Raw genomic sequence first — 57,671 nt, forward strand, 5'->3', positions numbered from 1 at the left:
GGGGGTCGCCGAACAGGACCGCGTACCGGCACAGTTCGTCGGCGCGGCCCGCGACCGTGCCGAGCCGGTCCAGCCACTCGCGCTCCAACTGGGCCTGGGCGCGCTCCATCTCCTCGGCCGTGGGGCCCTCCGCGGCGAACCGGGCGAGCTCCTCGTCGACGGCGGCCTCGATGACCGGGACCTCGACGTCACCGGAAGTCTTCACGTCGAGCCACCCCAGGGAGGGCGCTCCGGAGAGACGCAGCAGGCCGAACCCGGCCGCGACGGCGGTGCGGTCGCGGCGTACGAGCCGGTTGTAGAGCCGGGACGACTCGCCGCCGCCGAGGACGGTCAGGGCGAGGTCGGCCGCGTCGGACGCGCGCGTGCCGTCCTCCGGCAGCCGGTAGGCGGCCATCAGCGCGCGCGCCGGGACCTCCTCCTCGACGACCTCGCGCAGCTGCCCGCCCATGGTCTCCGGGAGCGAGCCGTCGCGCGGGGCGGGCTTTCCGTCATGGCCCGCGACGGAACCGAAGTACTTCTCGACCCAGGCGAGCGTCTGCTCCGGGTCGATGTCACCGACGACCGACAGCACCGCGTTGTTGGGCGCGTAGTAGGTGCGGAAGAAAGCGCGCGCGTCCTCAAGGGTGGCCGCGTCCAGGTCCGCCATCGACCCGATCGGGGTGTGGTGGTAGGGGTGGCCCTCCGGATAGGCGAGGGCGGTCAGCTTCTCGAAAGCGGTGCCGTAGGGGACGTTGTCGTAGCGCTGCCTGCGCTCGTTCTTGACGACGTCCCGCTGGTTCTCCATCGACTCTTCGTCGAGCGCGGCGAGCAGGGAGCCCATGCGGTCGGCCTCCAGCCAGAGGGCGAGCTCCAGCTGGTGCGTCGGCATGGTCTCGAAATAGTTGGTCCGCTCGAAACTCGTCGTCCCGTTGAGCGAACCGCCCGCTCCCTGGACCAGCTCGAAGTGACCGTTGCCCTTCACCTGGCCGGACCCCTGGAACATCAGGTGCTCGAAGAGGTGGGCGAGCCCGGTACGGCCCTTGACCTCGTGACGCGAGCCGACGTCGTACCAGAGGCACACCGCCGCGACCGGGGTGAGGTGGTCCTCGGAGAGCACCACACGCAGGCCGTTGGCCAGGCGGTGCTCGGTCGCTGTCAGGCCGCCGGAACCGGCCTCGGCTGTGGCCGTGTGACCCATGGGCATGTACGTCCCTTCGATCGCGGAAAACTGCTGAATTCCTGCTAGTCATGCCACTGTATGCAAGCGCGCGGACGGCTGGCGAAGTTCCCGCGTCGAGTACGCCGAGAGCGAGCACCGGGCCGCCCGCGGGATCCCGCGCGACCGCGCGGGCAGCACAGGCCCGGCCCGACGACGCTCCCACCGGCAGCCGACCCGGCCAGGGGCGCTCCCCCAAGGGCGCGGGGAACTGCGCGACCAGCCCCGACGGCCCCGCACCCGACGAGCCCCCCTGCCCCCGGAGGGACTCGGCTCACGACGGGTGCAGGCGGTCGGCCGGGTGCCACCGGGGCCGCCCGCCCCCGTGAAGCCGGCCGCACGGCGCACGGCCAGAACGAGGTAGCCTCCGAAACCTCGCGCGACCGATGACGCGATAGCGTCCGGAGACCTCCGCAGGCAGCGGGGCCGGGGTTCCGACTGCCTGCCGAGACCGCCGGAATCGCTGTCTGCCAGGCCTGTTGAGCTGGTCACGCACCCGACCCGCGAGACCCGTACGGACGGGTCGTGGTCCGCGTTGTCAGTACCGCGGTCCACAATGGACCGCGTCAGAACCCGTTCATGCCCCGGCAGAGACTGTGAAGGAGTCGCAGCAGCGATGGCCCGCCGCAGCACGAAGACCCCGCCATCCGACGACTTCGAGGAGCGCATCCTCGACATCGACGTCGTCGACGAGATGCAGGGCTCTTTCCTTGAGTACGCGTACTCGGTCATCTACTCCCGAGCCCTGCCGGACGCCCGCGACGGCCTCAAGCCCGTGCACCGCCGCATCGTCTACCAGATGAACGAGATGGGGCTCCGCCCCGACCGCGGCTACGTGAAGTGCGCCCGCGTCGTCGGCGAGGTCATGGGTAAGCTCCACCCCCACGGCGACGCGTCGATCTACGACGCCCTGGTCCGCCTGGCCCAGCCCTTCTCCATGCGCCTGCCCCTGGTCGACGGCCACGGCAACTTCGGTTCGCTGGGCAACGACGACCCGCCGGCCGCCATGCGGTACACCGAGGCGAGGATGGCCGACGCCACCTCCCTCATGACGGAGTCGATCGAGGAGAACACGGTCGACTTCAGCCCGAACTACGACGGCCAGGAGCAGGAGCCGTCGGTCCTCCCGGCCGCGTATCCGAACCTCCTGGTCAACGGCGCGTCGGGCATCGCGGTCGGCATGGCGACGAACATGGCGCCGCACAACCTCGGCGAGGTCATCGCCGCCGCCCGCCACCTGATCCGCCATCCAGGCGCCGATCTCGAAACGCTCATGAAGTACGTCCCGGGCCCCGACCTGCCCACCGGCGGCCGGATCGTCGGCCTGACCGGGATCAGGGACGCGTACGAGTCGGGCCGCGGCACCTTCAAGATCCGCGCGACGGTGTCGGTGGAGAACGTGACGGCGCGCCGCAAGGGCCTCGTCGTCACCGAACTGCCCTTCACCGTCGGCCCGGAGAAGGTGATCGCGAAGATCAAGGACCTGGTCGGCTCGAAGAAGCTGCAGGGCATCGCCGACGTCAAGGACCTCACCGACCGCTCGCACGGCCTGCGCCTGGTCATCGAGGTCAAGAACGGCTTCGTGCCGGAGGCGGTCCTGGAGCAGCTCTACAAACTGACGCCGATGGAGGAGTCCTTCGGCATCAACAACGTGGCGCTGGTGGACGGCCAGCCGCTCACGCTGGGCCTCAAGGAACTGCTGGAGGTGTACCTCGACCACCGTTTCGAGGTCGTGCGCCGCCGCAGCGAGTTCCGCCGCACCAAGAAGCGCGACCGGCTGCACCTGGTCGAGGGTCTGCTCGTCGCCCTGCTGGACATCGACGAGGTCATCCGCCTCATCCGCTCCAGCGACAACTCCGCCCAGGCCAAGCAGCGCCTGATCGAGCACTTCTCACTGAGCGAGATCCAGACGCAGTACATCCTGGACACGCCGCTGCGCCGGCTGACCAGGTTCGACCGCATCGAGCTGGAGACCGAGCGCGACCGGCTCAACGGCGAGATCGACGAGCTGACCGGCATCCTGGACTCGGACACCGAACTGCGCAAGCTGGTCTCGACCGAACTGGCCGCGGTGGCCAAGAAGTTCGGCACCGACCGGCGTACGGTGCTGCTGGCGTCGGCCGGTTCCGCCGCGACGGCCGTTCCGCTGCAGGTGGCCGACGACCCGTGCCGGGTGCTCCTGTCGTCGACGGCCCTGCTCGCGCGTACGGCCAACGGCGAGCCCTTCGGGGAGAACGAGGGCCGGCGCGTCAAGCACGATCTGATCGTCTCCGCCGTCCCGGCGACGGCGCAGGGCGAGATCGGCGCGGTCACGTCCACCGGACGGCTGCTGCGGCTCAACGTCATCGACCTTCCGCAGCTGCCCGAGACGGCCTCGGCGCCCAACCTCTCCGGGGGCGCGCCGATCTCGGAGTTCCTGGCTCTGGAGGGCGACGAGCAGGTGGTCTGTCTGACGACGCTCGACGAGTCGTCGCCGGGCCTGGCGCTCGGCACGCAGCAGGGTGTGGTCAAGCGCGTGGTCCCGGACTACCCGTCCAACAAGGAGGAGCTGGAGGTCATCTCCCTCAAGGACGGTGACCGGATCGTCGGCGGGGCCGAGTTGCGCACCGGCGAGGAGGACCTGATCTTCATCACCGACGACGCCCAACTGCTGCGCTATCAGGCGTCCCAGGTCCGTCCGCAGGGCCGGGCGGCGGGCGGCATGACGGGTGTGAAGCTCACGGACGGCGCCAAGGTCATCTCGTTCACGGCGGTCGACCCGGCCGTGGACGCGGTGGTGTTCACGGTGGCGGGTTCGCGCGGCACGCTGGACGACTCGGTCCAGACGACGGCCAAGCTGACCCCCTTCGACCAGTACCCGCGCAAGGGCCGCGCCACGGGCGGCGTTCGCTGCCAGCGCTTCCTGAAGGGCGAGGACTGCCTGAGCCTGGCCTGGGCGGGCCCCGCTCCCGCCCGCGCCGCGCAGAAGGACGGAACACCCGCGGAACTGCCGGAGATGGACCCGCGACGCGACGGCTCGGGCGTCTCGCTGGCGAAGACGGTCTCGGTGGTGGCAGGACCGGCATAGCCGACACGGACAGCCGGTCCACCCGGTACAGCCGGTACAGCCGGTAGTACCGGACGGGCGACGACGCGGCGGCGCGATGGATGCAGGGAGGCGCGGGACCGGCTAAAGCCCGGTCTCCGCCTCCGGTTCCGCCTCCCCACCTTGTACGTATCTCAGGACGCCCCACATGCCGCGCTCGTCGGCGTGTGGGGCGTCGTCCTTGCACGCCTCCAGTTCCTTACCGAGGGCGAGGGTGTCGATGCCGGACCCGATGAGCACGAGCTGGGTGAGGCGCTCGTCCGAGGCCCAGGGCTCGGGATAGAACCGCAGGAACCGGCCCACCGCGTGCACGGCGTACCGGTTGCGGGGGTCGGCGGCGCCGAGGTCGACGTACCCCTTGATGCGGTAGAGGCCGTCCGGCCTGCTGTCGAGGAAGTCCATCAACCGCCTTGGCCCGAGCGGCACTTCGGAGGTGAAGGAGACCGACTCGTAGGCGGAGTGCAGATGGCCGAGGTGCCCTGCCGAGCCGTCGTCATCGCGGTCATGGTCCTCGTGCCGGTGGAGGTCGTCGAACGACAACTGGCCGATACGTTCCTCAGACGGTCGGCAGTCGAAGAGGAACTCGGGGTCGATCCGCCCGTACGAAGCCGGTACGACAGCGGCACCGTCGGCGAGCGTACGCACGACCCGGATCACCCGGTCGGGATCCGTCGCACGGTCCGCCTTGTTGACGACGACCAGGTCGGCGATGGCGAGGTGCCGGTCGATCTCGGGGTGCTTCTCGCGGGTGGCGTCGAACTCGGCGGCGTCGACGACCTCCACCAGTCCGCCGTAGACGATGTGCGGGTTCTCGCTGGCCAGGAGCATTTTCACCAGCTCCTGGGGCTCGGCGAGACCGCTCGCCTCGATGACGATCACGTCGATCCCGGAGGAGGGCCGGGCGAGCCGGTCCAGATACAGGTCGAGTTCACTGGCGTCGACGGCGCAGCACAGGCACCCGTTGCCCAGCGACACGGTGGAGTCGCCGAGCACGCCGGCCACGGCCATGGCATCGATCTCGATGGCACCGAAGTCATTGACGATGGCCCCGATACGACTGCCTCCGCCGCGGTGCAGGAGGTGGTTGAGCAGGGTGGTCTTCCCGGAACCCAGGAAGCCGGCGAGGACGAGGACCGGGATCTGCTGGGGGCTCGCCTGACTCAACGCACGACCTCTCTCACACCAATTGCGTACTCCGGCTCACGGACCGGCTCTCACGACGGGGAACCAATGCCCGCCAAGGATACGAGCCGCCCCGGAAAGCCCCCGAAGTGAACGATTGTTAGCGGCGCTCGCGGGGCACACGTCAGGCAAGGCGCCGAGTTGCGCGACCCGCGCTTCCCTCCGTGCGCCGCCTCTCCGCCTCCCAGCCGACCAGACCCTCTCGGCACTCTGGGAGACGGCAAGCGCCGCCCAACGCTTCGCCGGTCCGCTCCCTGTCGACCCGCACCCGACGACCGGCGGACGGTCGCCTGATTCGGGGGTTGACATGGCCACACAGAACTTTTGGAAGGGGCGGCTCTCCGCCGCCCGCACGAGGCTCACGTCCGCGGCCGACTCCGTCGCCACGGCCAGGGATCGGCACCGCCGACGTGCCACCCTCACGGAGCAGCACCGACTCCACTTCGATCTGCTGTGCAAAGCCATGGACGATCCCGCTCTCGCCGCGGTCCTCAACACGTACGAGAACGATGTCAGCCCTGAAAGGCAGCGCCAGTATCTCTTCGCGAATGCGCTCTACGTCAACGCTCTGTACTTCCACCGCATCGGGGCCCTGACTCGGCGCGAGTTGCACGGGCATTTCCGCGTCATATGCCAAAATAATATATTCCAGGAATACTGGGCAGCGACCCGCCACCATCGAGAGAGCCTGCCCGGCGCGTCGGAGGAGGCCGAACTAGGTCAGATCATGGACGGCCTCATCCAGGAACAGACCGAGTCGGACAGTGACGAGTGGTGGGTCGTGGGAGAGCCGCCCGAAGAGTCGCCGTGACGCGCCATCCACCCATTCCACGCGCACCGATCTCAGACCGCACAAGCCGCCCATGCACCCCGCATACCATCAATGCCCAAGATGCACACTCATCCTCGCAATTTTCCCGTCGTCAAGGCGGCACGAAGAATTTCACTCGGTTTCGCGCTGTTATGCCGCGCGCGGCCAGTGGCTTCCGATATAAATTGGCGCGTGCCCGCTATGCGGGCACTCCGAACGCACACCCATCGCTCGGAGAGTTGTGCCTCCGACGACCACCCAACGCTCGGAGCCGGCCCGTCACGAGACCGAGAACAGCTCGGGGACGACCATCTTCTCCGAGCCACAAGGCTGGTACTTATCCGTGAAAATCGTGCGACGTGTCGGGGTTTCACCACGTGAGCGTGGGAGTGCAAGTGGTCAGACCTGCCCCGACATCTTCGAGCTCGCTGACGGCAACTTCGCAGTCATCGGCCGGGAAGCCACCAAGGAACTCGACCCGGAGCTCCCGCCCGATGCCGGACGAGCCGACTACGAACGGATCGTAGTGATCACACGCGAGACTCTGGTGCGCGCGAAAGCGGATATCCCCGACGCTTGAAGTGGACAGCCAGGGAGGACCACACCCCGGCTGAGGCAGAACCGGCTGGGTGGTGAAGGCAGCATAGGCATTACTCGCGTACCCGCGTACAGGTGCTCACTGGGCGTACGCGGGTAATGCGTCACCATCGTGCGCCGACGCGCGCCAGAGGTCGCGGATGCAAGGTTTCCGGGGGCCTCGGAGTGCTCCGGAGTGAGACTCCCTAGGCCACCGCAGGAACCACAACCGGCGCCCCCGGCCCCACGTACCGCGCCGCCGGCCGAATGATCTTCGGGTCCTCCGCCTGTTCCAGGATGTTCGCGCTCCAGCCGACCACACGTGCCGCCGCGAACGTCGGCGTGAACATCTCGCGCGGGAGGCCGCAGAGCTCCATGACCACGCCCGCGTAGAACTCCACATTGGTGTGCAGCTCACGCCCCGGCTTGAGTTCCGCGAGGATCGCCTCCACCTGCCCTTCGACCTCGACGGCGAAGTCGACCAGCGGGCCGCCGAAACGCTGCGCGATCTCACGGAGCATCCGCGAGCGGGGGTCCTCGGTGCGGTAGACGGGATGACCGAAGCCCATGATGCGGTCACCCGCCAGGACCCGTTCACGAATCCAGGAGTCGATACGGTCGGGCGTTCCGATCGCGTCGAGCGTGTCCAGGGCCCGGCTCGGGGCCCCACCGTGCAGCGGACCGGAGAGGGCTCCCACCGCCCCGCCGAGACAGGCAACCACGTCAGCCCCCGTCGAGGCGATCACCCGGGCAGTGAACGTTGACGCATTGAATCCGTGATCAATGGTTGAGATCAGGTACTGCTCAACGGCCCGCGCCCGAGCAGGCTCCGGCTCCGAACCGGTCATCATGTAAAGGTAGTTGGCGGCGTACGACAGGTCCTCGCGCGGCTCGACCGGATCGAGTCCCCGCCCCAGCCGGTGGAGCGCCGTCAACAGCGTCGGGACGGCCGCCGAGGCCGCGAGCGCGTCCGCCCGGCGCTGTTCGCCGTCGAGGTCGAACACCGGCCGGAATCCACGCGCCGCTCCGAACAGCGACAACGCGGTCCTCATCCCCGCCAGGGCCCCGGCCCGCCCACTGGCCGCGGCGATGGCGGGCAGCACCGCCCGCACCTCCTCGGGCAGCCGGCGCAGCTCCGCCGTCCGCGCGGCGAAGGCGGAACGCTGCGCCGCGTCCGGTAGTTCACCGTGCATCAGCAGATGCCACACGTCCTCGAAGCCCCGGCTCCTCGCGAGTTCCACGGCCGAGTACTGGCGGTAGTGGTAGAACCCCTCGGCGCCTCTGACGTCACCCAGCAGGGTGTCGGTGACGACGACGCCCGCGAGTCCTCGCGGAACTTCGACAACAGCGCCCGTGGCCCGCCCGTTCGTGGCCCGGTTGATCGACATGCTTGCCTCCCTGAACTTGATTTGACTGTCCATGCTTGACTTATCCATTGTCAATATTGATTGAATCAATACGTGACTCGCGGATATGGGAGATACGGAGATACCCATGACGGATCAAGAAGCAGTCCCGGCACACGAGGGGCGGCGGATCAGCACCCGGGAAGCCGCTGAACTGCTCGGCGTGAAGCCGGAGACGGTCTACGCGTACGTGAGCCGTGGCCGACTCGGCAGCCGGAGCAACCCGAGCGGCCGGGGCAGCACCTTCGACCCCAAGGAGGTGGAGGCTCTCGCGCGCCGCAACAGGCGCGAGGCGGCGCTGGGTTCGCCGGCCGCGGGCACGCTCTCCGTCCGCACCCGGATCACCTTGATCGACAAGGACCGCTACTACTTCCGAGGCGTCGACGCGACCGAGCTCGCCGCACGCCATTCCTACGAAGAGGTCGCGGAGTGGCTCTGGACAGGCGCCCTACGCCCCGGCGCCACCTTCACGGCACCCGAGGCATCTGTCACGGTGGCGCGCCGCGCCGTCGATTCGCTGCCCGAGCACACGGGCCCCACCGACCGGCTCCGCGTGGCCGCCATCGCCGCGGCGACCGCCGATCCACTGCGCTTCGACCTTTCCGAACAGTCCGTGCTGGGCACCGCCCGCACCCTGATCCCCACGCTCGTCGCCGCCCTGCCGCCCAAGAGGCACGACCACCGGGACGACGGCCCACTGGCACACCGTCTGTGGTACCGGCTCAGCGGACGTGACGCCTCGGAGGCCTCGCTGCGGACCATGGACACAGCCCTCGCACTGCTCGTCGACCACGACCTGGCCGCCTCGACACTCGCCGTACGGGTGGCAGCCTCGGCCCGTGCCCATCCGTACGCCGCCGTATCGGCGGGCCTCGGCGTCCTCGAAGGCCCCCTCCACGGAGCGGCCAGCGGCCTGGCACACCGGATGCTCCTCGATGTCCTCGACCGCGGCTCGGCGGGCCCTGTGATCGCCGACGAACTGCGCGCCGGACGCCGCGTCCCGGGCCTCGGCCACCGCCTCTACCCCGGTGAGGACCCGCGCGCGCGGGCGCTGTTCGCCCTCCTGGAGGAGATCCCCGACGCCGCTCCCGCACTGGCCGCGGCCCACGACGTGGTGACGACGACCGCCCGCCACGTCCCGCTGCACGCCAACGTCGACCTCGCCCTCGCCGTCCTCACGGCCTCGTCCGGCATGCCCGCCTCGGCAGGCGAGACGATCTTCGCCGTGGCCCGGACGGCCGGCTGGATCGCCCACACCCTGGAGGAGTACGGCGAGGCGCCTCTGCGCATGCGCCCGAGCGGACACTACGTAGGAGAACGGCCACCGCAGCCACTTCCGGAGCAGTGACACCACCGGCCTCAGAGGCCACAACGAGCCAAGTCAGAATAGGCTCACCTGTGTGAGTACGTGCGCGAAGGTCTCACGAGACCTGGAGGAACCCCTCGCGGGGACCGCCGCCACGGCGAGGACGTGGCTGCTGGTCGAACAGCCCGGTCCCTGGGGTGCCGAAGCGCTGACATCGAGCCATCTGGATCCCGCGCTGGGTCGCGCCCTGACGCGGGCCACCGAGGGCACCGGCGTACGCGTCGCCCTGATCCGCCGCCCGGGACGCCACGCGGACTGCCGCACGACCGCCGAGCGTCAGGTGTACGCGGCCCACACCGCTCCGGGAAACGTATGGCTGCACAACGCCACCACGTCCGACCCCGAGCAGCTGCTCACACTTGACTTCGCCGAGCTCGGTCGAGGCCTGTCCGGCACCTTCGACGCGGTGCTCGACGGCCGCCCCCACACCGGCGACCCTCTCGCCCTCGTCTGCACCAACGGCAAGCGCGACCGGTGCTGTGCCCTGCTCGGCCGCCCCCTCGCCGCCGAACTCGCCGCCTCCGGAGTGGCGGGAGCGTGGGAGGTCACGCACCTGGGTGGCCACCGCTTCTCCCCCACGCTCCTCGTGCTGCCCTTCGGCTACGCGTACGGGCGCGCCGAGGCTCATGCGGTCAAGGAAGTCCTACAGGGTGTACGCGAAGGGCGTGTCGTCACCGAGGGCTGCCGAGGCAACTCCGCCTGGGAGCGGCCCGGTCAGGCAGCCGAACTGGCGGTGCGCACAGCGGTGGCCGAGCACGCGGCGGGCGCTCTGAACGTGGTCCGTACCGAGGGCGAGGCACCTGACTGGGAGGTGACAGTCGCCCATACCGACGGCCGCCGCTGGCTCGTCACGGTCAGCCAGGGTGCCTCGTCGCCGCCCCGGGCGGAGAGCTGCGGCTCGGCTCTCGGCTCACCCGCCCGGATGGACGTGACGACGGTCCGTGAGCTGTCGGGCACAGCCACCACGCACCACGCCACCCGCTGACCTTCCGGCCCGCCGACCTGCCGGCCCGTGGACCCAGCGGCCCATCAGCCCACCGACCCGCTGACCACGGCATTCGAACGAGATCCGGGCCACACCGCCTACGGCCCGGGCCATCGCTCCCCGTACCGTCATGGGTATGAGCCCCACTCCCCCTGCTCGACGACTCCGCCTCGGCATGCCGAGGCGGATGTTCTCGCAGGTGCTGCTGATGCAGGTGGCGATCGCCGCCGGGGTCGCCGTACTCGCGACGGGGCTGTTCCTCGCCCCTCTCAGTGAGCAGCTGGACGACCAGGCGATGCGTCGCGCGCTCGCGATCGCGCAGACCACGGCGGCGCAACCACGGCTCGCCGAGGAACTGACGTCGACGCGGCCCTCGGCCGACGGGCCCGTCCAGGCCGAGGCGGAACGGGTCCGCAAGGCGAGCGGGGCCGAGTACGTCGTGGTCATGGACATGCACGGCGTGCGCTGGTCGCACACCAATCCCGCCGAGATCGGTGGACGCGTCTCCACCGACCCTCAGCAGGCTCTGGCCGGCCGGGAGGTCATGGAGATCGACGACGGCACCCTGGGCCGCTCGGCACGCGGCAAGGTGCCGCTGCGCGACGCCGGCGGCGACATCGTGGGCGCGGTCTCGGTCGGCATCGAGTACGACAGTGTGCGCGCCCGTCTGATCCATGCGATCCCGGGGCTCTTCGCCTACGCGGGCGGCGCCATGGCCGTGGGCGCGCTGGCCGCCTATCTGATCTCGCGGCGTGTGCAGCGGCAGACCCGTGATCTGGCCTTCTCGGACATCGCCGGACTCCTGGCGGAACGTGAGGCCATGCTGCACGGCATCAGGGAGGGCGTCGTCGCGCTGGACCGCGAGGGCAGGATCCGGCTGCTCAACGACGAGGCCCGGCGGCTGCTGGGCCTCGGTGACGAGGCCGTGGGGCAGCCTCTCGGCACGGCGCTCGGCGAGGGACGTACGACCGACGTGCTGGCCGGAACCGTCAGCGGCACCGATCTGCTCACCGTCCGAGGACAGCGGGTCCTGGTCGCCAACCGCATGCCCACCGACGACGGCGGCGCCGTCGCCACCCTGCGGGACCGCACGGAACTGGAGCAGCTGGGCCGCGAGCTCGACTCCACCCGCGGCCTCATCGACGCGCTTCGCGCCCAGGACCACGAGCACGCCAACCGCATGCACACACTGCTCGGCCTGCTGGAACTGGAGATGTTCGACGACGCCGTGGAGTTCGTCGGCGAGGTGGTAGGCGACCACCGGGCCACCGCGGAACAGATCACCGAGAAGATCCACGACCCACTGCTCGCCGCCCTGCTGGTGGGCAAGGCCACCGTCGCGGCGGAGCGCGCCGTGGCCCTGACGGTCTCCGACCGGACGCTGTTCCCCGACCTGCTGGTCGATGCCCGGGGACTGGTCACGATCGTCGGGAACCTCGTCGACAACGCGCTCGACGCCGTCGCGGGCACCCTCCACGCGCGCGTGGAGGTCGAACTGCGCGCGGAAGGGCGTACCGCCGTGCTCCGGGTGCGGGACACCGGGCCTGGTATCCCCGCCGAACAACGCGAGTTGATCTTCACGGACGGCTGGTCCACCAAGGAACCGCCGGCCCACCGGGGGCGCGGGATCGGCCTGTCGCTGGTGCGACGGCTCGCTGAACGGCAGGGTGGCAGCGCACGGGTCGCGGAGGCGGCGGGCGGGGGCGCGGAATTCACGATCGTGCTGCCTGAGGCGCTTGCTGAGCCGGGGCTCACCTCCGAGCCGGAGCCCGGCCCCGCGCCGGAGAGTACCGCCACGACCACCAAGGAGGAGCCACGATGATCGAGGTACTGGTCGTGGACGACGACATCCGGGTCGCCCGGGTCAACGCCGCCTACGTGGAGAAGGTCGCCGGCTTCCATGTCGCGGGCGAGGCGCACTCGGCGGCGGAGGCACTGCGGCAGATGGAGGCGCTGCCCCATCTGGACCTGGTGCTGCTCGACCACTATCTGCCCGACCGGACGGGACTCGCGGTCGTCCAGGAGATGCGGCGGCGGGGCCTCCAGGCCGACGTGATCATGGTGACCGCCGCCCGTGACATCACCACCGTCCAGGCGGCGATGCGGCAAGGTGCCCTGCAGTACCTGGTGAAACCGTTCGCCTTCGCGGGGCTCCGCGCGAAACTTGAGGCGTACGCCGAACTGCGTCGCACCCTCGACGGCGGCGGTGAGGCCGAGCAGGCCGAGGTCGACCGGATCTTCGGCGCCCTCTCGACGGGCACGGAACCTGATCTGCCCAAGGGGCACTCCCCCACCACCGCGGAGGCAGTGCGCCAGGCCCTGGTAAACGCGGAAAACCCCCTGTCCGCCCAGGAGATCGCCGAGCTGACCGGCCTCAGCCGGCAGACCGCCCAGCGCTATCTGAAGCTTCTGGAGCGCACCGGCCGGGCCACGCTGAGCCTCAAGTACGGTGACGCGGGCCGCCCCGAACACCGCTATGTCTGGGCGACCCGCCCCTGACGACGCCACGGGCCGACCCGATCTCGAAGCCCCCAAGCCTCGTCAGACCGCCCCCGCCCCCGTCAATGCCCGCACCTCGGTCTCCGCGTGTTTGGCCTCGTCCGGCGCCTCCGTCGAAGTGACCGTGCCGAGCCAGCCCGCCAGGAAACCCATCGGGATGGACACCAGGCCCGGATTGTCCAGCGGGAAGTACTGGAGGTCGGCGCCCGGAAACAGCGAGCCGGGGCTGCCCGACACCACGGGCGACAGCACCACGAGCACCAGGGCCGGCAGCAGGCCCCCGTACACGGACCACACCGCGCCGCGTGTCGTGAAGTTCCGCCAGAACAGTGAGTAGAGCAGGACGGGCAGGTTCGCCGACGCGGCGACCGCGAAGGCGAGCCCCACCAGGAACGCCACATTGAGGTCGCGCGCGAGCAGGCCGAGCGCGATGGCCACGACGCCGACCCCGACCGCGGCGGTCCGCGCCACGGCCACCTCGCTGCGCGGCTTCGCGCGCCGTCGCCGCAGCGACGCATACAGGTCGTGGGCCACGGACGCCGACGAGGCGAGCGTGATGCCGGCGACCACCGCGAGGATAGTTGCGAAGGCGATCGCGGCGACGATCGCAAAAAGAACCGTTCCTCCAGTGGACGCGGCACCGCCGCCCAGATCCAGCGCCAACAGAGGAACCGCCGTGTTCCCTGCCGCGTTCGACCCGCGTACTGCATCGGGGCCGACGATCGCCGCCGCTCCGAATCCCAGCACGATCGTCATCAGGTAGAACCCGCCGATCAGTCCGATCGACCAGACGACCGAGCGACGGGCGGCCCGGGCGGTCGGCACGGTGTAGAAGCGCGACAGGATGTGCGGCAGGCCCGCCGTGCCGAGCACCAGCGCTAGGCCCAGGCTGATGAAGTCGAGGCGCGCCGTCCAGTCCCCGCCGTACTTCAGCCCCGGCGCGAGGAACGACTTCCCGTGCCCGCTCCGCTCCGCCGCCGTACGCAACAACTGGTTGAAGTCCCCGTGGAACCGCATCAGGACGAGCACGGTCAACGCGATCGCCCCGCCCATGAGCAGGACCGCCTTGACGATCTGGATCCACGTGGTGGCCCGCATCCCGCCGAACGACACATAGACGACCATGAGCGCGCCGACGCCGATGACCGTCCACGTCTGGGCGGCCTCGCTCGTGCCTCCCAACAGCAGCGCGACCAGGCTGCCCGCCCCCACCATCTGCGCCACCAGATAGAGAACGGACACGGTCACCGAGGAGGTTCCGGCGGCGATGCGCACCGGCCGCTCACTCATACGTGCGGCGACGACGTCGGCGAGCGTGAACCGCCCGCAGTTGCGGACCAGTTCGGCGACCAGGAACAGCACGACCAGCCACGCGACGAGAAAACCCACCGAGTACAGCAGCCCGTCGTAGCCGAAGAGCGCGATCAGCCCCGAGATACCGAGGAAGGAGGCGGCGGACATGTAGTCGCCCGCGATGGCAAAACCATTCTCCATCGGTGAGAAGAGCCGGCCGCCCGCGTAGAACTCCTCCGCCGAACCGTGCCGGTGACGGCTCACCCAGGTCGTGATCCCCAGAGTGATCGCGACGAACACGCTGAAGAGCAGCAGGGCCAACGTCTGATGGTTCCCGGTCACCGCTCACCACCCGTGACGCCACGCGTCAGTTCCTGTGTGTCCCAGCGCAGATCGAGCGCGGCGCGGTCTCTGCGCAGCCGTGCGTGCCGCGCGTACGCCCAGGTGAAGAGGAACGTCGTGAGGAACTGTCCGAGCCCCGCGACCATCGCCACGTTCACCGCGCCGACGACGGGCCGCGCCATGAAGGCCGGTGCCGTGGTCGCCGTCACGACATAGGCCACGTACCAGGTGAAGAAGACGGCGACGGCCGGGATCACGAACCTCCGATACCGGCCGCGCACCTCCTGGAAGGCAGCGCTGCGCTGCACCTCCAGATAGACATCGGCGGCGCGTGCGCTTCGGTCCTCCTGCTCCCCGCGCGCGGGCGGCACAGTTGGAGCGGGCTCACCCGTACCGTCCAACTCGCCCCACCCGGAGGCGAGCGCGTCGTACCAGGGGTCGTCGATCCGGACCTTTCCGGGGTCGGGACCGTCGTGCTTCTCCACCGAACTCTCCTTGTCCGCCGCCCGTTTCGGCCGCGTGCCCAAGGATGGACAGAACGGGAAGATCCCTGACTCTTCTCTCCCCGCACTTCACCCCATCAGGTGACTCACCCCCCTGGTGGCCGCACAAGTCCCTTCCCGAAGGCGTAACGGACGGCCTGCGCACGGTCCCTGAGTCCCGTCTTTGCGAAGAGGTTGTTGATGTGGATCTTCACCGTGGCCGTGGACACCTGCAGCTTGCGGGCGATCTCCTGGTTGGTCAGGCCGTCGGCGATCAGCACCAGCACCTCCGTCTCCCGCAGGGTGAGCCCGTCCGGAGCCTCCTGAGCGGGCACGACAGCCTGCGGTTCCGACAGTCGCTCCAGCAAACGTCGCTGGATGCCCGGCGAGAACCCCGCGTCCCCGGACAGCACACTCCGCACGGCTCGGACGATCTCGTTCCCGTCCGCGTCCTTGGTGAGATAGCCGCGAGCGCCCGCTCGCAGAGCGGGAAACAGCGACTCGTCGTCGGCGAACGTGGTGAGCACGACGACCTGCGTCCTCGGATGCTCGGACCTGATGCGCCTGGTCGCCTCGACTCCGTCGCAGCGAGGCATGCGCAAATCCATCAGCACCACGTCCGGGTCGAGCTCGGCCACCAGCCGTACCGCCTCGTTTCCGTCGGCGGCCGCACCGACGACCTCGATCCCCGGCAGCAGGCCGAGCAGCATCACGATGCCCTCGCGCACCACGGTCTGGTCGTCCGCCACCACGACACGAGCAGGCTGCGCACCGGACTCCGCCGTCATACGGGCACCTTCAGCGTCACCACGAACCCCTCCTCGTACGGTCCGGCCTCCAGCGAGCCGCCCAGCAGCTCGGCCCGCTCCCGCATTCCGAGCAGACCGTATCCGGCGCCGGTGTGGGTGAACTCTCCCGGCGGTGCACCCGAATCCCGTACACGCAGCGTCACTTCGTTCCTGCCGTAGTCCATGCGTATGCGGACCTTGGCGCCCGGCGCGTGCTTCCGGACGTTCGTCAGGGCCTCCTGAGCGACCCTGCGGACCGCCTGGGACACCTCGGCCGACAGCAGTCGTCGTTCACCCGTGACAGTGACATCGGCGCCGGCGGAATCGGCGACGAGCTCGCTCAGGAACTCCTCCAGCGGGGACAGCTCGCCGCGCAGCGCGGAAAGTGCCTGTCTGGTCTCGGCGAGCCCTTCGCGGGCCATCCTTCGTGCGGCCACGACACGGTCGAGGACCTGGTCCCTCTCGCCTCCTCCCTCGATCAGCAGTCGGGCCGCCTCCAGGTGCACCAGCTGGGCCGAGAGGCTGTGCGCCAGCACGTCGTGGATCTCCCGCGCGATCCTGGCCCGCTCCGCCAGTGCCGCGGACTCCGCCTCGGCCGCACGCGCCGCACGCTCCTGCGTGAGGAGCCGCTGGGTGCTGCCGCGGGCCTCGGCATCCAGCCGGAGCACGTAGCCGATCAGGGCGATCCCTCCGGTCGTGGCCACGGTGGCCGGCCAGCCGTCGTGATCGGCGACCGTGTACGCCCCCAGCGCCACGAAGGTGGCCGGCAGGCCGGCCACCAGGGGCAAACGCTCCATCGCGAGGACGCCGCACACGCACCACAGGACAAGGGCAGGGCCCCGGAGACCCACGCCGTGTGCCACCAAGGCGACCGCGAACAGCAGGGCGAACAGTCCGAGGGAGGGCAGGAGCCGGTGGTCGAGCGTGGTCCTCGTGAAGCCCCAGGCCCCGAATCCGCAGGCGAGGACGCCCAGGACGGCCGCCGCAATGCCCCAGCCGTGCAGGTCGCTGCCCTTGAAGATCGTCACCAGGAGGATCCCGGCGGCCAAGATGCGGGCGGCCATGGTGAGTGCGTGCCTGGCCCTGTGCACCCCCTCTCCGGAGAGGGCCTCGCGGGAGGGCCAGCGCTGCCAGACGTTCTCCGTCACACGTGCTCCTTCCACGAGGGGCGAGCCACGTCTTCCCCGAGGGCCGCGCTCTGCCCGGCCACCGGATGCAGTCCCTGTGCCCGCCAGGCCAGGATGCCGGAACGGACGAGGAGTGTCAGAGCGAGTCCGAGGAGCAGGGCCGAGGTGCCCTGGTGGAGGCCGAACGCGGCTCCGAGTCCGGCCAGACCCGCCCGCAGGGCTATGCCGGTGACCCAGACGCCGACGCCGGCCTTGCTGCCACTGCTCCACACCGATCCGTCCGGCGTCGTCCAGATGCGGGTGGTCCATGCCCAGCCGAGGCCGGTGCCGAGCGCAATGAGGAGTTCGACGCCGAGGAGGAGAACCGATGCCGTCCGGTGGTCGGGATCCAGCAGGCCCGGTTCACGCACGGCGAGAAAGATCAGCACCGCGGGTGCGGCCCACCAACGCCTGTCCGCGTCCATCCGCCGGGGGCGGAACTGGCGGGCGATCACCAGGACGACTACGGCGACAATCGCCAGAACATCGACAAGCCCGGACATCGCGGCCTCCGTGAGCAAGGAGAGGAAGGTGCCGGCAGCGGGTGCTGTCGACGCCTTCGACGCTACGGAAACGAGCCGGTCGGCAGATCGGAGCCAGGGTGGATCGTGGCGACTGTCGGCCTCCACCCACGGGTGGAGGCGATCTCCTGCGCACCTTCCCCGCGCCCTCCCGGAGCTGCCCGCACCCTCCCGGGGCTCCTCGCACCCTCCTGGAGCTCCCCCGTGCCCTTACGGAGCACAGCGACCGAAGGCGCCGCGTCCGACGGGAGGTGCGTGCCAAAACAGCGTGCGACGGAACAGCATGCGACGGGGCCGACCGATGTACCGGCCGGCCCCGTCGGATCAGATCACCTACGCGTCGATGCGCGAGCGGTCCAGCGTCGCCGCGGAGCTGGAGATGAACTCCTTGCGCGGGGCGACGTCGTTGCCCATCAGCAGGTCGAAGACCTGCTCAGAGGCTTCGAGGTCGGTGATGTTGATCCTGCGCAGCGTGCGATGGCGCGGGTCCATGGTCGTCTCGGCCAACTGGTCGGCGTCCATCTCCCCGAGACCCTTGTAGCGCTGGATCGAGTCCTTGTACCGCACGTTCTTCCGCTGGAGCTCCAGCACGGTCTCCCGAAGCTCCCGGTCCGAGTACGTGTAGATGTACTTGTCCTGGCCCTTCTTGGGCTGGCTCAGCTCGATCCTGTGCAGCGGCGGCACTGCCGCGAACACCCGGCCGGCCTCGACCATGGGCCGCATGTAGCGCTGGAAGAGCGTCAGGAGCAGGCAGCGGATGTGCGCGCCGTCGACATCGGCGTCGACGAGCAGGATGATCTTCCCGTAGCGGGCGGCGTCGAGGTCGAACGTGCGTCCCGAACCCGCTCCTATGACCTGGATGATCGCGCCGCACTCGACGTTCTTCAGCATGTCCGACACGGACGACTTCTGAACGTTGAGGATCTTTCCGCGGATCGGCAGGAGGGCCTGGAATTCGGAGTTCCGGGCGAGCTTGGCCGTACCGAGCGCCGAGTCGCCCTCGACGATGAACAGCTCGCTGCGCTCCACGTCGTCGCTGCGGCAGTCGGCGAGCTTGGCGGGCAGCGAGGAGGACTCCAGGGCCGTCTTCCGCCGCTGAGCGTCCTTGTGCTGGCGGGCCGCGATCCGCGTACGGGCGGCGGCCACCGCCTTCTCCAGGACGACACGGGCCTGTGCGGCCGCGTCCCGCTTCGTGGAGGTCAGGAACGCCTTGAGCTCCCTGGAGACCACGTTCGTCACGATGCGACGAGCCGCGGAGGTGCCGAGCACCTCCTTCGTCTGTCCCTCGAACTGGGGCTCCGCGAGTCGGACGGTGACAACGGCGGTGAGGCCCTCCAGGGCGTCGTCCTTGACGACGTCGTCCTCGGCGACGCGCAGCAGCTTCTTGGTCCGCAGCACTTCGTTGACCGTCTTGGCGACAGCCTGTTCGAAGCCCGCCACGTGGGTTCCGCCCTTGGGCGTGGCGATGATGTTCACGTACGACTTGAGTGTCGTGTCGTAGCCCGTGCCCCAGCGCATCGCGACGTCGACACCCAGCTCGCGGGTGACTTCGGTCGGAGTCATCTGTCCGTGGTCGTCGAGGACCGGGACCGTCTCCTTGAAGCTGCCCTGGCCGGAGAAGCGGAGCACGTCGCAGACGGGCTTGTCGGAGGCCAGGTACTCGCAGAACTCGCTGATGCCGCCGTCGAAGCGGAACGACTCCTCGCCCTTGCTGCCGCCCTCGCCGAGCCCGAACTCGTCACGGACGACGAGGGTCAGGCCGGGCACCAGGAAGGCGGTCTGCCGGGCGCGCTGGTGCAGGTGCTCCAGGGAGAGCTTGGCGTCCTTGAGGAAGATCTGGCGGTCGGCCCAGTACCTCACGCGGGTGCCGGTGCGGGTCTTGGGGACCCTCTTGAGCTTGCGCAGGCCGGACGACGCGTCGAACGTGGCATCGGCGCCGTCGCCCTTGAAGGCGCCGGGCGTGCCCCGCCGGAAGCTCACCGCGTGGGTGTTGCCCCCGCGGTCGACCTCGACGTCCAGGCGGGCCGAGAGCGCGTTCACCACGGAGGCGCCCACGCCGTGCAGGCCGCCGGAGGCCGCGTACGAGCCGCCACCGAACTTGCCTCCGGCATGCAGCTTGGTCATCACGACCTCGATGCCCGAAAGACCGGTTTTGGGCTCGACATCCACCGGAATGCCGCGGCCGTTGTCCCGCACCTCGACAGAACCGTCGTCGTGCAGGGTCACGTCGATGTGGTCGCAGTAGCCTCCGAGTGCCTCGTCCACGGAGTTGTCGATGATCTCCCAGAGGCAGTGCATCAGACCGCGGCTGTCGGTCGATCCGATGTACATGCCCGGGCGCTTCCGCACGGCCTCAAGACCTTCGAGGACGAGCAGGTGCCGCGCGGTGTAGTTGGAACCGTCACGGTCTGCTCCGGTCAGCAGGGCTGTGGACGGCACGGACGTCTCGGCGGTCACGCGGTTCGCTCCTCGCTGAATTTCAGTTGGGGCCCTTTTGGGTAAGGGTCCGGCTTCGGTCACCGGTCTGAGGGTACCGAGGCCTGGTAGAGCCGTTGTAACGCCACCCTCGTCCCAAACGCAGGGTAGTCCAGAGTCGTATGCTTGTTCGATCCCTCGTTGGAGTGAAGTACATATCACGTTCCCTTCCAGGCATGAACCATTTAGGCTCCGGGCACGTCCTCAAGAACAACCGGCAAGCCAGCCGGGAGGACTGAACCTGACAGAGCGCGAACCCGTAAGACACGAAGACACGCAATACGGCTCATTCGCCGCCAACCGGCAGCAGACAGCCGACTCGGAAAGATTTTTTTCGAGGAAGAGCCACGAGCGGGAACGTTTTCGGCCTGGTTGGATGTTGACCCTGGTACGACAGCTCGTCGAGCTAGAGAAGAGGCGACGTGACTACTGTTCTGACCCCCGCGAGCCCACTGACGGCCGCTGACCGCTGCGACCGTTGCGGCGCCCAGGCATATCTGCGCGTCGTCCTCCTCAACGGTGGTGAACTGCTCTTCTGCGCCCACCACGGGCGCAAGTTCGAGCCGGAACTCAAGAAGATCGCCGCTGAGATACAGGACGAGACGGAGCGGCTGACCGCTGCCCCGGCAAGCGCCAATGACGAAGAGCACTGACACTTCGCGCAGACGACGAGCCATCTCCGGCACAGGCCGGTGACCGGGCGGCCGCCCCTGGTTCCAGGGGCGGCCGTTCGCGCTCGTGACTGCGGAAGAGCGCTCATGCCCGCAGGAGCCACCGCACGACAACCGTCAGTGGCCCCTTGCGAGCGCTGTGACGACCCCTGAGACCCGCGTGTAGACCCCGGGGCTGCCGGCCCGCCCACAGCCGCTTCCCCACGACACAAGGCCGATCAGCCGCCCCTGAGCGACCAGCGGCCCGCCACTGTCCCCCTGACACGCGTCGCGGCCGCCACTCTCCTCCCCCGCGCACAGCATGGAGCCGGCGAGATACGTTCCGTCGGCACTGCCCGGATAGGCCCTCTCGCAGACGGCGTCGGGCAGCACCTGCACGTGCGAGGCCCGCAGGGCACTGGCGTAGTCCCCGCCCCCCGTCGTGTCGCCCCAGCCGTAGACCACGGCACCCGTACCGGGCTTGTACGCGGGATCTCCGGCGCCGGCCATGCGCATGACCGAACCGGCGGCGAGCGGTTCCGCCAGGGTGAGTACGGCGAAGTCCCCGGAGTTCGTGTAGGCGTCGTGCCGCGGATTGATCCGGACGTCGCGTACGGCGATCTCCTCGCCCCCGTCCGCCCGTAGGTCCCCGCGCCCCGCGACGATCCTCAGATCACGGACCTGCCGAGGGGGCGCACCCAGCACTTCCTCGCCCAGACAGTGGGCGGCGGTCAGCACCGTGGTCCGCCCGATCACCACTCCCCCGCAGAACTGTCCCGCACGTGTACCCCCGAACCGGTCACGGCTGGACAGGGCCACCATCCAAGGGGTCTCGGCGATCTCCACCGGGTAGCCGCCGATGACGACGTCGGCCGTCGCGGGGGCCGGGGACGCCAGCGGTATCACGGCCGCCACGGCCGCGAGGGCCAGTACTCGGGCGAAGGTACGACGCATGCGCGCTCCTCACTCTGGGGTTGTCACGAGACACCCAGAGTGATTCAGACGGCGGCACTTCGCACTCCGCGCGGACCGAGGGCCCGGCTCCCCTCACGGGAAACCGGGCCCTCGGTGACGTACTGCGGCCGCGGCCTAGTCGAGGTAGTCGCGCAGGACCTGCGAGCGCGACGGGTGACGCAGCTTCGACATAGTCTTGGACTCGATCTGGCGGATGCGCTCGCGCGTCACGCCGTACACCTTGCCGATCTCGTCGAGGGTCTTCGGCTGACCGTCGGTGAGACCGAAGCGCATCGAGACGACGCCCGCCTCGCGCTCGGACAGGGTGTCCAGCACGGAGTGCAGCTGCTCCTGGAGGAGCGTGAAGCTGACCGCGTCGGCCGGGACGACCGCTTCCGAGTCCTCGATGAGGTCACCGAACTCGCTGTCGCCGTCCTCGCCCAGGGGGGTGTGGAGGGAGATCGGCTCACGACCGTACTTCTGGACCTCGATGACCTTCTCGGGGGTCATGTCGAGTTCCTTGGCCAGCTCCTCCGGGGTGGGCTCGCGGCCCAGGTCCTGGAGCATCTGGCGCTGCACGCGCGCGAGCTTGTTGATGACCTCGACCATGTGCACCGGAATACGGATGGTGCGGGCCTGGTCGGCCATGGCGCGGGTGATCGCCTGGCGGATCCACCACGTGGCGTACGTCGAGAACTTGTAGCCCTTGGTGTAGTCGAACTTCTCGACCGCGCGGATCAGACCGAGGTTGCCCTCCTGGATGAGGTCCAGGAAGAGCATGCCGCGGCCGGTGTAACGCTTGGCCAGGGAGACCACCAGACGGAGGTTGGCCTCCAGGAGGTGGTTCTTGGCGCGGCGGCCGTCCTCGGCGATGATCTCCAGCTCGCGCTTGAGCTTCGGCGCGAGCTTGTCGGCGTTGGCCAGCTTGTCCTCGGCGAACAGACCGGCCTCGATGCGCTTGGCGAGCTCGACCTCCTGCTCGGCGTTGAGCAGCGGGACCTTGCCGATCTGCTTGAGGTAGTCCTTGACCGGGTCGGCGGTTGCACCGGCGGCGGCGACCTGCTGCGCGGGAGCGTCGTCCTCGTCCTCGTCGGACAGTACGAAGCCCTGGGCGCCGTCCTCGGTGGGCTCCTCGCCGGACTTGGCCGTACCCGGAGTCTCCTCGGTCGCCTCGTCGTCCTGCTCGGCGTCGTCCTTCTTGGCGGTGGTCTTCTTCGCCGCCGTCTTCTTGGCGACGGTCTTCTTCGCGACGGCCTTCTTGGCGGTCGTCTTCTTGGCCGCGACCTTCTTGGCGGACGCGTCCTCGGCGGGATCGTCGACGTCAGGCATCACCGGCGTGGCGGTGGCGGTGGCCTTCTTGGCCGTCGCCGTCTTCGCCGCGACGGTCTTGGTGGCGGTGCGCTTGGCGGGACTCTTCGCTGCGACGCTCTTCCGGGTGCGCTTCGGCTCCGCGGCACTGACCATCAGCGTCACACCCTCTTCCTCGAGGATCTGGTTGAGGCTGCGCAGTACGTTCTTCCACTGAGTGGCCGGAATCTGGTCAGCTTCGAAGGCCCGACGCACGTCATCGCCGGCGATCTGCCCCTCAGCCTTTCCCCGCTCAATGAGCGCCATGACAGAGACGGACTCGGCGATCTCCGGCGGGAGCGTACGGGATGTGCTGGCCGACACGAACAACCTCTCGGAACGTTGGAAAACGGCTTCCGGCCCCGTCCACTGCGGAGAGGAGCCGACGACCGCCGACTTTGGAATGGGCCGACGGCGCGGGCGGGAGCCTAGAAGAGTCACAGCGCCTGAAGCGGCGCTCATATTCCCTACTCGGCTGTCACCTCTTAGGTCATCGCGCTGTCCCGAAGAGTGTTACGCCCAATCTGCGTGGCCCGAGTCACACCCCGTAAGCGCCTAAAAACGGCCAGATACGGTCAGAGGTGGACAGTCGACGGTTCCAGCATCCCATCACACCGCCGGGCCCCGCCGGATCCTTCAGGAATCCGGTGGGGCCCGGCGGCAGACGGTTCGCCGGCCAAGCGGTGCCACGCGAGGCGGTTGCTCCCGGTCGCGCCACCCGCGGTACGCGATCAGTGCTCGCGCGGCGCGGGCACGACGCGCTCCACCTCGGGGTGGACGGTGAGCAGCTGCCGCATGGCCGCCTCGGCACCCGAGGCGTCACCCGCCGCGAGGGCGTCGGCGATGCGGGCGTGGTGCGAGAGGGATGCCTCGTTCGGCCGGTCGCAGCCCGCGACCGGACCACCGGAGACCTGGAGCGCGGCCGACACGATCCCGGAGAGATGTTCCAGCATGCGGTTGCCCGCGACCTGGATGAGCAGCGAATGGAATTCGGCGTCGGCCCGCGAGAAGGTGAGCGCGTCACCCTGCCCCATCGCGTGGCCCATGATCTCGACCATGTCGGTGAGCCGCTGCTGGACCTCCGGGCGTCCGTGTCCGGCGGCGAGGCGGGCGGCCAGCGGCTCGATCGTCCAGCGCAGCTCGGCCAGCTCACGACGCTGGTCGTCGCGCTGCGGGCCGAAGGCGCGCCACTCGATGATGTCCGGGTCCAGGAGGTTCCAGTCGCTGACCGGACGCACGCGTGTGCCGACATTGGGGCGGGCGCTGACCAGTCCCTTCGCCTCAAGGACACGGAGCGATTCACGGACGACGGTGCGGGAGACCTCGAATCGCTGCCCGATCTCCTCGGGAACGAGCGGACGGTCGGCACCGAGGTCACCGGAGACGATCATCTGACCCAGCTGCTGAACCAGTTGGCCATGCAGGCCCCGGCCGCGGCTTCCGGCGGCGCGTCGGCCCATGCGGCCCAGATCCGGGTCTGTGGCATCCCACACAGAGCCGCCGCCGCGGCCCGCGGCGGGTCCCTCCGCATAGGGATAGCGGTCGAGTTCGCCCGGTCCGGCGAGGCCGGAGTCTGCGGAACGGGCGGCGGTCATCATGGTGTGCGCAAGGGTAGTCACGGATCCTTTGTCGGCGTCGTCTCCAACTCCCTTGAGGTCTTTGGTGAAAAGCACACGAAAGGGTGATCGCTCACCCCGTCGTAATTGACGCCTTATCGGAAAGAAATGGGCGTTCTGCGTGGAGTTGTGCACACGAGGGGAACACACGTGCACGGTCGGTCGTCATCGGACCCTGCTCCGCAGCGTCGTGAGCAGATATGCGCAGAGCAGGGCCGTGACTGACAACATCAGTGCGCTGCCGACAGGTTGGGCGATCACTCCTGCCGCGGCGGCCAGATAGTGCTCGCCCCCGAACGGCCACTGCACCAGCACGAGCTCGCGCAGCCGGGTCGAGAATCCGGCAGCCGTCCGGACCGACGGCCCTTCCAGGACCTTTTGTACGACCGGCACGACCAGGATCGGCACGGCGAGAACCGCCGCGAGTCCGGCGGTCGTGGACCGGAAGATGCCCGCCGCCAGAACCCCCGCCCAGGCACAGCCGACCACCAGGCCGATCCAACTCGCACCCAGTGAGATCCGGTCCGGGGGAACCCCGGTCAGTTCCCGTCCGTAGACGAGGTGGAGCAGTTCGGCGTTCAAACCGACCACACCGAGGGCCAGCGTCAGCGCGGTGGCGGCCGCGACGACGAGTTTGGCGGCCAGCAGCCCGAGGCGACGGGGGACGGTACCGCGGTCCGCGGCCAGTGCGGGGTGGCGGAACTCGTCACCGAAGGCGAAGGCGCCGAGCAGTCCCGCGCCGAGCGCCGCGGGCGGCAGGGGGAAGTCCCGCGGCCACGCGGCGAGCAGCCGCGCCTGCGGCGTGTGTCCCGCCCTTGCCAGGAGTACAGCGATGACGGCGGAGGTCACGAGCACGGCGGCAGCAGTCAGCCAGCCCGTACCGACTCCTGTCGCGCGGCGCAGTTCGTAGCGCAGCGGACGCAAGGGACCGGCGCCCTGGCGGACGGTGATGGGCGGCGGGAGGGGTGACAACTCGTGCGCACCCTGCCCCACGGCGCTCCGCGCCGGCGCCCCGTTCTCAGCCTCAGCTTCGGCTTCGGCTTCGGCTTCGGCTTCGTCAGGCCGCTTCTCCGGTTCCGGCCCGGGCGTCGGCCCCATGTCCCCGACCTCGTCGGCGAGTTGGTGTACGAGGATGCCGTGGCGGTAGGCGGCCTCACCGACGTCGGAGCAGGTGCTGCCGTACACGGAGAGGCGATTGCCGTCCTCCTGCACGACCTCCACGGAGCACCTGGCGGTGCGGGCCTCCTTGGTCAGCAGAGCACCGAGCCGGGCGGCGTGCGGGCTCCGGACGGCGACGCGGGGCCGGAGCCTGGTGCGTGAGAAGTCCGCGACCTCCTGGTCGGCGACGAGCCTGCCCTTCTCCAGCGTGACGACCCGGTCGGCGGTCCGCGCGGCCTCCTTGGGGTCGTCCGTGGCGAACAGCACGGTGCCGCCGGCGCCTGCGTGGGCTCGCAGAACCCCATGCAGCCAACGGCTTTCACGGGCCGAGAGTTCGTCGGTGGCGCCGTCGAGCACGAGCGTGTGCGGATCGGACAGCAGGGCACAGGCGAGGCCCAGGCGGCGGTCCATGCCTCGCGAGAGGGTGCCCAGGCGTTCGTCGCGCAGGCTGACGAGGCCCACCACCTCCAGGACGTCGTCGGCACGCCGTGCGGGTACACCCGCCGCGGCGCACATCATGCGGAGTTGGCCTCGGACCGTGCGTGCCGGATGGCCGGGGACCGCTCCGAGGAGAACACCCACCTCGCGCGAGGGGTGGGCGATGCGATGCAGCGGGCGGCCTCTGAAGTAGGTGATTCCGCGGCCCTGTTGCAGTTCGAGCATGAGCCTGAGCGCGGTCGTCTTGCCTGCGCCCGGGGCGCCGAGGAGCGCCGTGACGCGACCTGGGGACACCTCGAAGGAGACGTCGTCGACAGCGGGGGGAAGCTCCTTGCGGGCGTTGCTGGTCAGTCCGATGGCCTGGATCACCCAAAGCAAGATAGCGCGATATGTCACGTTTTCCGGGCACCTTGGGCGCGCCCGGAAGCAGGCTCCTTGGCAGTCCGGCCACTTGGGCGGACCGCCGGCGTCGAGGCCGACCGCCCTCGGGACTGTCTGGCAAATCCCGTCGTCGCCAAAGGGCGGCCTGGCGTCGCCAGGCAGGCGGGATCTGTCGTACAAGCTCTGGGGCAGGAGTCAGACTTCGGGGCGGAGCATCGGCGGGTTGAGCAGGGTGGCGCCGCCCGCGCGGAAGAGCTGGGCGGGGCGACCGCCCTGCCGGGTCGTCGTTCCGCCCGTGGGGACGAGGAAGCCCGGCGTTCCGGTCACCTTGCGGTGGAAGTTGCGCGGGTCGAGCGCCACGCCCCACACCGCCTCGTACACCCGGCGCAGTTCGCCGACCGTGAACTCGGGCGGGCAGAAGGCGGTGGCCAGCGACGAGTACTCGATCTTGGAACGGGCGCGCTCCACGCCGTCCGAGAGGATCTGGGCGTGATCGAAGGCGAGCGGGGCCGCCTGCTCTCCGTCACGGCCGTAGCCGCTCTGGTGAAGCAGGTCCTCGACGGGAGCCCAGCGGGCGCTGTTCGCGTCTCCGCCCGCTCTGGGCGCGGGCAGGTCGGGTGCGAGGGCTAGGTGAGCGACGCTGACAACCCTCATCCGCGGGTCACGCTTGGGGTCGCCGTAGGTCGCGAGCTGTTCCAGGTGTGCCCCGTTCGCCTGCGGGGGAGCGTCCGGTGCGTGGGCGCTCAGCCCGGTCTCCTCCCTCAGTTCCCGCGCCGCGCCCTGGGACAGGTCCTCGTCCGGTCGCACGAAACCGCCGGGCAGCGCCCACCGTCCCTGGAAGGGCGGCTCACCCCTGCGTACCGCCAGTGCGCACAGGGCGTGACGACGCACGGTCAGCACGACCAGGTCGACGGTGACAGCGAACGGCGCGAAGGCTGACGGGTCGTAAGGCATGCCGCGATCATAGTCGTCTGCCTGACGATAAACACTCTCTTCACCGGTCGCTCACATGGCTGATCCACCCCTCTCCGGCAGGACACCTCGGCCCTCCGCGAGCCCGGGCCCCACGGCGGACAACCCCTCATGCCCCCAGCTGAAGCCCGTCGGCAGCCTCCTCCACCATCGCCAGGCCGAGCCTGCTGACGCGTACGGAGAAGGGGGCGCCCGCGACGCGCAGTCCGGTCAGCCCGATCTCCCCCAGGGGAGCACTGCGAACCGGACGCAGTGTCACCGTACGAGCCGGGGCGTCGGGACGGACCCCGGCGAGGGTGGTGAGCAGGAGGATCCCGGCGGCCGCGGCGGTGGCCGCCGGTCTGCAGGCCGTCGGATGCGGAACCGGGGCGCCGCCTTCCGTACGCTGCTCGCCCGAGTACATCTCGGGCAGCCGGTAGCCGAATGCCTCGGCCGCCGCCAGCACGCCCCGCAGCAGTGAACCCGCCTCCTTCTCGTAGCCCGCGGCGGCCAGCCCCGCCACGGCGAGAGCCGTCTCATGGACGCGCACGGACCCGCTCCGATGCCCGAACGGGTTGTAACCCGTCTCCTTCACACCGAGGCTGCGCAACCCCCAGCCCGAGTCCATGGCGGGTCCGCCGAGCAGGCGCGCGAACTGTTCCGTCCGGTCCATGTCGAGCAGACCCTGGGCCGGGGCGCCGGCGCCGAGCAGTCCGGTGTCGAGCAGGTGGACGCCGCCTGCACCGAGATACGGCATGAGCCGCCCTCCCGGCAGACGGGCGGCGGCGGGTCTGCCGCCTCCTCTGTCCTCGATCCAGAAGTCCTTCTGGAACGCGGTCCTCAGCTGCCGCGCCCACCGGCGCAGCTCTACGCCGCCTCCCCTGCCGTACGCGTCCAGGAGATCGGCACCCAGCAGAGCGGCTCGGTGAGCGTGCGCCTGTGTCTCACAGCGCCATGGCCCGCCCGGGTGCGGGTCCGACAGATACGTGCCGTCGCCGACGGCGGTCCGCAGCCACTGGAGGCAACGTTCGGCCGCGGGCAGCAACTCCTCCGTCTCCGGCTCCGGGAGCCCCCAGCGCCGGGCCTCCGCGAGGACCACGGGAAACAGCAGCGTCGCCTCCTGCCCCGTGCAACTCGGCGGCAGCTGCGCACCGGCTTGGCGTCGCGGACCGGGAATCAGACCGGATCGTGGTCCGGCGTCCACGAGTTGGGTACGGGCGATGGTCCGCAGGGTGCTCGCGGCAAGGCGGGTGCCCAGCGGCAGGGCCATGCGGGCCGCCGCGAGTGCCTCGGCCGGTGCCATGCCGCAGCGCCAGGGAACCCCGCCGGCCAGGTGCGTGTCGGACGGCTGTACGGGATCACGCAGGAGGAGTGCCTGCAGATCCCCGATGCTCGCGCGCAGAAGCGCCTCGGCCCTTGGGTCGTCCCCAGCGGCCCGTGCCCGAGCGAGGGGGCTGGTGGCACCGCGCGCGACGGCGCGGACGGGTCCCGCCCCGGTCGGGCCCACCTTCAGCTCGACGCTTCGGGTGCCGCCGGGCGGCAGTTCGAACTCCCAGCGCAGCAGTCCGGCGGAGGCCAGCGCGTCCGAGGGCGGCGGGTCGGCCGTGACGGCGGAGTGCCCGGTGGCACACGACCACCGCATGCCCGAGTCATGGACACTGGCCGGCAGATCGGGGCCGGCTCTCCCCGCCGCGACCGCACCCAGTTCGGCCAGGTCCGTGCCGAGCGCAACCTCGACAGGTAGGCGCAGAGGGCGGTTGGCCGCGCTGCGCAGGGTGATCCGCTCCGTGCCGTCCGCGTGTCGCACTCGTTCGACCAGGACGTCCGGGTCGGGTCCGCCGTCGGCGGAGAGGCTCAGGGTCGCCACGAATCGCGCCTGGTCGGCCGTGATCATCCGAGCCTGGACGGCGAGCGGTTCCCGGCCCGCCACCCGCAGCCGGCATCGAGAGAGCATGCGCCGGCCCGACCGGTAGAAGCCCTCCAGCCCGTCACCGGTCAGCTGCCCCTGTTCCGTGGAGATCGCGATTCCCGGCAGGGCGACACAGATCAGTGCGGTGTGGGCGGGCGGCAGGTTCACCGCGCCGCGCTGCACCGCCGGCACCGTCTGCGGGGCCAGGGCGGCGCCGCGGCCCATGGAGGGCTGTGCGGGCCTGTGAAGGACCGGCGGGTCGCTGTCCGGAACGGCGGGCGTGGAGGACGGGGTGGGCAGGGACATGGGGCGGCTTCTTCCGTGCTCCGTGCGCCGAGTGGCTGCTCGGCGATGTGTGGGGGCTCCGGCGGGGCGAGGCCGATGCGACGGCACGGCGCAGCCGAGGGCTGCGCCACTCAGGTGAACGGGGCCGACCTGCCCCGAGTCACGCCCTGATCCCCGGAAGCCCACCGATCGGACCCGACGGACCAGTCCCGCCCACACCAGCCGGACACCGCTCCCCTCCCTCACGTGTCGCCCATCGGCTCACCCGCACGGTCGCCCTCCGGCGTCCCGGGCCGTCCGGCACTTCGGCGAGAGCGAGCCGCACCGCTCATGCCTTCGCCTCCTCGACGGGAGCCTTGCTCTGCGGTGGCCCCGGATCCGGAAGAGGTGGACCGAGGGCGGCGCGTGCCCCCGGTGGTGGCCGGTCGGGAACCGGGCCGGTCGGCTGCGCCCTCCGTGGCCCGCGACCGGCGTCGGCGGCGGGCAGGAACCCTGGGAGACCCTGCAGGAACATGCTCTGCCGGCCCGTCGGCGTCCGCCGGTGCAGCCGGCGAGGCAGCCACCTCGTCGTCGATGCGATCCGTGCGCTCCCCCCGGAGACACCGGCGGATCGACTCCGGGTCCAGTCCCTCGTTGCACGCCTGATGGAGCAGCCGGGCGAAGAGATATCCGGAATCCGCTCCGAGCGCCATGGCCAGTGCCTCGCGAGCCTCCAGTTCGTCACCGGAGGACCACGCGACCCACCCGGCGAGCGTGAGCGGGGCCGCGGCGTGCTCTCCGTACGATCCGACGCAGCGGCGTGCCAGGGCCCTCCAGAGGCGCAGGGCCGGTCCGGCCTCGTCCCCCTCCATCCACTCCGCCGCCCGGTCCCGTGTCGTGCGGTCCTGCAGACCGAGGATCAACGTGGCCGCCTCCTCGTGACGCAGTAGCCCGTCGTCCCGGAGGTCCGCCGGAAGTGTGCCGGGCCCAGAGGCGGCGGAAGAGTCGTCGGCCAACCGGCGCATGATCTGAGCAGCCAGCTCCAGGGTCGTGGCCGCCACACCGGCCCGGCTCTCGTCGTCCAGAATCCGAGGGATCAGCGCCATGCTCACCGCGTCGAGTGCGGACTCCTGCTCCAGCACTCCCTTGGTCTCCCACGGAGTGAGCCTCGCCCGCAGCTGCCGCAGGGTGCCCCGCACCTGAAGCCCGGCGTAGGTGGCGGCAGCGGCCAGCACGGACGTGCCGGGCAGCCCCATGGACGTACCGTCCGTCGGGCAGCAGTTTTCGCTGGGGCAGCAGTACGACCAGAAGCGGCCGTCGGAGATGCACAGTGCCTCGATCACCGGGACGTCGAGCACTCCGCATGCCTTGCGCAGCAGTTGCGCGAGCGGACGCAGACGCTCCATGACCGCCCGACCCGATTCTCCCTCGCCGGGCTCCTGGCAGAGGAAGGCGACCATGCTCTCGGGTAGCGCTCCCCTCCGTTCGCTGCCCTTGACCAGGCCGTGTGTCAGCTGCTGGGCCACGGACGGCCAGTCGTCCGCGTGCGGCGGGATGCCCAGTCGGGCCCGTCCGCCGAACCGGCCACGCCCGTCCCTGTCGTGGAGGGCGACGAGCACGATGCTGTCCTCGGGCCGGTACCCGAGCAGGTAGGGCAGGGCATCGGCCAGTTCTGCCGGAGTGCGGAGGGTGACTTGGTGCTCCGGACACAGGGTGCCGGCCGCGCGGTGTGCCGAGCCTGCGGAGGTCGTGCCGTCCCGGTTCTTTTTCCGTCCGACGCGTTTCTGTCCGACGCCGCCTGCGCCCGGTCCACCGCGCCCCGAGCCGCCGCTCTCACCCCGCGAGGCGGCACCGTCCTGCCGACCCGCCCCGTGCGTTCCGCCCTTCCCGCCCTGCGCCTCCTTCCCGCCCTGCTCGGCGATCCCGCCCAGCCCGGCGATCCCGCCCTGCCCGGCGATCTCGTCGCATCGGTTCGTATCGCATCGGCTCGTGTCGCTGCCGCTGCCGCTGCCGCCGAGGTTCTCGGCCGGTTCGCTGTGGTTCGTCATGCCGTGACCATCCCGCGAATTCCGGAATCCCGTTGGGGCCTGTGGATAACCACGACCATGACCACGTCAGAAGTTGTCCACAGCGGATCGGCCTTATTCGCGCGATGTCCGACCCATCGGGTTGCATGGGGTCATGAGCAACGAAGAGCTGCGCACAGCGGCCGACACCGTCCTCGCCCGCCTCGTCGGCGCGCCGGGAGGCGACGCCCGGCTGCGCGAGGACCAGTGGCGCGCCATCGAGGCCCTGGTGGCCGACAAGCGCAGGGCCCTGGTCGTACAGCGCACCGGCTGGGGCAAGTCCGCCGTGTACTTCGTCGCGACCGCGCTGCTGCGGGAACGGGGGGCCGGCCCCACCGTGATCGTCTCGCCCCTCCTCGCCCTCATGCGCAACCAGGTCGAGGCGGCCGCCCGCGCCGGCATCCGGGCGCGGACCATCAACTCCTCCAATTCGGAGGAGTGGGACACGATCCAGGACGAGGTGGCCGCAGGAGAGGTCGACGTCCTCCTGGTGAGCCCGGAGCGGCTCAACAACCCGGACTTCCGGGACCAGGTGCTGCCCAGGCTGTCGGCGGCGACCGGCCTCCTCGTGGTGGACGAGGCGCACTGCATCTCCGACTGGGGCCACGACTTCCGGCCCGACTACCGCCGTCTGCGCACGATGCTCGCCGACCTCCCCGCCGGGGTCCCGGTCCTCGCGACCACCGCCACGGCCAACGCGCGCGTGACCGCCGACGTCGCCGAGCAACTGGGCACCGGCGGGAGCACGGACGCCCTCGTCCTGCGCGGCCCCCTGGACCGGGAGAGCCTGAGCCTCGGCGTGCTGCAGTTGCCGGACGCCGCCCACCGGATGGCCTGGCTCGCCGAGCACCTGGGCGAGCTGCCCGGATCCGGGATCATCTACACGCTCACCGTGGCCGCCGCCGAGGAGGTCACCGCGTTCCTCCGGCAGGCCGGGCACACCGTGACCTCGTACACGGGGAAGACGGAGAACGCGGACCGGCAGCAGGCGGAGGAGGACCTGCTCGCCAACCGCGTCAAGGCACTTGTGGCCACATCGGCGCTGGGTATGGGCTTCGACAAGCCCGACCTCGGCTTCGTGGTGCACCTGGGTTCGCCGTCCTCGCCCATCGCCTACTACCAGCAGGTGGGCCGGGCGGGCCGTGGTGTGGAGCATGCCGAGGTGCTGCTCCTGCCCGGCAAGGAGGACCAGGCGATCTGGCAGTACTTCGCGTCGATCGCCTTCCCTCCGGAGGAGCAGGTCAGGCGCACCCTGGATGTTCTCGGCCAGGCGGGCCGCCCGCTGTCGCTCCCCGCGCTCGAACCGCTGGTGGAGCTGCGCAGGTCACGGCTCGAAACGATGCTCAAGGTCCTGGACGTGGACGGCGCCGTGAAGCGCGTCAAGGGCGGCTGGATCTCCACGGGCAACCCATGGACGTACGACACCGAGCGCTACGCGTGGGTCGCCAAACAGCGCGCGACCGAGCAGCAGGCCATGCGCGACTACGTGACGACGAGCGGCTGTCGGATGGAGTTCCTGCGCCGGCAGCTGGACGACGAGGGCGCCGCCCCGTGCGGTCGCTGTGACACCTGCACCGAGCCTCGGTTCACCGACGCCGTGTCCTCGTCCGCCCTGGACTCGGCGCGTGGGGAGCTCGGCCGCGCGGGTATCGAAGTGGATCCCCGGAAGATGTGGCCGACGGGCCTGCCCGCCGTGGGCGTCGACCTGAAGGGACGCATCCCGGCCGGCGAACAGGCCGCGACCGGAAGGGCGCTGGGAAGGCTTTCGGACATCGGCTGGGGCAACCGGCTGCGGCCGATGCTCGGCCCCCAGGCCCCGGACGGACCTGTTCCGGACGATGTGGCGCAGGCCGTTGTCGGCGTGCTGGCCGACTGGGCAAAGGGACCGGGCGGCTGGGCCTCGGGCGGTTCCGACGCCGTGCCGCGCCCGGTCGGCGTCGTCACCATGGCGTCGCAGCGTCGGCCGCACCTCGTCCAGTCGCTCGGCGCGCGGATCGCCGAGGTCGGCCGTCTGCCCCTGCTGGGCTCCATCGAGTACGCCCCGGGAGCCGATGCCGCGCAGGTCTCCAGAAGCAACAGCGCGCAGCGGCTGAAGGCCCTCGACGGGGCACTTGTGGTCCCGCCCGCCCTGGCCGCGGCGCTCGCCGGGGCAGCCGGGCCGGTGCTGCTCGTGGACGACTCGACCGATACCGGCTGGACGCTCGCGGTGGCCGCGCGCATGCTGCGGCGGTCCGGCGCACAGGGGGTGTTGCCGCTGGTCCTCGCTGTGCAAGGTTGATTCCCACGGTGCGGTGGTAAATACCGAGCAGGGATATAAGCAGCGGATCGCCAGATAACGGTCGGTGGCCCCAATTGCTCGTTGCCGCAACCAAGTTCGACAGGAAGAATTGGCCTCGCGCCCCGCGTGGCCTCCCGAGGTCGCCCGTTCGGGCTGTGCCGCGGCGCGCTCCCCCAGTCCGACCCTCGCCCGCAGTGTGGGCGCGTAGCCGAAGGGAGGACCGTGACCTTCGGATTCGCTCCGTCCTCGGCGGCGTCGATGTCGACGTCCGCCACTTCCGCCAACCCACTGACCCGGATGCTTGAGCCCGCCGAGTGGGCCGCTGCGGGGATTCCGCTCCTGCGCAATCCCCGGGAGGTCGTCAGCGGACTGCACTCCCGGCACCGGCCAGGCCCCACGACCGCGATCGTGGCGGTGCTCGATCCCGACGAACGACTGAACGCGAGCGCCTCCTTCACCCGGCGGCCGACTCCGGCGGACGGCTGGATGTTCCGCAACGCACTGCTCGCGCAGTTGCGCCGGGTCATCCCGCACGACCTGCGGCGCCGCACACCGGTGCGTACGGCCGTGCTGCTCTACTGCCGTGACGGCGACGCGCGTTGGACGGAGGAGGACGGGGCGTGGATGTGGGGGCTGCGAGACGCCTGCACGCTGCACGGCCTGCGCTGTGGGGCGTACATCACGCTGACACGTGACGGCTGGCAGGTGCTCGGCGAGGGACGCGGAGGGCGCAGGCCCAACGCGGACTCACCGCCGGAGTCCCTGGAGTCGTTCGCGGCGGCCGAGACCATACAGCCGCGCACCGGTGGGGCCGCCTCGGAGGTACTGCGCCGCGCGGCCGCGCGCTGAGCCGACGGCCGATTCCGGCCGTCGGCACGAGTTCGGGCACGGGCTTCCCGTCGCGGCGCGCCCGCTCACGCGGGCCGCCCCGCCTCGGACCGCGCGCACCGCGCATCCGTGAGGACCGCGAGCATCCCTGCGGGGCGGGCCGGCACGTCCCCGTACCGGCACACGTCGGACCATCCTCTGTGCATGCTCCGAGCGGATGCCACCGCGGTGGCATCCGAGTCATGAGACCCCCCGGAAGGACAGGGGTGCTCAGACCCCCGCGCCCAGTACCGAGTTGATCCGCTGCGGGTCCCCGCAAACGATCAGCAGGGCACCGGCTCGGCCAAGGGCCAGCGGCAGGGCGGTGACGGCAGTGGCGTCGGGCCCTCCATTGACGGCGACGACGACCACGGGCCGGGACGCGGCACGACCGACGGCGGAGGCGTCGGCGTAGAACACGTCGTCTCCCGCGTCGTGCTGAGCCCAGTACGCGGCTTCGCCGAAGGAGAGCTCGTGCGCGGCCCACGGGTGAGGTTCGCCGGTGGTGATCACCAGCACCTCCCCAGGGGCCCTGCCCGAGTCAAGGAGCAGGTCGACCGCTTCCTCGGCGGCGTCCAGCGCGCCCTCGGCCGAGGCCGGGATCAGCTGGATCGTCGGAGTCGGGGCTGCGGCAGGGGCCGCCGGAGCGGCAGGCCCCGGGTTGGCCACGGCCGTGTCGCGCGGCGTGCGTTGCACAGGCGGCATCGGCCGGACAGGACCCGGACGGCCTGGACGCGGAGGTGCCGCGGGGCGGGGGCCGGGTACGGGGCGGGGGGTCGGCGCGGTCCGGCCGGTGGCCGGACTGACGCGGGGACCCTGGGCACTCTCGTGAATCTGAGGCTCCTCGGGAATGAGAGGCATGAGCTGATTTTTATCAAACGCCGGTGCGACTCGCGTCAGCGGGTGGCACATGAGTGCGAACGGGATGGTCAGAAGTCGAAGCCGAGTTGCCCTTCGATCTCCGGAACACTTCCGTCCGCCCAACTGCGGACCTTCTTGAGGTGCCGCCACTGGGGCAGCGCATCAAGATACGCCCACGACAGCCGGTGGTACGGGGTGGGGCCCCGCATCTCCAGTGCGGCCCTGTGCACCGGTGACGGATACCCGGCGTTGGCCGCAAAACCGAAGTCTGCATGGTCGACACCCAGTTCGGCCATCATTTTGTCGCGCTGAACCTTCGCGATCACCGAGGCCGCCGCGACGGAGACGCAGGACTGGTCGCCCTTGATCACCGTACGGACGTGCCACGGAGTGCCGAGATAGTCGTGCTTCCCGTCGAGGATGACCGCGTCGGGACGCACCGGCAGCGCTTCGAGGGCGCGGCAGGCGGCCAGCCGCTGCGCGGCCGTCATCCCCAGCTGGTCGATCTCCTCCGGAGAAGCATGCCCAAGGGCGTACGACGTCACCCACTGCGCCAGTATCTCGGCGAGTGCGGTGCGCCTCTTGACGGTGAGGAGCTTGGAGTCGGTGAGGCCTTCGGGCGGGCGACGCAGGCCCGTGACCGCCGCGCAGACGGTGACCGGGCCGGCCCATGCGCCGCGCCCCACCTCGTCGACACCGGCAATGACCTTCGCTCCGGTCGTGGCGCGCAGGGAGCGCTCGACGGTGTGGGTCGGTGGTTCGTACGGCATGACCAGCTCAGCCTACGCCGCCCGCGACCCCGCTCGACACCCGGTTCCCCCGAGCGCCCCGAGCACCTCCGACCGGGCCGTCCCGAAGGCCGCCCGAAGGCCGCCCGGAGTCACTCCGAGGGCCGGTCGGGGCCGAACCCCAGGGCCCGTCGGGGCCGAACCCCGAGAGCCGGCCGGGGACGGAGCCGGAGGCCGCTCAGACGCCTTCCGGTCGCAGCAGCGGGACCATGAGCTGGTCGATCATCTCCTCGATGTCCCGCTCGCTCCATTCGCTCGCGCACACCTTCGAGCGGTACATCATCATGGCCGGAATGGCGTCGAGGACATAGGAGTTCGCCGCGTCCGGCCGCACCTCTCCCCGCCGGATTCCACGGTCTATCACCTCGCCGAGCAGCCGTATGGTCGGCTCCACGACCCCCGCGATGATCACTTCGTGGAAACGCTGAGCCTGGGACGAGTCGCATTCGTGAATCACCGAGCGCAACGCGAATCCGGGGCGGGAGAACATCGCCGCGCGCGCTCGTCGGCACAGTTCCAGCAGGTCGTCCCGCACGCCTCCCAGATCGGGCACGTCCACGAGCGACGGAAGCCCGGCCCGGAGCGCGTCCGCGACGAGATCCTCCTTCGACGGCCAGCGGCGGTAGACCGCGGCCTTCCCCGTCTGGGCGCCTGCCGCGACACCCTCCATCGTGAGGCCGTTCCAGCCGACCGTGCTGAGCTGCTCCAGTGCGGCATCGAGGATCGCACGTTCGAGTACGGCACCGCGTCTGCGCGGGGAAGCCGCCTGAGCGGGGGCGGCCGTCCAACTCGAAGTAACCATGAGCCTGTCTCCATGTGAGCGGGCGAGGGGCGCGCACGTTCGTACGCACGCAGTACGTACTGCGTATGCACGCGCCATACGGACTGGGGATCCGTGAGCGGTCAAGTGACGCCAACCGGAAGCGACTTCAGTGAACGCTTGCGTTCACTGTCGGGGACTCACTACCTTTTGACGCGACAGTGAACGCGAGCGTTCACTAACGCACTCGTGGGGGACTCAATAGTGACAACCTCTCCGTTGATTCAGGATCAGAAGCCGGGAGCGGCCCGCCGGGAAGGGCATCCCGGCATCGCACTCACGGTCATCGCGGCCTGCCAACTCATGGTGGTACTCGACGCGACGATTGTGAACATCGCGCTCCCGCACATTCAAGGCGCTCTCAAGTTCTCCACCACGGATCTCACCTGGGTGGTCAGCGCCTACACACTCACATTCGGCGGTCTGCTGCTGCTCGGCGGCCGGGCCGGTGACATCCTCGGCCGGCGCCGGGTCTTCATGTCCGGCATCCTGCTCTTCACGGTCGCCTCGCTGCTCGGCGGACTCGCCCAGGAGCCCTGGCAACTGCTGGCGGCACGCGCCCTCCAAGGGGTGGGCGGCGCGATCGCCTCCCCCACGTCGTTGGCGTTGATCACCACGACGTTCCCCGAAGGGCCCGAGCGCAACAGGGCGTTCGGGGTCTTCGCCGCGGTCTCGGCCGGTGGCGGCGCGATCGGTCTGCTGGCCGGCGGCATGCTCACCGAGTGGCTCGACTGGCGCTGGGTGCTCTTCGTCAACGTACCCATCGGTGTACTGATCGCCGTGGTCACACCGATCTACATCAGCGAGTCCGAGCGGCATCCGGGGCGCTTCGACATCGCGGGCGCGCTGACCTCGACGCTGGGCATGGCCTCGCTCGTCTACGGCTTCATCCGGGCCGCGGAGGAGGGCTGGCGGGACAGCCTCACCATCGGGTCCTTCGGCACCGCGATCATCCTCCTGGTGGCCTTCGCCCTGGTCGAGTCCCGGGCCAAGGAACCGATCACGCCGCTGCGGATGTTCGCCGACCGCAACCGCTCGGGCACGTACGTGATCATGCTGAGCCTGGCCGCGGCGATGTTCGGCATGTTCTTCTTCATCGTTCTCTTCGTGCAGAACGTGCTCCAGTACACGCCGATCGAGGCAGGCCTGGCCTTCCTCCCCGTGACGGTCGCGATCGTCGCCGGTGCGGGTCTGTCACAGCAGTTCCTGCCGGTGCTCGGCCCGAAACCGTTCATGGTGGTGGGCTCGTCCCTGGTGGCGCTCGGGCTCGGCTGGCTGACGTTCATCGACCCGGGAAGTTCGTATCTGGGCGGTGTGCTCGGTCCGATGCTGCTGTTCGGCTTCGGCATGGGGCTGAACTTCGTGACGCTGACCCTGACCGCGGTCTCCGGGGTCGCCGCGCACGAGGCGGGCGCGGCATCGGGTCTGCTCAACGCCACACAGCAGGTGGGCGGTTCGCTCGGCCTCTCCATCCTCACCACGGTCTTCGGTACGGCGAGCCGTGACGAGGCGGAGAAGCAGGTCGCGGACTTCATGGCCAACGCCTCGGCCGAGCAGAAGGCGGAGTTCGCCAAGACGCACCAACTGCCCGCTCCCTGGAGCAACGAAGTGCTCTCCCAGGGCATCTCCACGGCCTTCATCCCGGCCGTCGCGATGGCCGTGCTGGCCCTGATCATCGCCACCCTGGTGATCCGGGTCCGCAAGAGCGACCTGGAGGCGCTGTCGGGCACGGCGGGTCCCGCCGCGGGCTGACCTCCACCGTCACCCACGCGACTGTGCGGGCCGGGCCGCCGTATCCGGATACGGCGGCCCGGCCCGCACAGTACGTATGGCTCAGCGGTACGCGCTCTCGTCGCCCCGACTCAGCGGCGCCAGGTCCTGTTCCAGTCGGCCGCACACACGCCAGTCGGCCTCGGGGGACAGCTTTCGCTCGTCGAGGATGTTCCGGGCGCGGGCCTCGCCCCAACTCGTGGCGTACCAGGGCCCGGCGCTCCCCTCCAGGTCCTCCGCCACGTGTTTCAGGGCACAGGACCGAAGCGGCTCGTCAAGTGTGTCCAGAGCGGGCACGGCGTCGGCGGACAATCCGCGCGCGTAGTCGAGGTCGAACGTGCCCGTCTCCTCGTACCGCTGGACGTTGCGCTCGGCGATCAGCCCGTCGGGCGACACGATCCCGAAAACGAGCACTGTCGCGGCGGCGCTCGCCAGCACCACGCGCGGCAGCCAGCGGGCTCCCAGGACGCCGGCCGCCATGATGAGCACGATGACCAGGCCGAGCCAGAGCTCGACGGTCACCACGGAGATCCGCAGCCGGGTGAGCCCGTAGGCCTCCACGTACATGTCCATACGCCGTACCGCCGAGGCCACGACCACGAGGGCGAGGGCGCAGAGGGTGCCGAGGACGGCGCGTACGAGCGTCCGGTCGCGCGATCCGTCCCGTGGGGCCCAGCGCAGGGCGAAGACGATGACGAGCAGGGTGAGGAGCGTGACCAGGAGCAACTGCCAGAAGCCCTGGCGCGCGTACGCGGAGTACGTCTGGCCGGTCTTCTCCAGTACGGCGTCGTATCCGCCGAGCAGGACGACCAGCTGGACCGCGTTGAAAACGGCGAAGAGCGCGGCGAGCACGACCAGGGGCAGTGCCCACTCGACGCGGCCGCGGGCGCGGCCCGGGGGCACCTCGACGCGGTCCCACTGAACGGGCGCCGCGGCCGTGTACGCCGCCGCGAGAGCGCCGACCACGCCGATCACGAAGAGGACGCCGTGCCAGGGGCCACCGGAGACCGAGGCGTCCGGCACGAGGCTCTCCAGGAGGTCCGCGAACGCCGCGTCGGCGCCGGCGAAGAGGGCGCCGAAGACCACCAGCAGTACAGCGGCCACAACGATCGCGCGCAGCACGGGGCCCACGTTGCCGCGCGCGCCGCCGGTCCGCTCACGCAGTCCGCGCCAGCCCCAGCCCGGACCGGTGACCAGCGAGGTGTAGAGGCCGATCGGGCCGAACAGCATCCCGGGCCAGGTACGGCCGCCGTGCAGGGCGAGCGAGCCCACCGCCAGAGCGGCCACGACGGCGAGGAACGACGGCCAGTCGGCGTCACGCAGTGCCGGAACGATCAACAGGGCCAGTCCGCCGACGCCCCACACCAGCGTCCAGGGACGTGGCCGTCGGCCCGCCGACCCGGCCGCGAAGTACGCGCCGAGCGTGACCGGGATCGCCACCAGCAGGAGATTGAGCGCCAGGCCCTCGCCGAGCAGAAGCATGCTGAGCAGACCGGTCGCCAGGGCGGCCCAGAGAGTCGCGGTGCGGACGGGCGCCGGAGTCCCTGCCTGGATGTCCGCGAACCAGGACTCCACGGCGGGGCCGTCCCAGCCTTCGCCCTCGGAAGAACCGCCATCGCCGAATCCGTCTGCGACCGGGCCCCCGCCCGAGCCCTTGCCTTCGCCCTCAGTCTCGCCCGAACGCGCGACCGCACGTGCGCCCGTACCCGTACCCGCGCCCGCGCCCGCAGCCCCGCCACCTGAGCGAGCCGCGGGAACGGCGTCCTTCGGCTCCTCGGCGTCAACACCGGAGGACCCCGCGGGCTCCCCGGCCTCCGAGGGCTCCCCGACCTCCTCCGGCTCCCCCGTTTCCGACCCTCGCGGCTCGGCCTCGGACGGTTTGTCGGACACAGGACCCCCTCCCCGACCGGTCCGGGCAGCACGCGGCGCACAGCCGCGGCGGGAGCTCAGGAACCGGTTTCTCGTCGGCGCCGGCCCGTGATGATCAACGAGCGGCGTGGCGGCAAGGGTAACCGCGGGGCTGTCGGCACAGCGGACCGCGGCTTCTCTGTGGCAGGGCTGTGACAGGGCTCGACACGTGGGGCGGGCGGAAAAGGGGCACGCGCGCGTGCCCCTCGGCCCCGAGCGTCAGAGAGCGGCCGCCGGTGCCGCCCAGTCCGGCAGGGGCTCCGTACGCTGCACCCACTCCGCGGGCGGCGCCCCGGCCTTCCCCGCCGCCACGACACCTCCGACGATGGCGCAGGTCGTGTCCATGTCGCCGCCCACCTGCGCGGTCGCCCAGAAGCCCTCTTCGTAGTCGCCGAGAGCGCGCGCCGCCGACCAGAGTGCGAACGGCACCGTGTCGTGCGCGGTCGTGCGCCGCCCGCAGCCCAGAACGGCCGCCACGGTGGTCGCGTCCCCGTAGTCGAGCATGTCCCGGGCGCGCCGCAGACCCGCGCCCACGGCGCTGCGCGGCACGAGAGCGATCACGCCGTCAAGCAGCGCGTCCGGTCCGGGCGGCCCTCCCGGCGCCGCGGCCAGCGCGGCGGCGGCCGCCACGGCCATGGCGCCGACCACCGCTTCGCGGTGCTGGTGGGTGGTGTACGCCGAGATCTCGGCCTGGTGCGTGGCCTGCTCGGGGTCGTCCGCGTACCAGGCGCCCAGAGGGGCGATCCGCATCGCCGCGCCGTTGCCCCAGGAGCCCTGCCCCTTGAAGAGGGCCGACGCCAGTTCGCGCCAGTCGCCGCCCGCCCGGATCTGCCGCAGCAGCCGGTCCACCGCGGGTCCGTAGTCCCGGTCGGCGTCGTGGCGCTCGGCGAAGGAGCGGGCCAGTGCGTCCTGGTCGATACGGTGGTGGGCGGTCAAAGTGGCCACTACGGAGGCGGCCATTTCCGTGTCGTCGGTCCACTTCCAGGGTCCGGGCGGCAGTGCGCGGTCCTGGAGCAGCGGGTAGTTCACGGGCACGAAGAACTGTGAGCCAAGTGCGTCCCCGACCGCGAGTCCACGCAGGCTGGCCAGGGCGCGGTCGAGGCGCCCGGCGGGAGAGGAGTCAGCGGTCATCGCTCTGCCACTCTAACCGGTGGCTCCGTACGACTCCGGATCACGCCAGCGCTCGAAGGGGCGGTCGATCGTGTACTTGTCGTCCTCCCCGAGGACGAGCATCCGCATCTCCGCGTTCCCCGGGTTCGACAGCGATTCGAATTCGGCGACCGTCCAGTGGAACCAGCGCATGCAGAACAGCCGCATGGCCAGGCCGTGGGTCACCAGAAGCACGTTGGGCGGGTGATCGGGTGCCTCGAAGCTCCGGAACAGGCTCTCCAGGAAGTTGCCCACCCGGTCGTACACATCGGCGCCGGACTCGCCCTGTGCGAAGCGGTAGAAGAAGTGCCCGTACGCGTCGCGGTAGGCCTTCTGGAGACGTACGTCGTCCCGGTCCTGCCAGTTCCCCCAGTCCTGCTCGCGCAGCCGGGGCTCCTCGCGGACCCGCACCTGGGCAGGGTCGAGGTGGAAGGACCGGAAGGTCTCGTGCGTGCGGCGGTACGGGGAGACGTAAACGCTTACCTGCTCGCTGCCGAAGACCTCTCTGAGCCGCTTTCCCGTCTCCTCCGCCTGTCGCCACCCCTTCTCGGTGAGTGCCAGAGCGTGGTCGGGTTCACGCTCGTAGACGGAGTCATCGGCATTGCCCACCGACTCGCCGTGCCGGACAAGAACGATGCGCCGTGGACGTGCCATACCGGAACCCTAGATCGGGTCACCCCCGATCGAGCACTCGTACGGGCTCCATACGTCACAGGTCACACGAAACGCGGCCTCGTCGGACGCCGCCCGACGCCGTCCGACGCCGGAGAACGCCGTCGAACGCGGCCGGAAGCCGTCAGACCGTCCGGGTCGGCTCCAGCTGGAGTCAGACCGTCCAGGTCGGCTCCAGCTGGACGATGTCCCCCGTGAGCGCTATGACGTCCGCCTCTATCTGGGCCCGCAGCGCGAGCCGCTCCACGCGCTCGGCACGGTATTTGCCGTGCTCGGCGGCCGACTGCCACATCGACAGGACCATGAACTCATGGCCGGGTGCCTCGCCGAAGAGGCCCCGCACCATGCCGGGCGAGCCGGCCATCGCCGGGTTCCAGACCTTCTCCTGCATCAGCGCGAAGTGCTCGGCGCGCTCCTCGTGCACGCGACAGTGCGCCACCCGCACGAGATCGGCCTCCGTGAAGCGTGGTTCGAAACCGGTCTTCACGTCGAAGCGGTGGTCGAAGAGTGTGGCGTGCTGATCCTTGAAGGTGCCCGACTGGGAGGCGGCCAGCCGGTCATGGGATCGCGCCATGAAGGAGTCGTAGAAGGCACGGCTCTCCCAGAAGGCGAAGATGTGGGCCACTCCGGGCCTTCCCCGGCTCCAGCCCCCGCCCTGCCCCCGGAATCCCGGCTCCCCCAGAAGTCCCGCCCATTTTCGCTGTCCCCGTTCGAAACCGCGGCGGTCCACCACGGTGCAGCGAATCCACTTGACCAGCACCGCGCCATCGTAAGGCCCAGGAACGTGGCGTCGGTCACGCTCGGGCGCACTGCATCCGCACGAGCGCCCCCGTGCGCGTGGCACGATGGACAACACGCCTCATCTGCCCGGCAGTTGAGGCGGCCGACGCAGGGGCACCAGGAGGGATGTGCGGTGAACGGCCTCAACAAGGGCATCAGCAAGGTCGAGGTCTCGGTGAAGTGGGATCCCAGTCCCACCGGCGAACCGGCCATCGATCTCGACATCGTCGCCGCCACCTATCTCGCGACCGACAACCACGAGAACCCCGACTACGTAGTGCACTTCGGCAGCCGTTCCCCGGACGGCACCATCTACCTCAACCGGGACAGCAAGGACGGCAAGGGCTTCGGCTGGGACGAGGTGATGACCCTGGAGCTGAGCCGCCTCAACAAGCGCTACGCGCGCGTGATGGTCGGTGTCGCCATACAGCAGCGCACCGGACGGCGCACGTTCGTCGGGGTCAACAACCCGGCCCTGCGGATCCGTGAGGGCTACACCGTCCTGTCCGAGGACGATTTCGGCGGCGTCCTCGGGGCCACGGCCACGACGGTCGCGGAGTTCGTGCGCGACGGCTCCGGAGAGTGGACCTTCCGTCCGGCCGTCCGCGGCTTCGACGCCGACCCGGCGACCTTCGCGCGGATCATGGGCAACGCTGAGGCGGCCTGACCTGCGCGGCCCGCGCGCCCGCGCCGAAAGTACGCGCACACGCCGGAGGGGCGGCACAGCTTGTGGCTGTGCCGCCCCTCCGGCGTGTGGGTCCGCCGGTGATACTGGCGGAGAGCACTTATTCCTGACGTGCGCTATTCCTCGGCATCTGGCTCTCGATCGGGGAACGCGCGCAGCCTCAGCTGTGACGCCCTGTGGTCGGCGAGCCACCGCATCCGGTTGTCATCCGCGGCGATCCCGGCACGTGCGGCCTGGGTCCACTCCTCGCGGTCGAGCACCTCGAGGTAGGTCGCACGGAGCGCTTCCTGTTGTGCCGCGGTGCACCCCGCAGCCTCGTAAGGCTCCGTAGTCAGGTGCTGAGTGAGCACCGCGATCGTGAAGTAGCGCTCCATGGTCGGGCTGAGCAAACCCACATGGCGAGCATGAGCTTCCAGGACCACTCTCGAATGGGGGTAGTGAGCGAGGGTGAGTCCCATCCCCCCGCAGTCGCTCATGAGATGGAGTAGCCGACCGATGTGGTCGACCATCTCGCTGTCAGTGTCGAGCTCTGCAAGCGCCTCATGGAGTCTGGCGACTGTGGCGACCTTGCCGGCGAAGTATCCGTTGAGGAAGTCGCCGTCACAGGCCCTGCGCAGCAGCCATCGTCGGGCAGCTGGGTCGTCGAGTCTGCAGAGAGCCTCAACGGCATAGACACGTCCCCAGCCGGTGACTCGCTCAGCGAGCCAGAGCAGGGCTTCGACTCCTCCTTTCTGCCGCTCGAAGGCGTGCGCCGCCAGCGGCCCGAAGCGGTCGGAGAGCAGCCCGATCGTCTGAATCAGTGGAATGTCGTCAGCTGTTCCCACAACGGCGAGCAGGGCAAGCCCGACAGTGACTGAGCAGCGATCGGTGCCATAGCGGACCAGCCAGCGGCCCGTTTGACGAGCGCGTTCCGTGTCCACCCGCGCAGCCGCGGCGGCGATGTGCTCGTTGTGGTGAATCGGAATGTAGACGTCGTGGAAGACGTCGGCCAGTTCGCTGGGCAGAGCAGAGGCACTCGCGAAATGCGTGTCCAGAATGAGCGCAATATCCTTGCCGGCCAAGTGCCGGTCTCTAGGTGCCTTCGGGCCTCGACGACGGTGCAACGCGTCGTCGGGAAAGGGGTACCCGTCGCGCGGAAGCGGCTCATCCGGAACCAGTTGATGCAGCCGCAGCGCGTGGTCGAACAGCGTTGTCGGTGATCCGGGCAGTCCTGTCCCGGTCGTCCCGCTCATCGGCGGACGGAGGACTCGATTCTCTTGATCATGGCCCGGAGCATGCCACGAGAGCAATCGCCGCGACAAGCCCTCGACCCGGCCGCGCGTTGCATCAAACACAACAGCCAGGCATCACGCTCGTCGAAGGCGGTGGAGCCGCGAGACCGGCTCCACCGCCCTGACCATCTACTTCACACCCTGAAGGCGCTCGGTGTCAGCTGCAACCGCTGGTCGAACCGCAGCCCTCGCAGATGTAGCAGGATCCGGCCCGCTGCATCTTCGTACCGCAGGAGAAGCACAGGGGGGCGTCCGCCTGGATGCCCAGCTGCATCTCCACCAGTTCGGCACTGGTGTGGGCCTGCTGCGGAGCGGGCTTGACCGCTTCGACCTCGGCCTTCGGGGTGACGACGGCCTTCAGCTCCTGCGCGCGGGGCGCGGACTGGGCCAGCCCTTCGACGTCGACCTCGTCCTCGCTCGGCTCGTACGAGCCGGTCTCCAGGTGACGCTGCCGCTCGTCGGCCGAGTGGATGCCGAGGGCGGAGCGCGTCTCGAAGGGCAGGAAGTCGAGCGCCAGGCGGCGGAAGATGTAGTCGACGATCGACTGCGCCATCCGCACGTCCGGGTCGTCCGTCATACCGGCCGGCTCGAAGCGCATGTTGGTGAACTTCGAGACGTACGTCTCCAGGGGCACGCCGTACTGAAGGCCCACGGAGACGGCGATCGAGAAGGCGTCCATCATGCCCGCGAGGGTGGAGCCCTGCTTCGACATCTTCAGGAAGACCTCGCCGAGACCGTCGTCCGGGTAGGAGTTGGCGGTCATGTAACCCTCGGCGCCGCCGACCGTGAAGGACGTGGTGATGCCGGGACGGCCCTTGGGGAGGCGCTTGCGGACCGGGCGGTACTCGACGACCTTCTCGACCGCGGTACGGATGGTCTCCTCGGCCTTGGCCGTGACCTCGACCTTCTCCTTCTCCTTGGTCTTCGCGGAGAGGGGCTGGCCGACCTTGCAGTTGTCGCGGTAGATCGCGAGCGCCTTGACGCCCAGCTTCCACGCCTCGAAGTAGACCTCTTCGACGTCCTCGACGGTCGCCGTCTCCGGCAGGTTGACCGTCTTGGAGAGCGCGCCGGAGATCCACGGCTGGATCGCGGCCATCATGCGGACGTGGCCCATCGCGGAGATGGAACGCTCGCCCATGGCGCAGTCGAAGACCTCGTAGTGCTCGGTCTTCAGCCCCGGAGCGTCGATCACGTTGCCGTTCTCGGCGATGTGGGCGACGACCGCCTCGATCTGCTCCTCCTGGTAGCCCAAGCGACGCAGGGCCTGCGGGACGGTGCCGTTGACGATCTGCATCGAGCCGCCGCCGACCAGCTTCTTGAACTTGACCAGCGCGAGGTCGGGCTCGAGGCCGGTGGTGTCGCAGGACATCGCGAGACCGATGGTGCCGGTCGGGGCGATGACCGAGGCCTGCGCGTTGCGGAAGCCGTTCTTCTCGCCGAGCCGCAGCACATCCTGCCAGGACTCCGTCGCGGCGGCCCAGATCGGCGTGTCCAGGTCGTCCACGCGGGGGGCCACGGCGTTGGCGTCGGAGTGCTGCTTCATGACGCGCTGGTGCGGCTGCGCGTTGCGGGCGTAGCCGTCGTACGGGCCGACGACCGCGGCGAGCTCCGCGGACCGCTTGTACGAGGTGCCGGTCATCAGCGAGGTGATCGCGCCGGCGAGCGAACGGCCGCCGTCGGAGTCGTACGCGTGGCCGGTCGCCATCAGGAGGGCGCCGAGGTTGGCGTAGCCGATGCCCAACTGGCGGAAGGCGCGGGTGTTGTCGCCGATCTTCTGCGTCGGGAAGTCCGCGAAGCAGATCGAGATGTCCATCGCCGTGATGACGAGCTCGACGACCTGCGAGAAGCGCTCGACGTCGAAGGACTGGCGGCCCTTGTTGTCGTCCTTGAGGAACTTCATGAGGTTCAGCGAGGCGAGGTTGCAGGACGTGTTGTCCAGGTGCATGTACTCGCTGCACGGGTTCGAGCCGTTGATACGGCCGGACTCCGGGCACGTGTGCCAGCGGTTGATCGTGTCGTCGTACTGGATGCCCGGGTCGGCGCACGCCCAGGCGGCCTCCGCCATCTTGCGGAAGAGCTCCTTGGCGTCGACCTCCTCGATGACCTCACCGGTCATGCGGGACGTCAGCCCGAACTTCTCGCCGTTCTCGACGGCGTTCATGAACGTGTCGTTCACGCGGACCGAGTTGTTGGCGTTCTGGTACTGGACGGACGTGATGTCGTCGCCGCCCAGGTCCATGTCGAAGCCCGCGTCGCGCAGGGCGCGGATCTTCTCCTCTTCCTTGACCTTGGTCTGGATGAAGTCCTCGATGTCGGGGTGGTCGACGTCGAGGATGACCATCTTGGCGGCACGGCGCGTGGCGCCGCCCGACTTGATCGTTCCTGCGGAGGCGTCGGCACCGCGCATGAAGGAGACGGGACCCGAGGCGTTGCCGCCCGAGGAGAGCAGCTCCTTGGAGGAGCGGATCCGGGAGAGGTTCAGGCCGGCGCCCGAACCGCCCTTGAAGATCATGCCCTCTTCCTTGTACCAGTCGAGGATCGACTCCATGGAGTCGTCGACGGCAAGGATGAAGCAGGCGGAGACCTGCTGCGGCTGGGGCGTGCCGACGTTGAACCACACCGGCGAGTTGAAGCTGAAGATCTGGTGCAGGAGGGCGTACGCCAGCTCGTGCTCGAAGATCTCGGCGTCGGCGGGCGAGGAGAAGTACTTGTGGTCCTCTCCGGCCTTCCGATACGTCTTCACGATGCGGTCGATGAGCTGCTTGAGGCTCACCTCGCGCTGCGGGGTGCCCACGGCGCCCCGGAAGTACTTGCTGGTGACGATGTTGACCGCGTTCAACGACCAGAAGTCGGGGAACTCGACGCCACGCTGCTCGAAGTTGACCGAGCCGTCGCGCCAATTGGTCATGACGACGTCACGGCGCTCCCAGGCCACCTCGTCGTACGGGTGCACGCCCGGAGTGGTGTGGATGCGCTCGATACGCAGTCCCTTGGTGGCCTTGGTGCCCTTCGCGCGGGAACCTCGTGCCGGACCGCTCGCCGTCTCTGTCATGCCGCCTCCCTGTATCAGGCTAAAACGCCCTGAAGTGCCTCGTTCTTCCCGGGGCACGGTATGTTTTCTGGTGTCGCGAGCACCGCGTACGCGTACGCTCGCAACAGGTCTGTGGTCGCCGATCGGCAGGGCCGCTGCCGGCCCTTCTCGTCAGTCGGCGGCGCTGGCGGGAACGGGGACTTCGACAGTCTCTCCGGACCCGCGGTCGCTTCCCTTGCACCCCTCGCACACGTCTTCGTCGGCCGTGGCGGGGCCCTGCGTCTCTTCCCTGAGCTCCGTGATGGCGGCCTCGAAGTCCTCCAGCGAGTCGAACGCCCGGTAGACGGACGCGAACCGCAGGTAGGCGACGAGGTCGAGCTCCTGCAACGGGCCGAGTATGGCCAGTCCCACGTCGTGGGTGGTCAGTTCGGCACTCCCGGTGGCCCGCACCGCCTCCTCGACCCGCTGGCCGAGCTGAGCGAGTGCGTCCTCCGTGACGGGCCGCCCCTGGCACGCCTTGCGCACGCCGTTGATGACCTTCGTACGGCTGAAGGGCTCGGTGACTCCGGACCGCTTCACCACCATGAGGGAGCACGTCTCCACGGTCGTGAACCGACGGGAGCAGTCGGGACACTGGCGGCGCCTGCGGATCGACGTGCCGTCATCCGTCGTACGACTGTCGACGACGCGGCTGTCGGGGTGCCTGCAGAAGGGGCAGTGCATTGGCTCCAACCCTCCTTGCACAGCACGACTCGATAGCCTCGACAGGCCTCCTGGGCCCCTCGAAGCAGGCCCCAGCATAGGCGATGACCGAGGACCCGGAAGACCGGGGGACCACAACTTCTGGGCTGCTGTGGAACTCGGACCACTATATGTAGGGCCTGACCCGAATTTCACGCTCTACGCGCGTGTCGCACCCGTATTGGCATGTGCCGCGTGTCCATTCCGGCGAGGAGCGTACGGGGATACGGTGTGCGGCAGCGGAACGGGGGCCGGTTCCCGATCCACGGGGCACCTGATGGCAGACTGGCCCTCGCCCCGCTCCGACCCACAAGGCCACGGCATCGGCGGCGAAGCGTACGAACAAAAGCGGCCCTGAGCACTTCGCCCGCCCCGTGCAGCGGTAGCCATACACCCAGACGCGTGATCACGTAAGGCCATTCGCGTTTTTTCACTCGAACGTGTGTTTGGCGCAACCTTTCGAAAGCAACTACCGTTGTCCAGCAGGGAGACGAACGAGAGGGGCCGACGTGACCACCACCGCAGACAGTGCCACCATCACTGCCCAGGACCGCTCCCAGGGCCGATTTGAGCCGGTGCAAGCCATGAATGAAACCGCGAACCAGGAGGGGCCCAAGCCCGCACGCTCCCTGCCGGGCCGACCTCCAGGCATCCGGGCGGACAGCTCCGGACTCACCGACCGGCAACGCCGGGTCATCGAGGTCATCAGGGACTCCGTCCAGCGGCGGGGGTACCCGCCGTCCATGAGGGAGATCGGGCAGGCCGTCGGCCTCTCCAGCACCTCCTCGGTCGCCCATCAGCTGATGGCACTGGAGCGCAAGGGCTTCCTGCGCCGCGATCCGCACCGCCCCAGGGCCTACGAGGTCCGCGGATCCGACCAGTCCACCGCGCAGCCCACCGACACGGCCGGCAAGCCGGCGGCGTCGTACGTCCCACTGGTCGGCCGGATCGCCGCAGGCGGTCCGATCCTCGCCGAGGAGTCGGTCGAGGACGTCTTCCCGCTGCCCCGGCAGCTGGTCGGCGACGGCGAGCTGTTCGTGCTGAAGGTCGTCGGCGACTCGATGATCGAAGCCGCGATCTGCGACGGCGACTGGGTGACCGTCCGCCGCCAGCCGGTCGCGGAGAACGGCGACATCGTGGCGGCCATGCTGGACGGCGAGGCGACGGTCAAGCGCTTCAAGCGCGAGGACGGCCACGTGTGGCTCCTGCCGCACAACTCGGCCTACCAGCCCATCCCGGGCGACGAGGCGACCATCCTCGGGAAGGTCGTGGCGGTGCTCCGGCGGATCTGAGGATCCACCCCTGACCGGGCCCCGGGACCCCTGCGCCGGTTCCGGGGCCCTGCACTGTCCACACGCGGCGCTGGGCGCTGTTCTGTCCGTCCGCTGCGCACGTCTCAGGGGCTGCTCCCCCGGCTTTCACCGGGGAGCAGCCCCTGAGGCCGTTCAGGCCTCCTCGGCCCCCGCGGCTTCCTCGGCCTTGCGGGCCTTCTCGTCGATGGCGGCCAGCGACCGCCGCACCTGATTGCGGTCCGTCGTGTACCAGAAGTCCGGCAGGGACGCCTTGAGATAGTTGCCGTACCGCGCGGTGGCGAGCCGCTGGTCCAGCACGGCGACCACACCCCGGTCCTCCGTCGCCCGTACGAGACGGCCGGCGCCCTGCGCCATGAGCAGGGCCGCGTGCGTGGCCGCGACGGCCATGAAGCCGTTGCCCCCGGCCTCCTCGACCGCTTTCTGGCGAGCGCTCATCAGCGGGTCGTCGGGGCGCGGGAAGGGGATCTTGTCCATGACGACCAGCTGGCAGCTGGCGCCCGGGACGTCCACGCCCTGCCAGAGCGAGAGCGTGCCGAACAGACAGGTCTTCGGGTCCGCGGCGAAGTTCTTGATCAGCTCGCCGAGGGTCTCCTCGCCCTGGAGCAGGATGGGGAACTCCGGGACGCGGGTGCGCAGTTCCTCCGCGGCGAGCTGAGCGGCCCGCATCGAGGAGAACAGGCCGAGCGTACGACCGCCGGCCGCCTGGATCAGCTCGGTGAGTTCGTCGAGCATGTCCCCGCGGTCGCTGTCCCGGGCGGGTCTGGCCAGGTGTTTCGCGACGTACAGGATGCCCTGTCTGCCGTAGTCGAAGGGCGAGCCGACGTCGAGGCCCTTCCAGACCGGGATGTCCTCCCCCTCGATGCCTTCCGGGGAGAGGCCGAGCGAGGCGCCCACGCCGTTGAAGTCGCCGCCGAGCTTCAGGGTGGCCGAGGCCAGGACTACGGAGCGGTCCGCGAAGAGCTTCTCGCGCAGCAGGCCCGCCACGGACATCGGCGCGACCCGCAGGGACGCCCCGAAGCGGTCGTGCCGCTCGTACCAGACGACGTCCCACTCCGAGCCGTTCGTGATGCGCTCCGCCACGTCGTGGACGCTCTCCACGGAGGCCAGTGCCTGCTTGCGGACCGCGTCCTCGTCGGTGACGGACTTGTCGCGGGTCGCCCCGATCCCCGAGATCACCGTGCGGGCGGCGTCACGCAGGGCCATCAGCGCGTACCCGAGGTCCTCGGGGACCTCTTCGAGGCGGCCGGGCAGGGCCAGCTCCATCAGCCGCTCGAAGCCCTCGGCGGCCGTCTGGAGCTGGTCGGCCGCTTTCTCGTTGACGAGCTTCGCCGCCCGGCGCACGGCGCGGTTGACCTGGCCCGGGGTGAGCTCGCCGGTCGCGACTCCGGTGACCCGGGAGACCAGCTCGTGGGCCTCGTCGACGATCAGCACCTCGTGCTGCGGGAGCACGGGGGCGCCTTCGATGGCGTCGATCGCCAGCAGCGCGTGATTGGTGACGACGACATCGGCGAGCTTGGCGCGCTCCCGGGCGGCCTCGGCGAAACACTCCGCTCCGTAGGCGCACTTCGAGGCGCCGAGGCATTCCCTGGAAGAGACGGAGATCTGCGACCAGGCCCGGTCCGAGACACCGGGGGTGAGGTTGTCGCGGTCCCCCGTCTCGGTCTCGTCCGACCACTCCCGCAGGCGCAGCAGGTCCTGCCCCAGCTTGCTGGTGGGCGCGGCAGCCTCGAACTGGTCGAAGAGTCCCTCCTCCTCGTCCTGCGGGGCCCCCTCGTGCAGGCGGTGCAGGCACAGGTAGTTCGACCGGCCCTTGAGCATCGCGAACTCGGGGCGTCGGCGCAGCAGCGGATGCAGGGCGTCCACCGTGCGCGGCAGGTCCCGCTCCACGAGCTGCCGCTGGAGCGCCAGGGTGGCGGTCGCCACGACGACCCGCTCCCCGTGCGCCAGCGCGGGAACGAGGTAGCCGAGCGATTTACCGGTGCCGGTGCCGGCCTGGACCAGCAGATGGGAACCGTCGTCGATGGCCTGCGCGACGGATTCGGCCATGGTCACCTGGCCAGGGCGCTCCGTACCGCCGACGGCTGTGACGGCGGCATGCAGGAGTTCGGGGAGTGAGGGCTCTGTCATAGCCCGACCACCCTACGGGTCGGCACCGACAACCGGGTGATCGCGGCGGCGGAGGGGGACGTGATCAGGACGCGTGCACGGGCGGTGACCTGGCGGGGGACGCGGTGGGGGGTCACGACTGGTGCAGCGGGTTGGGGACGGTCCCGTGCACGGCGGCGTGCGGGCGCTGCGGCCGGTCCCGGTAGCCGTCGAGGTGCAACCGGTTGCGGTTGAGGCAGAGCCGCTCGATACGGGGAGTGAGCAGGTCGAACGTTTCGTAGCGGTCCTTGAGCTCCGGGAAGCGCCTGTGGTGCCGGAGGATCTCTGCCCGGACGAGTGACCAGAACTCGTCCTCGGAGACGCCCAGTTGCTCCTGGCACAGCGGGGCCAGGTAGCGGAAGACTCCGACGAAGAGCCCGGAGTGGATGAACTGGGTGAGGAAGGCGGCCGGTTCCGTGAGCAGCACGGCCCGTACGTCGTCGGGCATGGAGGCGTGTTCGGGGAGCCGTTCGGCGCTCACGTTCACGTCGTCCACGAAGTCCTTCACCGCGAGCCGCACCGGTACGTCATGGTCGTCGAAGACAACGATCGCGTTCTCGCCGTGTGGGCTGAACACAGTGCCGTAGCGATAGAGGAAGTGCAGCAGGGGCGGCAGCAGCGCGGTGAAGAGGCAACGCAGCCAGCTGCGGGGTTCGAGGCCCGAGCGCTCGACGAGCTCCGCCGCGAAGGCACGGCCCTCGGGGTCGGTGTGCAGGAGGGCGGCGAGCGTACGGGCGCGTTCGCCGGGCGCGAGGTGACGGGAGAGCGGCTCGCGCCAGATCGCGCCGAGCAGTTCCTTGTATTGGTACGGGACTTCCGGCAGCGCGTCGTACACGGGGTGCCCGACCGTCACGGACGCGACCTCGCCCAGCAGGATCACCCCGCAGGTGTCGTGCAGGAAGGGATCGGTGTCGCGCAGCCCGTGCATCCAGGCGGTGACGGCGGGGGCCGCGAGCGTCCGTTCCGTCGGGAGCCCGCGCCACACCAGGGTGTTGAGCACGGACAGCGGCAGTTTCACGGTGTGCCGGTCCGGACGGGAGGTGTTCAGGAACGTGCGGATCGACTGCTGGGGCAGACGGAGGTCGCCGTCCGGGGGCAGGGGGACGATGGCTCCCGCGGCGACGGAGGGCGCGAAGAGCGGCAGCACGACGTCGTTCCACTGCCAGGGGTGCACGGGCAGATAGAGGTACGACTCCGGAGTGAGCCCCCGCGCGCGCAGTGCCGTGTCGTAGGACGTGCGGACGGCGGGGTCGAGCTCGCGCGCGTAGAGCTGGTCCGCGCTGTCCAGACCCTGAACGCCCCGGTAGGTGGCGAGCGAGGTGTGCACGGCGATCCACGGCAGGACTGTCGCCCTTCGCCCCTCGGGCGCCCACTGGGCGGCGTCCGTGGCCGAGAAGCCGAGCCGGCCCTTGTTGAGGACGATCCAGGGGTGACCTGTCTGGTGGCCTTCCAGCTCCGCGTATCCGAGATCGGCGAGGCGGGCGGCCGGGAGCGCGGTGTGGTCCAGCCGGGCGTCCGCGGCGAGTGTGGTGGACAGCTCGCGGATGACGTGGCCGAGGGTGGCGCCGTCGAGGTCGAGAGCGGCACGGGCGCGGGTGAGGAAGTCGAGAGGGTCGGTGTAGGGCCGCTGATGCGGGACTGCGCCGGGGCCGACGGGTTCCACGGGGGCGGTGGTGCGCGGGGTCGCGGCGGGCCGTGCGGCTCCGCCGGCTCCCTCGGTCAGGGTGAGTGACGACGGGTCCACTCGCCAGCTGTCGTAGGCGCCGCGGCGGGCGCGGAAGGCCAGGACGCCACCGGCGTCGAGGCGGAGTGTGTAGGAGCGCTCGCCCGAGTCCTGTGGCCCGAGGACGGACGGCGAGGTCGGCGGTCTGCGGGCGTCCGTGACGGGAGGCGAATCGTCTCCTCTGGTGCCCTGGGACGCGACGGGCGCCGCGGCGCCGGAGGGACGGGAAGGAGAACCGGCCGCCGCCGTGGTGCCGGTACGGTGCACGGCCGGCTCAGGCCGGAGGATCTCCTCGTACGCGAACTCGCCGATCATCTTCGCGAGCAGGCGGCGCCCCGCTTCCTCCCATCGTGCCGGGCTCAGTTCAGGCGGACCGTAGAGGCGTGACGGCTCTCCGGGAGCCGGGGCGGCGGACGAGTTCGGCACAGGGACTCCTCGGCTGGGAACCTGATGGGGACGAGCGGTGTACTGGGAGCGACGGCGCTACAACAGATCGCGCAGGGCCCGGTCCCGGACCATGAGGGCTGCCTTCTTGTCGGGCAGATCGACCTCGGCGGAGAACCGGAATCCGGCGCTCAGGAAGGCGGACACGGAGGGGGTGTTGCGAAGGTCGGGCTCCGCGACGACCCGTGCGCAGGAGGGGCGCCGGTCGAGGACGAGGTCGGAGACGGCACGGAGCAGGATCGTGCCGAGTCCCCGCCCGCGATGGGCGACGCCACCGATGAGGAGGTGGATCCCTGTGTCGTGGAGGCGGGCCGGGTAGTGGCGGGCCAGGGGGTCGAGATCCGCGCGGTAGATCTCCCAGTAGCTCATCGGTGTGCCGTCCAGCATGCCGAGACAGGGGACGCTGCGTCCGTCGCCGTCCAGCTGGGCGCGCAGATGGTCCTCGGTCGCCGTCCCGGGGCCGGAGAGCTCCCAGAAGGCGGCCACGGCAGGGTCGTTCATCCAGCGGCTGATGAGCGGAAGGTCACGGTCGACGTGTACGGGGATCAGGTGGAAGACGCCCACGGGAGTGGCTGTCCGCCCCCAGTCACCGACGCGGTCGAGCAGGTCATCACCGGCGGGGGCGGCCCGCACCTCATACTCCGCCGGGCGCGTCCTCCCACCGTCCCGTTCACTGCCACCCCCGCCGCCGCGCCCGCCACCGCCCCCGCCACCTGGCTGCCAGTCGCGGTGTTCGCCGCCGCTCCGCTCGCTCCACGCCGTGGCTGATCCGGCGCCCCCGGCCGCTGCGGCCGCTCCCGCAGCTCCGGGTGCTTCAGCCGTTCCCGCAGCTCCGTCTGCTCCCGCTGCTCCCGCCGCGCCGGTTGCTCCGGCTGCCTGGGCGTTCTTCGCGAAGAGCGCGAGGAGTTCGTCGGGCAGGCGCAGGTCGAGGGTGTCCTCGACGTCCGCGGCAGGACCCGTATCGCTACGGGCGCCGGTGCGGTGGGCGGTGTCGGCATCTGCGTCGACGTCGGCGTCGGTGCTCGCATCGGTGGGAGGCACGGCGACGCTCCTCTCAGGAGACGGGGTGGGGCATGTTCCTCAGGAATGAAGGGGGTTGGCGATGGTGACGTAGACGGACTGGGTGTCGACCGGGCCGACGAGCTCGTCGAGGCCGTGCAGCCGGGTCAGCAGGTTGGCCTTGCAGCGCAGGACGGGTGAGTCGAGCAGGTGGGCGGGCAGGGTGGTTCGCAGCCGGGCAGGACCGGAGGCGACGTTGGTGAGGAAGCGGCGGAAGGCGGCCAGCAACAGGCGCTCTTCGGCGAGGCGTTGGGAGCCGAAGGCGCCGATCAGGCCGAGCACGTTGTTGATGGCGAGGTAGTAGGCGAACCGTTCGTCGGTGACCGCGTCGGGGACGAAGGTGTCGCTGCGCTCGCCGATGCCGGGCAGTCGCTTGTCCAGTTCCGCGCGCCGGGACTCGCGGAAGTAGTAGCCCTGGTTGTCGCGGTAGCGGCCACCCCTGGGCCAGCCGTCCCGGTCCAGCAGGATCAAGGTGTTCTGCTGGTGCGCCTCCAGCGCGATGCCGGCCTCGCCGTCCAGCCAGAGGACGGGGCGGACGACGTGTTCGAGGTAGCGCAGGAACCACTCCGCGGCGACGGCTCCACGCGGCCTGCCCGTGCGTCCGGCGAGCCGGGTGACGATCTCGGTGAGCCGGGACCGGGTCGTGGACCTGTTCGGCTCGGGGTGCCGTTGCGTGGTGGACGTCACCCAGGGCCTGGGCGAGACGAGCCCCGCGATGCAGGAGACGTCGTCGGTCGGCGTGAACGGGTTGTGGCGGATCATCACGTCGAGGCCGGTCACCGGGGTGCCGTCGGGGTCGTTCACCGCGAGCCACGCGGGGTCGCGCACGATGTCGAAGCCCGGATGGACCGCCTGCCACTGTTCGGCGAGACCGGCCCGCAGCAGGCGGTGGACCTCGACCCCTCGGTGGAATTCCTTGCGGAGGTTCTCCCGGCGGGAGTTGGTGATGCGCAGGCCCAGCGACAGCTTCAGCATCGCGGGCGCACCGGAGCGGTAGAGGGTGCGCACGGAGGAGGTGGGGTGCCACGGGGAGCCGTGGGGGCCGAGGTCCCGAAGCAGTCCGGCGTCCAGGAGTTTCGCGGTCTCCGGGCGCCGGAGGACTTCTCGGAGCTGCCAGGGGTGCATCGGCAGCGCGGCATGGCCGTCGGGCAGGCGCATCCCGGGGCCGGCGAGCCGGGAGGTCAGCTGTTGCGCGGGTACGGGCCGGCCTCGCTCGGTCCACGCCGAGTCGGTGGCGAGAACGGAGGGGGCGACAGCCATCCAGTACAGGACGAACGAGCCGCGCGACTCGGGCGAGTAGAGCCGGGTTTCGACGCCGGTGAGTCCTTCGCGGCTCTTCGGGGTGGGGTGGAGCGGATGGCCGAGCAGCAGTGACTGTTCTGCGGAGAGGAAGAGGTCGGGGCCGTCGGCGGGGTTCTCCCTGCGGTCCGTGATGAACACGACGGTCCGTCGCAGGGAGT

The 57,671-nt window shown here is 70.0% G+C and carries 43 protein-coding genes (2 of these 43 only partly in view); 13 read left to right on the plus strand and 30 right to left on the minus strand.

Annotated features, from left to right (window positions below; all coding sequences use genetic code 11):
• Positions 1-1,183, minus strand: the 5' portion of a protein-coding gene (locus tag OHS59_RS12775) for a M16 family metallopeptidase (protein ID WP_328493532.1). The gene continues 188 nt to the left of window position 1, outside the view; only the first 1,183 of its 1,371 coding nucleotides appear in the window; it begins with the start codon at positions 1,181-1,183; its stop codon lies off the left edge, out of view.
• Positions 1,184-1,811: 628 nt separating this feature from the next.
• Here OHS59_RS12775 and OHS59_RS12780 point away from each other — a divergent pair.
• Complete coding sequence (locus OHS59_RS12780) at positions 1,812-4,262, plus strand: DNA gyrase/topoisomerase IV subunit A (RefSeq protein WP_328493533.1); 2,451 nt, start codon at positions 1,812-1,814, stop codon at positions 4,260-4,262.
• 102 nt (positions 4,263-4,364) lie between these two features.
• Here OHS59_RS12780 and OHS59_RS12785 read toward each other — a convergent pair whose 3' ends face one another.
• Positions 4,365-5,444, minus strand: coding sequence for a CobW family GTP-binding protein (locus OHS59_RS12785; RefSeq protein ID WP_328493534.1), 1,080 nt, complete (start codon positions 5,442-5,444; stop codon positions 4,365-4,367).
• Positions 5,445-5,769: 325 nt separating this feature from the next.
• On the opposite strand from OHS59_RS12785, the gene OHS59_RS12790 reads away from it, so the two are divergent.
• Positions 5,770-6,273, plus strand: a complete 504-nt coding sequence (locus OHS59_RS12790) for a DUF6082 family protein (protein WP_328493535.1) — start codon at positions 5,770-5,772, stop codon at positions 6,271-6,273.
• 343 nt (positions 6,274-6,616) lie between these two features.
• The gene (locus tag OHS59_RS12795) at positions 6,617-6,853 is read left to right on the plus strand and encodes a hypothetical protein (protein ID WP_328493536.1); all 237 of its coding nucleotides are present in this window, start codon (positions 6,617-6,619) and stop codon (positions 6,851-6,853) included.
• Between the two features lie 202 nt (positions 6,854-7,055).
• Here OHS59_RS12795 and OHS59_RS12800 read toward each other — a convergent pair whose 3' ends face one another.
• Positions 7,056-8,237, minus strand: coding sequence for a citrate synthase/methylcitrate synthase (locus OHS59_RS12800; RefSeq protein WP_328493537.1), 1,182 nt, complete (start codon positions 8,235-8,237; stop codon positions 7,056-7,058).
• 106 nt (positions 8,238-8,343) lie between these two features.
• Here OHS59_RS12800 and OHS59_RS12805 point away from each other — a divergent pair, with 106 nt between their 5' ends.
• The 4 genes from OHS59_RS12805 (at position 8,344) to OHS59_RS12820 (ending at position 13,105) form a co-directional block, all read left to right on the plus strand.
• Positions 8,344-9,603, plus strand: coding sequence for a citrate synthase family protein (locus tag OHS59_RS12805; RefSeq protein ID WP_328493538.1), 1,260 nt, complete (start codon positions 8,344-8,346; stop codon positions 9,601-9,603).
• Positions 9,604-9,655: 52 nt separating this feature from the next.
• Positions 9,656-10,606 (plus strand): sucrase ferredoxin, encoded by a 951-nt coding sequence (locus tag OHS59_RS12810; protein ID WP_328493539.1) that lies wholly within the window; start codon positions 9,656-9,658, stop codon positions 10,604-10,606.
• A 136-nt stretch (positions 10,607-10,742) separates the two neighbouring features.
• On the plus strand, positions 10,743-12,428 hold the full coding sequence (locus tag OHS59_RS12815; protein WP_328493540.1) for a sensor histidine kinase: 1,686 nt from the start codon (positions 10,743-10,745) through the stop codon (positions 12,426-12,428).
• Entirely contained in the window at positions 12,425-13,105 is a 681-nt protein-coding gene (locus OHS59_RS12820) for a response regulator (RefSeq protein WP_328493541.1), read from the plus strand. The genes OHS59_RS12815 and OHS59_RS12820 overlap by 4 nt, the downstream gene beginning before the upstream one ends.
• Positions 13,106-13,147: 42 nt before the next feature.
• Here OHS59_RS12820 and OHS59_RS12825 read toward each other — a convergent pair whose 3' ends face one another.
• From OHS59_RS12825 to OHS59_RS12850, 6 genes are all read right to left on the minus strand, one after another.
• A complete protein-coding gene (locus OHS59_RS12825) occupies positions 13,148-14,740 on the minus strand; it encodes a solute symporter family protein (RefSeq protein ID WP_328493542.1) in 1,593 nt (530 codons plus the stop codon).
• Positions 14,737-15,225: a DUF485 domain-containing protein gene (locus tag OHS59_RS12830; protein ID WP_328493543.1), complete on the minus strand. Its 489-nt coding sequence runs from the start codon at positions 15,223-15,225 to the stop codon at positions 14,737-14,739. The genes OHS59_RS12825 and OHS59_RS12830 overlap by 4 nt, the downstream gene beginning before the upstream one ends.
• A 104-nt stretch (positions 15,226-15,329) precedes the next feature.
• Positions 15,330-16,010, minus strand: a complete 681-nt coding sequence (locus tag OHS59_RS12835) for a response regulator transcription factor (RefSeq protein ID WP_328493544.1) — start codon at positions 16,008-16,010, stop codon at positions 15,330-15,332.
• On the minus strand, positions 16,007-17,158 hold the full coding sequence (locus OHS59_RS12840) for a sensor histidine kinase (RefSeq protein ID WP_328493545.1): 1,152 nt from the start codon (positions 17,156-17,158) through the stop codon (positions 16,007-16,009). The genes OHS59_RS12835 and OHS59_RS12840 overlap by 4 nt, the downstream gene beginning before the upstream one ends.
• A complete protein-coding gene (locus OHS59_RS12845; RefSeq protein WP_328493546.1) occupies positions 17,155-17,679 on the minus strand; it encodes a DUF1453 domain-containing protein in 525 nt (174 codons plus the stop codon). The genes OHS59_RS12840 and OHS59_RS12845 overlap by 4 nt, the downstream gene beginning before the upstream one ends.
• A gap of 351 nt (positions 17,680-18,030) precedes the next feature.
• Positions 18,031-20,154, minus strand: a complete 2,124-nt coding sequence (locus OHS59_RS12850) for a DNA gyrase/topoisomerase IV subunit B (RefSeq protein WP_328493547.1) — start codon at positions 20,152-20,154, stop codon at positions 18,031-18,033.
• A gap of 440 nt (positions 20,155-20,594) precedes the next feature.
• On the opposite strand from OHS59_RS12850, the gene OHS59_RS12855 reads away from it, so the two are divergent.
• A complete protein-coding gene (locus OHS59_RS12855) occupies positions 20,595-20,825 on the plus strand; it encodes a DUF7455 domain-containing protein (protein ID WP_107021495.1) in 231 nt (76 codons plus the stop codon).
• 135 nt (positions 20,826-20,960) lie between these two features.
• Here the strand turns inward: OHS59_RS12855 and OHS59_RS12860 are convergent, their stop codons facing one another.
• The 7 genes from OHS59_RS12860 to OHS59_RS12890 form a co-directional block, all read right to left on the minus strand.
• The gene (locus OHS59_RS12860; protein WP_328493548.1) at positions 20,961-21,776 is read right to left on the minus strand and encodes a S1 family serine peptidase; all 816 of its coding nucleotides are present in this window, start codon (positions 21,774-21,776) and stop codon (positions 20,961-20,963) included.
• 135 nt (positions 21,777-21,911) lie between these two features.
• Positions 21,912-23,447, minus strand: a complete 1,536-nt coding sequence (locus OHS59_RS12865) for an RNA polymerase sigma factor (RefSeq protein ID WP_328493549.1) — start codon at positions 23,445-23,447, stop codon at positions 21,912-21,914.
• 407 nt (positions 23,448-23,854) lie between these two features.
• A complete protein-coding gene (locus OHS59_RS12870; protein ID WP_328493550.1) occupies positions 23,855-24,742 on the minus strand; it encodes a FadR/GntR family transcriptional regulator in 888 nt (295 codons plus the stop codon).
• A gap of 162 nt (positions 24,743-24,904) precedes the next feature.
• Complete coding sequence (locus tag OHS59_RS12875) at positions 24,905-26,704, minus strand: ABC transporter ATP-binding protein (protein ID WP_328493551.1); 1,800 nt, start codon at positions 26,702-26,704, stop codon at positions 24,905-24,907.
• Positions 26,705-26,911: 207 nt separating this feature from the next.
• The gene (locus tag OHS59_RS12880) at positions 26,912-27,670 is read right to left on the minus strand and encodes an NUDIX hydrolase (protein WP_328493552.1); all 759 of its coding nucleotides are present in this window, start codon (positions 27,668-27,670) and stop codon (positions 26,912-26,914) included.
• A 127-nt stretch (positions 27,671-27,797) separates the two neighbouring features.
• Positions 27,798-29,882, minus strand: a complete 2,085-nt coding sequence (locus OHS59_RS12885) for a glycogen debranching N-terminal domain-containing protein (protein WP_328493553.1) — start codon at positions 29,880-29,882, stop codon at positions 27,798-27,800.
• A 221-nt stretch (positions 29,883-30,103) separates the two neighbouring features.
• Entirely contained in the window at positions 30,104-31,888 is a 1,785-nt protein-coding gene (locus OHS59_RS12890) for a DUF4192 domain-containing protein (protein ID WP_328493554.1), read from the minus strand.
• 133 nt (positions 31,889-32,021) lie between these two features.
• Here OHS59_RS12890 and OHS59_RS12895 point away from each other — a divergent pair, with 133 nt between their 5' ends.
• Together OHS59_RS12895 and OHS59_RS12900 are read left to right on the plus strand one after the other, a co-directional pair.
• The gene (locus OHS59_RS12895; RefSeq protein ID WP_328493555.1) at positions 32,022-34,184 is read left to right on the plus strand and encodes a RecQ family ATP-dependent DNA helicase; all 2,163 of its coding nucleotides are present in this window, start codon (positions 32,022-32,024) and stop codon (positions 34,182-34,184) included.
• 222 nt (positions 34,185-34,406) lie between these two features.
• Positions 34,407-35,033: a hypothetical protein gene (locus OHS59_RS12900; protein ID WP_328493556.1), complete on the plus strand. Its 627-nt coding sequence runs from the start codon at positions 34,407-34,409 to the stop codon at positions 35,031-35,033.
• A 249-nt stretch (positions 35,034-35,282) separates the two neighbouring features.
• On the opposite strand, the gene OHS59_RS12905 is transcribed toward OHS59_RS12900, so the two are convergent.
• From OHS59_RS12905 to OHS59_RS12915, 3 genes are all read right to left on the minus strand, one after another.
• The gene (locus OHS59_RS12905; protein WP_328493557.1) at positions 35,283-35,912 is read right to left on the minus strand and encodes a hypothetical protein; all 630 of its coding nucleotides are present in this window, start codon (positions 35,910-35,912) and stop codon (positions 35,283-35,285) included.
• Between the two features lie 68 nt (positions 35,913-35,980).
• A complete protein-coding gene (locus OHS59_RS12910; RefSeq protein ID WP_328493558.1) occupies positions 35,981-36,682 on the minus strand; it encodes a ribonuclease HII in 702 nt (233 codons plus the stop codon).
• 196 nt (positions 36,683-36,878) lie between these two features.
• Positions 36,879-37,502 (minus strand): TetR/AcrR family transcriptional regulator, encoded by a 624-nt coding sequence (locus tag OHS59_RS12915; protein ID WP_328493559.1) that lies wholly within the window; start codon positions 37,500-37,502, stop codon positions 36,879-36,881.
• Positions 37,503-37,724: 222 nt separating this feature from the next.
• Between OHS59_RS12915 and OHS59_RS12920 the strand changes: the two genes are divergently transcribed.
• Positions 37,725-39,272, plus strand: coding sequence for an MFS transporter (locus tag OHS59_RS12920; RefSeq protein ID WP_328493560.1), 1,548 nt, complete (start codon positions 37,725-37,727; stop codon positions 39,270-39,272).
• Positions 39,273-39,353: 81 nt separating this feature from the next.
• Here OHS59_RS12920 and OHS59_RS12925 read toward each other — a convergent pair whose 3' ends face one another.
• The 4 genes from OHS59_RS12925 to OHS59_RS12940 all read right to left on the minus strand — a co-directional run bounded on the left by OHS59_RS12925 (position 39,354) and on the right by OHS59_RS12940 (position 43,779).
• Positions 39,354-41,180 (minus strand): DUF4153 domain-containing protein, encoded by a 1,827-nt coding sequence (locus OHS59_RS12925; RefSeq protein WP_443061429.1) that lies wholly within the window; start codon positions 41,178-41,180, stop codon positions 39,354-39,356.
• A 237-nt stretch (positions 41,181-41,417) separates the two neighbouring features.
• On the minus strand, positions 41,418-42,329 hold the full coding sequence (locus tag OHS59_RS12930) for an ADP-ribosylglycohydrolase family protein (protein WP_328493561.1): 912 nt from the start codon (positions 42,327-42,329) through the stop codon (positions 41,418-41,420).
• 12 nt (positions 42,330-42,341) lie between these two features.
• On the minus strand, positions 42,342-43,001 hold the full coding sequence (locus OHS59_RS12935; RefSeq protein ID WP_328493562.1) for a histidine phosphatase family protein: 660 nt from the start codon (positions 42,999-43,001) through the stop codon (positions 42,342-42,344).
• 172 nt (positions 43,002-43,173) lie between these two features.
• The gene (locus tag OHS59_RS12940; RefSeq protein WP_328493563.1) at positions 43,174-43,779 is read right to left on the minus strand and encodes a YdbC family protein; all 606 of its coding nucleotides are present in this window, start codon (positions 43,777-43,779) and stop codon (positions 43,174-43,176) included.
• Between the two features lie 153 nt (positions 43,780-43,932).
• Here OHS59_RS12940 and OHS59_RS12945 point away from each other — a divergent pair, with 153 nt between their 5' ends.
• Complete coding sequence (locus OHS59_RS12945; RefSeq protein WP_328493564.1) at positions 43,933-44,466, plus strand: TerD family protein; 534 nt, start codon at positions 43,933-43,935, stop codon at positions 44,464-44,466.
• A gap of 134 nt (positions 44,467-44,600) precedes the next feature.
• Here OHS59_RS12945 and OHS59_RS12950 read toward each other — a convergent pair whose 3' ends face one another.
• The 3 genes from OHS59_RS12950 to nrdR form a co-directional block, all read right to left on the minus strand.
• Positions 44,601-45,716 carry a hypothetical protein gene (locus OHS59_RS12950; protein WP_328493565.1) on the minus strand — a complete coding sequence of 372 codons (1,116 nt, stop codon included), beginning with the start codon at positions 45,714-45,716 and terminating at the stop codon, positions 44,601-44,603.
• Between the two features lie 196 nt (positions 45,717-45,912).
• Positions 45,913-48,807, minus strand: coding sequence for a vitamin B12-dependent ribonucleotide reductase (locus OHS59_RS12955; RefSeq protein WP_328493566.1), 2,895 nt, complete (start codon positions 48,805-48,807; stop codon positions 45,913-45,915).
• A 150-nt stretch (positions 48,808-48,957) separates the two neighbouring features.
• The gene (gene nrdR, locus OHS59_RS12960) at positions 48,958-49,509 is read right to left on the minus strand and encodes a transcriptional regulator NrdR (protein WP_328493567.1); all 552 of its coding nucleotides are present in this window, start codon (positions 49,507-49,509) and stop codon (positions 48,958-48,960) included.
• 527 nt (positions 49,510-50,036) lie between these two features.
• Between nrdR and lexA the strand changes: the two genes are divergently transcribed.
• Complete coding sequence (gene lexA / locus OHS59_RS12965) at positions 50,037-50,819, plus strand: transcriptional repressor LexA (RefSeq protein ID WP_189774560.1); 783 nt, start codon at positions 50,037-50,039, stop codon at positions 50,817-50,819.
• Between the two features lie 153 nt (positions 50,820-50,972).
• Here the strand turns inward: lexA and OHS59_RS12970 are convergent, their stop codons facing one another.
• The 4 genes from OHS59_RS12970 to OHS59_RS12985 all read right to left on the minus strand — a co-directional run.
• Positions 50,973-52,967 (minus strand): ATP-dependent DNA helicase, encoded by a 1,995-nt coding sequence (locus OHS59_RS12970; protein WP_328493568.1) that lies wholly within the window; start codon positions 52,965-52,967, stop codon positions 50,973-50,975.
• A gap of 112 nt (positions 52,968-53,079) precedes the next feature.
• Entirely contained in the window at positions 53,080-55,023 is a 1,944-nt protein-coding gene (locus tag OHS59_RS12975; RefSeq protein WP_443061628.1) for an IucA/IucC family protein, read from the minus strand.
• A gap of 168 nt (positions 55,024-55,191) precedes the next feature.
• Positions 55,192-56,193 (minus strand): GNAT family N-acetyltransferase, encoded by a 1,002-nt coding sequence (locus tag OHS59_RS12980; RefSeq protein WP_328493570.1) that lies wholly within the window; start codon positions 56,191-56,193, stop codon positions 55,192-55,194.
• Positions 56,194-56,232: 39 nt separating this feature from the next.
• Positions 56,233-57,671, minus strand: partial view of an IucA/IucC family protein gene (locus OHS59_RS12985; protein WP_443061430.1) — the 3' portion only. Its footprint extends 568 nt past the window's final position; only the last 1,439 of its 2,007 coding nucleotides appear in the window; its start codon lies off the right edge, out of view — the gene reads right to left on this strand; its stop codon occupies positions 56,233-56,235.

It is taken from the genome of Streptomyces sp. NBC_00414 (genome assembly GCF_036038375.1).
Lineage (GTDB): Bacteria > Actinomycetota > Actinomycetes > Streptomycetales > Streptomycetaceae > Streptomyces.

What these genes read in the sequence shown, in the direction of transcription:
- nrdR (WP_328493567.1), bottom strand. Translation starts at nt 49,509, where the DNA reads ATGCACTGCCCCTTCTGCAGGCACCCCGACAGCCGCGTCGTCGACAGT.
- OHS59_RS12860 (WP_328493548.1), bottom strand. Translation starts at nt 21,776, where the DNA reads ATGCGTCGTACCTTCGCCCGAGTACTGGCCCTCGCGGCCGTGGCGGCC.
- OHS59_RS12955 (WP_328493566.1), bottom strand. Translation starts at nt 48,807, where the DNA reads ATGACAGAGACGGCGAGCGGTCCGGCACGAGGTTCCCGCGCGAAGGGC.
- OHS59_RS12885 (WP_328493553.1), bottom strand. Translation starts at nt 29,882, where the DNA reads ATGTCCCTGCCCACCCCGTCCTCCACGCCCGCCGTTCCGGACAGCGAC.
- OHS59_RS12890 (WP_328493554.1), bottom strand. Translation starts at nt 31,888, where the DNA reads ATGACGAACCACAGCGAACCGGCCGAGAACCTCGGCGGCAGCGGCAGC.
- OHS59_RS12815 (WP_328493540.1), top strand. Translation starts at nt 10,743, where the DNA reads ATGAGCCCCACTCCCCCTGCTCGACGACTCCGCCTCGGCATGCCGAGG.
- OHS59_RS12970 (WP_328493568.1), bottom strand. Translation starts at nt 52,967, where the DNA reads ATGACAGAGCCCTCACTCCCCGAACTCCTGCATGCCGCCGTCACAGCC.
- OHS59_RS12935 (WP_328493562.1), bottom strand. Translation starts at nt 43,001, where the DNA reads ATGGCACGTCCACGGCGCATCGTTCTTGTCCGGCACGGCGAGTCGGTG.
- OHS59_RS12895 (WP_328493555.1), top strand. Translation starts at nt 32,022, where the DNA reads ATGAGCAACGAAGAGCTGCGCACAGCGGCCGACACCGTCCTCGCCCGC.
- OHS59_RS12915 (WP_328493559.1), bottom strand. Translation starts at nt 37,502, where the DNA reads ATGGTTACTTCGAGTTGGACGGCCGCCCCCGCTCAGGCGGCTTCCCCG.
- OHS59_RS12910 (WP_328493558.1), bottom strand. Translation starts at nt 36,682, where the DNA reads ATGCCGTACGAACCACCGACCCACACCGTCGAGCGCTCCCTGCGCGCC.
- OHS59_RS12975 (WP_443061628.1), bottom strand. Translation starts at nt 55,023, where the DNA reads ATGATCGGCGAGTTCGCGTACGAGGAGATCCTCCGGCCTGAGCCGGCC.
- OHS59_RS12805 (WP_328493538.1), top strand. Translation starts at nt 8,344, where the DNA reads ATGACGGATCAAGAAGCAGTCCCGGCACACGAGGGGCGGCGGATCAGC.
- OHS59_RS12905 (WP_328493557.1), bottom strand. Translation starts at nt 35,912, where the DNA reads ATGCCTCTCATTCCCGAGGAGCCTCAGATTCACGAGAGTGCCCAGGGT.
- OHS59_RS12950 (WP_328493565.1), bottom strand. Translation starts at nt 45,716, where the DNA reads ATGAGCGGGACGACCGGGACAGGACTGCCCGGATCACCGACAACGCTG.
- OHS59_RS12780 (WP_328493533.1), top strand. Translation starts at nt 1,812, where the DNA reads ATGGCCCGCCGCAGCACGAAGACCCCGCCATCCGACGACTTCGAGGAG.
- OHS59_RS12845 (WP_328493546.1), bottom strand. Translation starts at nt 17,679, where the DNA reads ATGTCCGGGCTTGTCGATGTTCTGGCGATTGTCGCCGTAGTCGTCCTG.
- OHS59_RS12835 (WP_328493544.1), bottom strand. Translation starts at nt 16,010, where the DNA reads ATGACGGCGGAGTCCGGTGCGCAGCCTGCTCGTGTCGTGGTGGCGGAC.
- OHS59_RS12790 (WP_328493535.1), top strand. Translation starts at nt 5,770, where the DNA reads ATGGCCACACAGAACTTTTGGAAGGGGCGGCTCTCCGCCGCCCGCACG.
- OHS59_RS12800 (WP_328493537.1), bottom strand. Translation starts at nt 8,237, where the DNA reads ATGTCGATCAACCGGGCCACGAACGGGCGGGCCACGGGCGCTGTTGTC.
- OHS59_RS12880 (WP_328493552.1), bottom strand. Translation starts at nt 27,670, where the DNA reads ATGCCTTACGACCCGTCAGCCTTCGCGCCGTTCGCTGTCACCGTCGAC.
- OHS59_RS12930 (WP_328493561.1), bottom strand. Translation starts at nt 42,329, where the DNA reads ATGACCGCTGACTCCTCTCCCGCCGGGCGCCTCGACCGCGCCCTGGCC.
- OHS59_RS12820 (WP_328493541.1), top strand. Translation starts at nt 12,425, where the DNA reads ATGATCGAGGTACTGGTCGTGGACGACGACATCCGGGTCGCCCGGGTC.